The organism is Pseudomonas sp. IPO3749, assembly GCF_013386605.1.
GTDB lineage: Bacteria > Pseudomonadota > Gammaproteobacteria > Pseudomonadales > Pseudomonadaceae > Aquipseudomonas > Aquipseudomonas azotoformans_A.
Window position 1 is genome coordinate 57,672 of record NZ_JACARN010000040.1, and the last position, 57,671, is coordinate 115,342.

Below are 57,671 nucleotides of genomic sequence, written 5' to 3' on the forward strand. Positions count from 1 at the left end.
TTGAGCACCGCAAATCCGGCTTGTTCCACGCGCTTCTGATGCAGGCTGGTGATGCCTTCCAGGCTGCCCAGGATCGAGCTGCCCAGTTGCAGGCTGGACGCGATGGTGGCGTTCATCGACATATCCAGGATTACCCCGGCGAGCATCGGGTCCTTGTCTTTCAGATTGAGCAGGCTGGTGGCGCCGAGCAGATCGGCGCCGTTTTCCCGTTGCGCCATGAATCGCGCCGTGGCGGAAGTGGCGCCGCCTTCGGACAGGGCATACACCGAGGCGCCCGAAGCGGTGATGCGTGGCGCCGCGTCCGCATGCACCGAGATAAACATGTCGGCATTGTGCTTGTGGGCGATTTCCACGCGCTTGCGCAGCGGCACGAAGAAATCGTCGTTGCGCACCAACTTCACGTCGAAGCCTTTCTCGCGTTTCAAGCGTTTAGCCAGCAGTTGGGCAATGGACAGCACCACATCTTTTTCGCGCTGGCCTTTGGAACCGACAGCGCCTGGATCCTTGCCGCCATGGCCGGGGTCGACCACCACAATGATGTCGCGCTTGGGGTGAGCCTTGTCCACCAGTGGCTTTGGCTCGGCCGCAATCTGGCGAGGCGCCTGGGTGGCGCTGGTCAGGTCCAGTACCAGTCGATGGCCTTGGCCATCCTGGGGCGGCAATAGAAAGCTGTTGAGCTGCATCGGTGCGGCCAGGTCCAGCACGATGCGCGTGTCGCCTTTGCCGAAATGCCCGGAACGAATCGAGGTGATCCCGCTGTTCTTCAGCGCCAACTGAGAGAAATCACCACTGAGCCCGGCGCCGCTCAAGTCGATGATCAAGCGCTCCGGCGCGCTCAAGGTGAAGGTCTTGTATTGCACCGGACCGCTGAGGTCGAACACCAGGCGCAGCTTGTCGTCCGAGCGCCACAGGCGGGCGTTGCTGATCTGCGTGGCGTGGGCGGCAAACGGCAAGGTGAACAGCGGGCTGGCCAGAAGCAGGTTTAGGAGCTGACGTCTGTGCATGAAAAATACCGCAAATAAAGGAGCGTCCCTACTCGACATGACTGAAAAAAGGCTGGAGCAGAAAAATCATCGTCGACTCAATAGTTATAATATAACATGTCTTTTTATTTCCAACGATGGACCTGCTCATGAATGCGCTGACTCTGCCGGATATCGCCGCGCAGGCTTCACGCCAAGCCTTGCCACTCGACTGGGTGGGCATGTGCGGCATCGCCCTACCCATCCTCATCGACGGCCGGCGCCTGACCGCCACCGCCGATGCCGGCGTGAGCCTGGACGATGGCGCCGCCCGTGGCATTCATATGTCACGCCTGTACCTGGCCCTGGAGATGCTCGACCAGCAACCGCTTACGCCCGCACTTCTGCGTAATGTACTGCAGCGTTTTCTCGACAGTCATGAAGGTTTATCTAATAACGCCTACCTGCGTATCCACACCGATTTGCTGCTCAAACGCCCGGCGCTGGTCAGCCCGCTGGCCGGTTGGAAAGGCTACCCGGTGAGCATCGAAGCGCGTCTGGAAAACCAGATGTTCCACGTGGAACTAAAAATTGACGTTACTTACTCCTCGACCTGTCCCTGCTCCGCTGCCCTCGCCAGGCAGTTGATTCAGCAACAATTTCTCGACGACTTCGCCAACACCCCGCTGCAGCATGAAGACGTATTGACCTGGCTCGGCAGCGCCAACGGCATCGTCGCCACGCCTCACAGCCAGCGCAGCAGTGCGCAATTGCATGTCGAGCTGCAAGGCGAGCAACTGCCACTGACAGACTTAATCGACACCGTCGAAGCCGCCCTCGGCACCGCCGTACAAACCGCCGTAAAACGGGCGGACGAACAAGCCTTCGCCCTGGCCAACGGGCAGAACCTGATGTTCTGCGAAGACGCCGCCCGCCGCCTGAACCTCGCCTTGAAACGCTCGGATGCCGTCAAAGCCTTCCACCTGAAAGTGGTCCATGCCGAAAGCCTGCACGCGCACGATGCCGTGGCTGAAAGCCGCTGGACGAGACACCCTGCATGATCACCTGCACCGCTTTACGCTGGGGCGCACCCGGCCAGCCGCTGACGCCCGCCATCGACCTCACCCTGGAAAAAGGCAGCCTCACCGGCATCATCGGCGCCAACGGCACCGGTAAAAGCAGCCTGCTTAAAGTCATCGCCGGCCTGCAGAAACCCCTGGCGGGTAAAGTCACGGTGGATGTTCCACGCCGTGGCGGGCTGTCGTTTCTGCCCCAGCAGCAACACCTGGACCGCCAGTTTCCCATCAGCCTGCAAGAGCTGGTCGCCGCCGGTTTCTGGGGTACGCAACTGTCCCCGCAAGCGCGCAGTCAGCGGCTTGAAGCAGTACTGGAAGACTGGTGCCTCAGCGGCCTTGAGCATCGCCCGTTGATGGCACTGTCCGGTGGCGAGCTGCAACGCGCCCTGCTCGCCCGCATGAGCCTGGCCGAAGCGCCGGTGCTGCTGCTTGACGAGCCCCACGCCGCCCTCGATGAAGAAGGCCAGGCGCTGTGCTGGAAACACATCCACGCCTGGCATGAGCAAGGCCGCACGCTGATCGTGGTCTGCCATGACCTCGCCTCCGTGCGCCACCACACCCAACAGGTGGTGCAGATCAAAAGCACCGGCTGCGTGTTCGGCCCGAGCAAAGAGCTGATCCGCCCGCAGCCACAGATGCAGGTGGCCTGATGCATTTCGCCGCCCACCTGTGGATGCCCTTCGTCGACTTCGTCTTTATGCGCCGCGCCCTCATCGGCGGATTGGTGCTCGCCTGCAGCACCGCGCCGCTGGGCGTGTTCCTGATCCTGCGGCGCATGAGCCTGATCGGTGACGCTGTCGCCCACGGCATCCTGCCCGGCGCAGCCCTTGGCTTCTGGTTCGCCGGCCTCAGCCTGCCCGCCCTGACCATCGGCGGCCTCGGCGCGGGCCTGAGCATGGCTGGCCTGTCCGCCTGGATCACCCGCCGCACCGGCCTGCGCGAAGACGCCAGCCTCGCCGCCATCTACCCCATCTCCCTGGCCGCGGGAGTGCTGATCCTCGGCATCGCCGGCAAACGCCTCGACCTGCTGCACCTGCTGTTTGGCTCCGCCCTGGCGGTGGACGAAACCACCCTCACCGGCATGCTGTGGGTGTCCAGCTTCAGCCTGATTGCCATGGCCGTGATCTACAAACCGCTGCTGCTGGACACCCTCGACCCGTTGTTCCTGCAAACCGTCAGCCGTCTCGGCCCGCTGGCCCACGGCTTGTTTCTGACCTTGGTGGTGCTGAACCTGGTCATTGGCTTCCAGGCCATCGGCGCCTTGATGGTGGTGGGCCTGATGATGTTGCCGGCCATCGCTTCACGTTTCTGGAGCCGGCGCCTGCCGGTGTTGATCGCGGTATCGGCAGTGCTGGGATGCCTGTCGGTGTGGCTGGGTTTGTTGCTGTCGTTCTACTACTCGTTGCCCAGCGGCCCGGCCATCGTGCTGGTGGCGGGCGCCGGGTATCTGCTGTCCGTGGTCTTTGGTCCGGTGCACGGCTTGCTGCGCCGCCCGCCTTTGCTGTCATCCCAATGAGGTGTTTCCCGATGCGCGCTCTACTCGTGCTGTTCAGTCTCGTCCTGTCGTTGTCGACGGCCCAGGCCGCCGACAAGCTTCAGGTGGTTACCAGCTTCAGCATCCTCGATGACATTACTCACCAGATTGGTGGTGATCACATCCAGATCAGCAACATGGTCGGCCCCGACGCCGACGCCCACACCTACGAGCCTACCCCGGACGATGCCAAGGCCCTGCTCAAGGCCAAGGTGATCATCAAGAACGGCCTGGGCTTCGAACCCTGGCTGGACCGCCTGGTGACCAGCACCGAAACCAAAGCCACGGTGGTGACCGCCAGCAAAGGCGTGATCTCCCACACCATGGAAGAGGACGGCGAAACCATCCCCGACCCGCACGCCTGGCACAACCTGGCCAACGCCGAAATCTACGTGAACAACATCACCAAGGCGCTGATCGCTGCCGACCCGGCCAACAAAGCCGACTACCAGCACAACAGCCAAACCTACCTGAAAGAAATCTATCGCCTGCTGGCCGAAGCCAAGACCAAGTTCGGCGCACTGCCCGCTGGTAACCGCCGCATCGTTACCTCCCACGACGCCTTCGGCTACCTGGGCCAGGCTTATGGCATCGAGTTCCTCGCGCCACAAGGCTTGTCTACCGAACGCGAGCCGTCCGCCGCCGAAGTGGCTGCGCTGATCACTCAGATCCGCAAAGACAAAGTCAAAGCCGTGTTCATGGAAAACATCAAGGATTCGCGCCTGCTCAAGCAGATCGCTGACGAAAGCGGTGCGCAGATCGGCGGCACGCTGTACTCCGACGCCCTTGCCGCAGAAGGCCCGGCCAGCACCTTTACCGGGCTGTTCGAATACAACCTCAACACGCTGTGCGCGGCTCTGGGCAAGCCATGACCCTGAGCATGCTCGATCTGGAAGGGGCTGCCGTCGGCAGCCGCTTTCCACTCGGACCCGTGCTCGATGCCCTGCCATGGAACAGCGATGGCCTGATCGCCGCCATCGCCCAGCAACACGGCAGCGGCGAGGTGTTGATGCTGGCCTGGATGAACCGCCAGGCCCTCAAGGAAACCCTGGGCACCGGGCAGGTCTGCTACTGGTCGCGCTCACGCCAGCAGTTGTGGCGCAAAGGCGAAAGCTCTGGTCACTGGCAACAGCTGGTAGAAGCACGCCTGGATTGCGACGGCGACGCGGTCCTGCTGATCGTCGACCAGCAAGGCCCGGCCTGCCACACCGGACGGCCGACCTGCTTCTACAACGCCATCGACGGCGACTACGTCCACATCATTACGGAGCCCTTAGCATGATCCGCAAAAACCCGTCCGGCGATCTGCCCGTGATTGCCGAATCGGCCTACGTCGACAAGACCGCCATCATCTGCGGCAAAGTCATCATTGGCGAAAACGTGTTCGTCGGCCCCTACGCCGTCATCCGCGCCGACGAAGTCGACGCCAGCGGCGGCATGGACCCGATCATCATCGGCGCCAACTCCAACATCCAGGACGGCGTGGTCATCCACTCCAAATCCGGCGCGGCGGTGACCATCGGAGAATTCACCTCGATTGCGCACCGCTCCATCGTCCATGGCCCCTGCACCGTCGGCGACCGCGTGTTCATCGGCTTCAACAGCGTGCTGTTCAACTGCGCCGTGGGCGACGGCTGCGTGGTGCGCCACAACTCGGTGGTCGACGGCCGCGACTTGCCCGCCGCGTTCTACGTGCCCTCCACCACCCGCATCGGACCGAACACCGACCTCTCGCAATTCCCGCCGGTGAGCGTGAGCGCCTCGGAGTTTTCCGAAGACGTGGCCCGCACCAACGTTGACCTGGTGCGCGGCTACAAAGCCCTGCAAAACGAGTTCTGAACCATGAGCCGCCTGCTGATCCGCAACGCCCGCCTGGTGAACGAAGGCCAGGAATTCGACGCCGATGTGTTGGTTGCTAACGGTCGTATCGAAAAGATCGCCAGCAGCATCCAGGACAGCAACGCGCCTGTCGCCATCGACGCCCAAGGTCACTGGCTGCTGCCCGGCATGATCGATGACCAAGTGCACTTTCGCGAACCTGGCGCGCCGGACAAAGGCAGCTTCTACAGCGAATCCCGCGCGGCGGTAGCCGGTGGTATCACCAGTTTCATGGACATGCCCAACACCCACCCGGCCACCCTCGACCTGGACGCCCTGGCCGACAAAAAGCGCCGCGCTGCCCTGCACTCGGTGGCCAACTATGGCTTCCACTTCGGCGTGAGCAACGACAACCTCGACACCGTCGCCGCCCTCGACCCACGTGAGGTGGCCGGGGTCAAAGTGTTCATGGGCGCTTCGACCGGCAATATGCTAGTGGACGACCCTCGGATCCTGGAGCGCCTGTTCGCCGAAGTGCCCACGATTTTGCTGGCCCACTGTGAACACACGCCAAGCATCCAGGCCAACGAACAGCGCCTGCGCGGACGCTTCGGCGAGCACATCCCCGCCGTCGCACACCCGCTGATCCGCGATGCCGAGGCGTGCTATCGCTCGTCATCCTTCGCGGTGGAATTGGCCAAGGGTCACGGCACCCGATTGCATGTGCTGCACCTGACCAGCGCCCGCGAACTGGCGCTGTTCGAAGACAAACCCTTGAGCGAAAAACGCATCACCGCCGAGGTCTGCCTGCACCACTTGTTGTTCGATGACCGCGACTATCACCGACTCGGCCACCAGATCAAATGCAACCCGGCGATCAAGACCCGCGCCGACCGCGACGCCTTGCGCCAAGCCTTGCTGAGTGATCGTCTGGACGTGATTGGCAGTGACCATGCGCCGCATACCTGGGCGCAAAAACAGTTGGGTTATCGCGAGGCGCCGTCGGGGTTGCCCCTGGTGCAGCACGCGCTGCCGGCGTTGTTGGAGTTGGTGGCCGATGGGCTGCTGCCGCTGACCACGCTGGTCGCAAAAACCAGTCACCGCGTGGCCGACCTGTTCGCCATCCCGGATCGAGGTTATCTACGTGAGGGTTATTGGGCCGACCTGGTGCTGATCAAACCGGAGCCCGAAGGCAAGCCCGTCAGCAGCCAGCCGATCCTGGCCCGCTGCGGCTGGACGCCCTTCGCCGAGCGCAGCTTTCGCCACAGCGTCAGCACCACCCTGGTATCCGGCCACTTGGCCTGGCACAACGGCCAAGTGGTGGACAGCTGCCAGGGTTTGCCCCTGCATTTTTTGCGTTAAGCGCGAGGTTTGACCGTACCGCAATCGTTGCCCAGCCACTGGGCATGGCTGTCCAGGCTGCCCTTCTGCTGAATGCCAGTGGCATTGAAGGTGCCGTTGACGGTGGTGGTGAATTCTTTCTGGCTCTGGAAGGTTGCCACTCCCGTGCCTTGGGCTTTCGGGCAACTGAAACGGAATTTCCACTGGTTGCCGGTCTTGTCCGTCACTTCCTGCTTGCAGCCCGATTGCGGGTCGGTCAGCGGGATCGAATCGGAGGCGACCTGCGCCGGAGTCAGGCACACCTGCACACCTTTACCGGCCATGGTGATGCCTTGCTTTTCGAGCATGGCGCGTTGTTCCGGGGTCATCTGTTGCTTGAGCTGACCGAGGATCAGCGACAGGTCCGGCAAGTCCTGGTTATCGACTTTCATATTGCTGGTGGTCAATTCCCACAAGCCCGGCGCCAGCATCTGCGCCTGCGCCGCCACCGGCAGCGACACACCAATCATCATGGCCAAAGACAGCAGACGAGCATTCATCGGGTAACTCCTGGGTAATGTTGGGCGTTAGACGCCGCAAAGGTGCCAGGGTTGCACGGCAAATAAAATAGCGACATTCCTGACCAGACATGGTCTGTTAGGCACTGGATTGCCTGGAGTAACGTCGTTCATGGATTTCTTTGGCCCGCACCTGCTCGCCTACTTCATTGCCACGCTGCATTTTCTCGGGACCCTCGCCGCGATCCACGCGGTGCTGACCGTCAGGACCGCCCAAGGCTCGATCGCCTGGGCCTTGTCGCTGATGTTCATGCCCTACCTCACGCTGATCCCGTACCTGATCTTCGGCCGCAGCACGTTCGACGCGTACATCCAGGCCCGTCGCCAGGCCAACCAGGAAATGCACACCGCCATCACCGAGCTGAACTGGCGCCCGTGGGTCGAAGAAGCCCTGGCCGCGCGCAACTCCAGCGCCTACGCCTCGCTGCGCGCCATGCCCAAGCTGGGCCGCATGCCGTGCCTGGCCAACAACGAAGTGCATTTGCTGATCAATGGCGACGCTACCTTCAGTGCGATCTTCGCGGCAATCCGCAGTGCCAGGACGGCGGTGCTGTTCCAGTTCTTCATCATTCATGACGACGAACTCGGCCGCCAACTGCACGCCCTGTTGAAGGAAAAGGCCGCAGAAGGCGTCGCCATTTATGTGCTGTATGACCGCATCGGCAGCCACGCCCTGCCCCATCGTTATGTGCAGTCACTGCGCGACGCCGGGGTGAAGGTCAAAGCCTTCGCCACCCGCAGCGGCTGGCTCAATCGCTTTCAGGTCAACTTCCGCAACCATCGCAAGATCGTGGTGGTGGACGGCATCACCGGGTTTGTCGGCGGGCATAACGTCGGCGATGAATACCTGGGCAAGAAACCGCCGCTGGCGCCGTGGCGCGATACCCATGTGCAGGTGACCGGCCCGGTGGTGGCATGCTTGCAAGAGTCGTTTGCCGAAGACTGGTTTTGGGCCGCGCGCGAACTGCCGCCACTGATCTTGCCGGACGCCTACCCCGAAGACGGCGTGCTCTGCCAGTTGCTCGCCAGCGGTCCGGCCGATCCCTATGAGACTTGCTCGCTGTTCTTTGTCGAGGCAATCCATGCAGCCACCGAGCGCGTGTGGATCACCAGCCCCTACTTCGTCCCCGACGAAGCGGTGTTCTCCGCCCTGCGCCTGGCCGTTTTGCGCGGTGTCGATGTGCGGCTGCTGCTGCCTTCGCGGCCCGATCACCGCATCGTCTACGCCGCGTCCAGCCTGTACGCGATCGAGGCCGTGCGCGCCGGCGTGCGCGTGTTCCGCTACACGCCGGGCTTCCTGCATCAGAAGGTGGTGTTGGTGGACAACGAAATCAGCGCCATCGGCAGTGCGAACATGGACAACCGTTCGTTCCGGCTGAATTTTGAAGTGATGTTGCTGACGGTCGACGAGGCCTTCGCCAAGGAAGTCGAGCACATGCTGCTGGACGACTTCGCCCTGGCCCATGAAGTCAGCCAGGAAGAAAGCCGCGAAACCCGCCGCCTTCAGCAACTGGGCATGCGGGTTGCGCGGCTTATTTCACCGATCTTGTAACAGGCTCAGCGGTAGATATCTTCCCGCGTCCACGGCAGGTCATGGCTGCCATCGGCGTGGGGTTTCACCGCCAGAATCTGGTGCAGGTTGATCCAGCCCCGCGCAAACGCATAGGCACAACCGGCCAGGTACAGCCGCCAGATGCGCAACGCCTGCTCCGGCACCATCTTCGCCGCTGCTTCCAGGTTGTCTTCCAGGCGCTCGCTCCAATGGTCCAGGGTGCGCGCGTAGTGCAGGCGCAGGCTCTCGACGTCGACCACTTCCAGCCCGACTTCGCTGATCTCGGCCGTCATCATCGCCAAATGCGGCAGTTCGCCGTTGGGGAACACGTAGCGCTCGATGAACTCACCCGCGCCGCGCCCCACAGGGCGACCATCGGTGTGCTTGGCGGTAATACCGTGGTTCATCACCAGGCCGCCTTCGCGCACCGCGCCGAACAGGGTCTTGCAGTATTCCGCCAGGTTGGCGTGGCCGACGTGTTCGAACATGCCCACGCTGACCACTTTGTCGAAACGCCCGTCTTGCGGCAGGTCGCGGTAGTCAAGCAGTTGCAGGTCCACCTGGTCTTCCAGGCCTTCGGCTTTAACCCGTTCCCGCGCCAGCGCCAACTGCTCCTTGCTCAGGGTGATGCCAAACACCTTGACCCCGAACTCCCGCGCGGCAAACCGCGCCAGCCCACCCCAACCACAGCCGACATCCAGCAAATATTCGCCCGGCTGCAGCCGCAACTTGCGGCACAGGTGGCGGAATTTGTCTTGTTGGGCCTGGTCGATGGATTCGCTGCCGGTTTCGAAATACCCGCAGGAGTACGCCATGTCCTGGTCCAGCCACAGCTGGTAGAACTCGTTGGACAGGTCGTAATGGTAGGAAATGGCCGCTGCGTCAGTGGCCTTGTCGTGGATCGAGCGCACCGGACGACTCCCCTCGTCGTCTTCGATCAGGGCGTGACTCAATTCGTCACACACCCGGATGACCTCGGCGATGGAGCCTTCCAGCTCCAATTTGCCCTCGACGAAGGCTTCGCCCAGTGAATCGAGCGTTGGATGGGTCAGCTTGGTCACGACCGTGGGGTCCTTCACCACGATGGTCACACTGGGCTCGGGGCCCAAGTTGAATTCATGGCCGTCCCAGAGTCGAAGACGCAGCGGTAGCTGAAGATTCTGTAAGGCCGGTGGAAGTTGCGCGAGCATGAGTAGTCCCCCCTTGTTTCAGACGTCTGCTGAGAGGTTAGACCATCCGAAGACAAAGTAGGAGGCTATCGATTTGATAGCGCTCCTCTATGGGGCCCGGCGCTCGAGCAACCCGTCCTGGACCCACTGCTTCAGCCACGTAACGGCCTGCAATGGCGCACCCTCTGCATGAGTGACTGCCAACTCGGTGCACAGTTCGGCAAAGCTCCAACCGGTGGTCGTCATTCCCGTCAGGGCAGAGGCCTCGGCGGGTTCCAGGCTGCGGTAATGGCAGACATTCTGATGGCGCCACACCAGGCACGTCTGCGCCGGGTCCAGCGTGTGGCTGTCGGGGAAGTCGGATTCGTCCTTGCTGGCGCGCCAGATCGCTACACTGTTGAACTGGCACAGCAGCGCTTGCACCGTCGGCGCCAGGGAAACCTGCAACACCGGCCACGCCTCTGGCGGCAACGACGCCATGTCGTTCAGCGTCAGTGGTTCGCCCTGCGGCGCATCAAATGCCAGGGTGAATGCCCACTCCAACCGCGCCAGCTCCGCCAGTGGCGCACTCTGCTCCGCCACCAGATGCTCAAGGATAAACACCGGGAAACGTTCGCCCAGCCAGCGCAGGCTGTAATGGGCCGAGGGGTAGCGCCGCAGGTAGGCTTCGGTCAACGCGGCAAACTCGTCATCGCCCAGCCAATAAAGGAGGGCGCTGAAGTCATGCCGTAACACTTCCTGCAACCGAGAGAGATAGGCGTTGTGGTAAATCGCCAGGCCCGTGTCCACATCCAGCGTCGGCCCGCCCAGCAACGTGGCGGCGAAACCACTGTTGGCCACTGGCGTTTCGGATAACAGGTGCTGCTCGAAGGCCAGTTGCCAATCCGTCAGGCGCATAGCTGTCTCCTGGCCAGGGCCGTCGCACCCAGTTCACGGGCTTTGCTCAGTTCAGTGAGCAACTCTTCAAAGGGGGGGAAATGGTCGTCACGCTCCAGCAGCGTCGACACAGGCCCCAGATGCTCAAGCGTCTGTTGATAAAGCGCCCACACCGGATCACACACCGGATGGTCATGGGTGTCGACCACGTAGTCGCCGTAGTCCATATGCCCCGCCAGATGCAGCTGGCGGATGCTTTCCGGCGGCAAGTTACGAATAAACGTCCAGGCGTCAAAGCCATGATTGCGCGAGCTGACGTACACGTTGTTGACGTCGAGCAACAGCTGGCAGCCCGACAGGTGGGCCAGGGCATTGAGAAATTCCCACTCGGTGAATTCGTCCGCCTTCGAGCGCACATAACTGGAGACGTTTTCCAGCACCAACGGGCGTTGCAGCACGTCCTGCACTTGGCGCACACGGGCGGCCACGTGGTAGAGGCTTTCTTCGGTGTAAGGCAGCGGCAGCAGGTCATGCAACTGGTGGGCGCTGCCGCGGCTCCAGCATAGGTGATCGGAAACCCACGCCGGCTGGATGCGCTCGGCGAGCTGTTTGATCTGCTTCAGGTAATCGGTATCAAGGGCATGGGGCCCGCCGATGGACAAGGACACCCCGTGCATCACCAGGGGATAACGCTCGGCTATCGCATCCAGGTAATACAAGGCTTTACCGCCCTGGACCAGGTAATTCTCGGAGATCACTTCAAACCAATCCACCGCCGGTGATTGTTCAAGGATCTGTTGGTAGTACTCACTGCGTAAACCCAGGCCGTAACCAAGGCTCGGAAGAGAGGTAGGCATAAGACACTCCTGGGAAAGTGTCCGCAGCGGTGGGGGCGACCGCTGCGGGTGCACTTGGCGGTCGGTTATTCGCCGACTTTGCCGCCAGCCTTGGTGCAGGCATCGGCACTGGCCACTGCCTTGAAGCCCTGGCCTTTGCAAGAACCCTGGCCTTTGCAGGCGTGGTCCTTGGTTTTGCAGTCGTTCTGGCCTTTGCACGCATTGATGCCATAGCAGTGAACAGCGGTGTCAGCGGCTTGAGCCTGAGTGACAACACCGGCAAACATAGTGGCAGCGGCCATTGCGAGAGCGGCACCAGCAGCAGCGGATTTGATGTTCATTGTTGTATTCCTCATGATCGTAGGGGTGTCGGTCTGAACGGATTGTTCAGTCTCGACACACCACTAGAGTGAGGCCCCTCAGCCGCGTTACAGCCGTGTGCAAATATTTCTGAAAATTATTCTTCGAGCTTCAAAAGGGGCTCCTGGAAGCGTAGCAAACGCCCGGCATTCCCCAGTACCAGCAAGGTACTGAGGTTATGCAACACCGCTGCAATCATGGCGCCCGCTGCACCCAACCAGCCAAACGCGGCAAACACGACGATGGCCAAGGTCCAACCCAGGCCGATGATCACGTTGACCTGCAAGGTCTGCCGGCACTGGCGGCTCAAGCGCACACAGGTGCCCAGGCGCCGCAGGTCGCTGCCGATCAGCACCACGTCCGCCGACGCCAGGGCAATATCCGCCCCGCCCGCGCCCATGGCCACACCGACTACGCCGGCCTTGAGTGCCAGGGAATCGTTGATGCCATCCCCCACCACCATCGGGCGAAAGCCGCTGCCGATTTCACCCAACACGCGGTTGAGCTTGTCTTCCGGCAAGGCCTGGGCTTCGACATCGCTGATGCCCACCTCCAGCGCCAGGCTGTTGGCCACGCTTTGACGATCGCCGGTAAGCAGCAGTTGGCGACCCAGGCCCAGATCACGCAGTTCTTGCAGCGCCTGGCGAGCCTCCGGCTTGAGGCTGTCGGCCAGTAGCAACCAGGCAAGAAACTGCCCATTCAGCGCCAGCCCGGCGATGGGGCCATCGTGGTTCGGCACGGCGGTGGTGACGATGCCCAGTTGCTCGAACAATTCCGGCCGGCCCAAGGCCGCTTCGCCCTGCTCGGTCTGCGCCACGACGCCCAGCCCCTGACGCTCACGGATATCCGTCAACGCCAGCAGTTGTTCCTGCGTTGCCAACCCTGCCAACGCTCGGCTGACCGGATGGCTGCTCGCGGAGCCCAGGCTGGCCGCCAGATTCAGCAGCACCTGCCTATCCGGCGCGGTGGTTTCGATGGATTGCAAGCGCAGGGTGCCGAAGGTCAGCGTCCCGGTCTTGTCGACCACCAACGAGGTCAGGTCCGCCAACTCTTCCAGAAACGCCGAGCTGCGAATCAGAATCCCATGCCGCGCCGCGACCGCTATCCCGGCAATCGCCGTGGCCGGTGCCGACAGCACCAACGCACACGGGCACGCCGCCACCAGCACCGCGAGCATCGCCTGGGCGTCGTTGGTCACAAACCAGGTCACCGCAGCCAGCAACAACACCAGCACCATATAGCTGCCGGCATAGCGTTCCAGCAGCCGCGTGATCGGCGGCTTGGAGCGCTCGGCGTTCTGCATCAGCGCGATCACTTTGCCTAAGGTGGATTCATTGCCCGTGCGCGTCACTTGCAGGCGCAGCAAGCCATCCAGGTTGATCGCCCCGCCAAACACCTGCACCCCCACACTGGCTTCCAACGGCACCGACTCACCGGTAATCGGCGCGGTGTCCAGGCTCGCCTGGCCCGACAGCACCACGCCATCGGCCGGCACCCGGTCACCCGCGCGCACCTCGACCACATCGCCGGCGTTCAGCGTGCCGTTATCCACTTCGACAATGCTGCCGTCGGCCTGCACCAAGCGCGCGTGGCTGCGCGTCAGCTTGCCCAACGCGTGGATCGCTTCCTGGGAGCCGATCACGCTGCGCTCTTCCAACACATGGCCGAAGATCATGATGATCGGCAACAACGCCGCCGTCAGCAGATCCCCTGTGGCCCAGGCACCGAGCATGGCCAGGGCGATCAGTTGATCGGTGATGCCATGCAAACTCGGAAACCGCAGGCTGTACCAGGCCGAACGCATCACCGGCACGGCCACCAGCAAGGACGCGACGCCCAGCAGCAACTGGCTCACGCCGGTCTGGTCGGGCGCGAGCCAGCGCCATACCATGCCCAGCACCAGCAACCCCAAGGCCAGCATGGCCAGGGTCAATTGCCGGGCAGCGCTGCGCTGTTCGGCGGAGGTCAGCATGGGTGCGCTCATTGTTCGGCTCCCTGGATGATCAAGCGGGAGTCGTCTTTCGGATCGACCGTCGTCACAGAACCGGCCTGGCCGAGAATTTTCGGCAAGCGCTCGCGGTACAGACGCAGCAGCAAACCCGGGTCTTTAACTTGGGCCAGGCTGGCAACGGTTGCGGTTTGCGCCTGGGCGTTGGCCAGGCGTTCGCTGGCCTGGGCGTGGGCGACTTGCACCAGGCGGTCGGCCTGCTGGGTCGCGGTCTGGGTGAGTTCTTCCGCGTCGGTACGCGCGTTGGCCACGGCCTTGTCGGCTTGTTGGCTGGCCGTCAGCACGGCGTTGAAGGCATTCACCGCCGGGGCCGGCAGGCTGGATTGCACATCGACACGGGTCACTTGGATACCCAATCCCAAGCCTGTGGAAGCCAATTCCACCAGGCGCTTGTTGATGCCTTGCACCAAGTCGCCACGCAACCGCTCACGGCGCTCGGCGGCGCCATTGTCGGTGCCGATCAGTTCAGGTCGCGCCACCAGAATCGTGTCCAAGTCCCGCGCCGCGGTGAGGGCTACCGCGCTGCGCGTCACCAGTCGATCCAGGGCCGGCAGCACATGGTCGCCCTGCAACACAAAGGTATAGGGTTCAGTGACTTTGTAGAACACCCGCACATCCAGTTGCACCACGCCGGCATCGCCGGTCAGCAGGTAACCGGAACCGGCCAGCGCATCACTCAAGGGCGTGGCGAAGCTGGCTACACGGTCGGCCTGGAGCGCCGCGTCGGAGCGCAGCAGGTTCTCCACCCGGCGTTCGATCACGCGATCAGCTGCCGGTAGCAGCACCACCTGCTCGAACGGCTGCGGCCATGCCAGCAAGAGTCCGGCATTCTGGATACGGTCTAGTGCGCCAAAATGCAGGACCACCGCACGGTTCTGCGGGTCGATCTGGCGCACATTGGAAAACGCCCAGGCCAACGCCGCCAATACCGTCACCGCGTACAACGCCAGGAAGGTCAGGCGCCCGGCCTGGATCCAGGGGCTGTCCGGGCTGTCACGCTCGGTCATGGCTGGACGTCCTTCGGCCCGTCCACCAAGGCGCGGAACGGCGCCGCGTCAGTGCGCAGGATGATCTTGGTACCTGGCGTGACCACAGTGCCCAAGGTATCCAGAGAGCGCAGCAGGTTGTACAGCTGTGGATTACCCGCATAGGCACGGCCATAGATCTGCGCCGCTTCGACCCGCGACTGGGCCTCGATATCGGCAGCCTTCACCGTGGCATCGGCCTGCACGATGCGCGCATCACGCTCGGCGGCTGAACGGATCTGCGCGGCTTCACGCTTGCCCACGGCGGTGCGTTCGGTGGCGATGGTTTCACGCTCGGCGCGCATACGGTCGACGGTGGCGGTGAGGGTGACCGACGGCAAGGTCAGCCGTTCGATGCCGACCTGGGCCACACGCACGCCGTAGGTGGTGAGCAATTGTTGATCAATCTGCTGGCGCAGCTGTGCTTCGAAATCAGCGATGCGCACCTGGCTGGCGTCGGTGTTGATCAGGCTGGACAGGTCGAAGCTCGCCGCCGTGGTTTCCAGCGCCGAGCCCACAAAGGTACGAATCTGCCGCGCCGCTTCATCCGGTTGGTTCTGCACGGCGCGCATGAAGCGCTGCACGTTGTCTGCGTCGCCCTGTACCTGCCACGCCACGTACGCCTGCACGATGATGCGCAGGCCGTCGCGGGTACCCACATCCTGCAACCCGCTGGAGGTGGTGCGCAGGCGCAAATCCACCGGGATCGCCGCTTCGAACGGCGCCGGCCAGCGCCAGCCCAGGCCCGGTTCCAACAGCACCCGCGACGGGTTACCGAAACGGGTAATCACCGTGGCCTCGCCGGAACGCACCTGCACCAGGCTGGCAGCGGCAACCGCAAACAGCACCAGCAACAGCGCCCAGGCCATACGCCGCCAAGGGAACGGGCCGGCCGCTTGTTCGTCACCGTGATGATGATGGTGGTGATGGCCGTGATGATGACCGTGATCGTGAGAATGAGCGCTCAACAGACAGACTCCTTATTGAACGGCTTTACGCGGCACCGAAGGATCGGCCGGCAAGGTAAAAGAACGCAGATCGATCGTCGGCGCGCCGTCGGCACCCAGGCGATGATCCAGAATCAGCAGCTTGGCGTGGGCCAGGCCCTGGCTGAGTTGGCCGAGGTACTGTTCCAAAACGAACGCCTGGCCGGCCGTGGCATAGGCCTTTTGTTCGGCGGCAAAACGCAGGTTGGCCGCCTGGGCGCCCGCGTTCACTTCACGGGCAGTGGCTGTGGCCTGATCGCGGGCGGTGCTGGCTTGCAGCAACGCCTGGTTGGTTTGCTCACTGGCCGCACCGCGTTCGCGAGAAATCAGAGCCTGGGCACCGATCTGCGCAGCCTGCACACCGTGATAAGCGTTGGCGGCGCCGGCCGGTGGATGGATCGCCTCCACCACCGTGGCGAGAATTTCTACGCCGCTGTCGAGTGTTTGCAGGTCGGCCTGCACGGCGCGGCCGATTTCGTCGGCCAGGCTCGTGCGTTGTTCACCGAGCAATTCGTCGAGGGTACGCGAGGCAAAATCATGCACAAGGATGCGGCTGGCGGTGCTGCGGATCAGGGTCGGCACGTCCGCGCTGTTATAGGTGGCGGCGAGCGCGGCCTGGTCGGTGAGGCCGATGCGGTAGACGAACCGCACATCCATATTGACGATCTGGAAGCTCTGTTTGTCGCCGCTGCTGCTGGCGATCACCTGGGACTTGTCATTCACATGGCTGGCGTCCCACAAACGGTTGGCAATCAGCGGCGCCGGGCCTTCGGCAGGCGCCAGCTCCGGCGTGGCGGCTTCGCTGACGCTGGTGGCCAGCTCATGCACTACGCCGTTTTCCACACTGATCACGCGGCCCAGTGGCCACGGCAATCCCGCATGCAAGCCAGGGCCGAAGACCTGCACCGGCTTACCGAAACGTTCATAGATCCCACGGCCTTGCAGGGGCACTTCGTGCACGCCAGTAAGCGCCCAGCCTACCGCCAGCACCACCAGCAACACCGGCAGGAACGCCCGACGCATGTAGGTAAATGCCCAGATCTGGCGCAGGTCGATGCCAAAGCGGTTGTGCAATTCATGTTGCAGCGCGAGCAAGGGCTGCGGCGGCCAGCGTAACAATCCGGCGATAAAGCTTTGCGCCATCAAGCGCGGTTCCACGTGGGGCTGACGTGGGCTGAACAGCGACAACACAGCTCTTAATAGAAACTCCAGCGAGACGAGCGCCGGCAGCACGCCGATCAATACGGCCAGCCTCAGCGGCCAGACCGAGTTACCCCCGGCAAACAGCAGGCACACCGCACTGACCACCAGGCAAATAATCGCAACCCGGCTCAACTGCCCCAGTTGCGAGGCTTCCGGCCATTGCGCTGTGGTCTCCTGGGCCAGACGGCGTTCAAACACCAGCACACCAAACGCCAACCCCAACGCCAGCGCGGCGCCGATGCTTGCCGATTGACCGACCGCTGCGGCGGGCAGCGCCAGGTTCCAGAACTCGACAATGCTGACCAGTGCCAGCAACGACCAGCCGCCGAGCCACAACACTGGCGCACCGATCTGCTTGCCAAAGCGCTCCAGGAGGCGCGCGTAGCGGCTTGCGTCTTCAACCGGCACATCAACCGACGGTTCTTCCAACGCCTGCGCACGCCAATCCGCCACCCACCACGCCGATTGCAAGCCGGCCACCAACAACAACAACGCCGACGCACAGTTGATCAACACCACCGGCCAGATCGACAGCGGCGCAAACAACGCGACAAACAGCGCCAGCACCCAGCCGGCAACGGCCAACACCGTCAGGCTGGTACCGGCCTGGCGCAATCGGCGGGCATGGAACAGCCCCTGTTGAAAACGCGGAAGGCCTTCCACCGAAGCGCCGTCAGCTTCCAGATCCACTTGCATCCACTTACGTCCGCTCGAACACAATTAGTTACGATATAACACAAGGCGTGAAATTTTTGTTCGCTTAGAAGCAGACCGTGACTAAACCCCCAGAAACACACGCCATCACTGGTGCAGGCCACAAGGAATCGGGCACACTCCAGAACAGTTTTTCGCGGGTCCACGGACAAGGAAGCGTCACTCCCCATGATTTCGATCTATCAGCTCAAGCCGCGTTTTCAAAACTTGCTGCGCCCGCTTGTGCAGCGCCTCTATGACAATGGCACCACCGCCAACCAGATCACCGTGCTGGCCGGCGTGATTTCCTTGCTGGTCGGCCTGTTGATTGCCAGCTTCGCCCAACACCTGTGGCTGTTTGCGCTGATCCCGCTGTGGATGATCCTGCGCATGGCGCTCAACGCTATCGACGGCATGCTTGCCCGTGAATTCGGCCAACAGTCGCGCCTGGGCGCCTACCTGAATGAACTGTGTGATGTGATCGCCGACAGCGCGTTGATCCTGCCGTTTGCGCTGATCCCCGGCGTGAACCTGGCGCCGGTGCTACTGGTGGCGTTGCTGGCGGTGTTCAGCGAATACGCCGGCGTACTGGGGCCGATGGTGGGCGCATCGCGGCGCTATGACGGGCCGATGGGCAAAAGCGATCGCGCGTTCGTACTCGGGGTACTGGCCACCGGCGTGGCGCTGGGCTGGCTGGGCGCGGGTTGGGTCGACGCGGTGATGTGGCTGGTGGCCGCCCTGCTCGCCTACACCTTGGTCAACCGCGTGCGTCAGGGCCTCAAAGAACAACAAGAAACCTCACCGATTGCATAAGGATTTTTGCGATGCGCGAACAGCAACAGCACACCTTCAGTACCCACGACGGCGTCGAGCTTTTCTACCGGCACTGGCCGGCCACGCAAACTACCGTGCCGCGCAAGGCAATCGTGTTGTTCCATCGCGGCCATGAGCATTCGGGGCGTATCGCCCACCTGTTGGATGAGCTGAACCTGCCGCAGTTTGATTTCTTCGCCTGGGACGCCCGTGGCCACGGCCAATCCCCCGGCGAGCGCGGTGACAGCCCCAGCTTCGCCACCAGCGCCCGTGATGTGCAGACCTTCTGCGACCACATCGGCGCCACCTATGGCATCGAGGAAGACAACTTCGCCGTCATTGCGCAAAGCGTCGGCGCGGTGATTGCCGCGACGTGGGTGCATGACTATGCGCCAAAAATCCGCGCGCTGGTGCTCGCCTCCCCGGCCTTCAAGGTCAAGCTCTACGTGCCATTCGCGCGACCGGGCCTGGCGTTGATGCGCAAGTTGCGTGGCAACTTTTTCGTCAACAGTTACGTCAAGGCCAAGTTCCTCAGCCATGACCCGGAGCGCGTCGCCTCCTACGACAGCGATCCGCTGATCACCAAGGCCATTTCGGTGAATGTGCTGCTCGGCCTGTACGAAGCGGCCGAACGGGTTGTCGCCGATGCCCAGGCGATCCAGGTGCCGACCCAATTGCTGGTCTCGGGTTCGGACTTCGTGGTGCACCGCAAACCCCAGCAGCAATTTTTCGACCGCCTCGGCAGCCTGAAAAAAGAGCTGCACATTCTCCCCGGTTTCTTCCACGACACCCTGGGCGAACGCGACCGCGCAACTGCGGTGAGCAGCGCCCGGCGTTTCATCCTGCAGAACTTCGAACACCCGCTGGACCGCGCCTCGCTGCTGGATGCCGACAAGCTGGGCGCTACTTGCGCCGAGTCCGAAGCCCTCGCTGCGCCGCTACCGCGCAACTCTTTGCGCGACCTGTACTGGCGCATGACCCGCGCCAGCATGGGCCTGGGCAAGAACCTGTCGGACGGCGTGAAGCTGGGCTTCGACACCGGTTTCGACTCCGGTAGCACCCTCGATTACGTGTACCGCAACACGCCCACCGGCAAGGGCGGGCTGGGACGGATGATCGACACCAACTACCTCAACTCCATCGGCTGGCGCGGCATTCGCCAGCGCAAGTTGAATGTCGAAGAACTGTTGCGCCTGGCGATGGCCAAGTTGCGCGGGGAAGATCGCGAAGTGCGCATCGTGGATATCGCCGCCGGTCATGGCCGCTACATCCTGGAAGCCTTGCAGGGCGTGTCGCCGCTGCCGGAATCGATCCTGCTGCGCGACTATAGCGACATCAACGTGCGCGACGGGGGTGCGCTGATTCGCGAGAAAGGCCTGGGGGACATTGCGCAGTTCGTCAAAGGTGATGCATTCGACCGTCTGGATCTCGCCGCGCTGGAACCCAAGCCGACGCTGGCGGTGGTGTCCGGGCTGTATGAGCTGTTTGCCGATAACGGCATGGTCGGCGGTTCGCTGGCGGGCCTCGCTGAGGCCGTAGAGCCCGGCGGCTATCTGGTCTACACCGGCCAGCCATGGCACCCGCAACTGGAGCTGATCGCACGCGCACTGACCAGCCACCGCCAGGGCCAGGCTTGGGTGATGCGCCGCCGCAGCCAAGCGGAAATGGATCAACTGGTGGAAGCCGCCGGCTTCCGCAAGATCACCCAGCGAGTGGATGAGTGGGGCATTTTCACGGTGTCCCTGGCACAGAAGATCTGAGCATGCGCGAACCCGGCTTATTGAAACCTGCGTTCCTGTGGCTACTGCTGTTGGCGCCGCTGTTTTTCAGCACCTATGGCTTTGCCACCTGGGTCACCAGCCAGCGCAGCGACGTCGGCACGCTGGTGTTCGGCTGGGAAACCCATATGCCGTTCTGGGCCTGGACCATCGTGCCCTACTGGTCCATCGACCTGCTCTACGGGTTTTCCCTGCTGCTGCCCAACACCCGGCATGAACTGAAGCAACATGCGCTGCGTTTGCTGAGTGCCCAGGTGATCGCCGTGAGCTGCTTCCTGATCTGGCCGCTGCGCTTCACCTTCGAACGGCCGGAGTTGGACGGCGTATTTGGCTGGCTGTTTGCGGTGCTGGCGGGGTTCGACAAGCCGTTCAACCAGGCGCCGTCCCTGCATATCGCGTTGCTGGTGATCCTGTGGGTCATGTACCAACGCCATACCCAGGGATTCTGGCGCTGGCTGGTGCATGGCTGGTTCGCGCTGATCGGCATTTCGGTACTGACCACTTATCAACATCACTTTATTGACTTACCCACAGGCGCCCTCGCCGGGTGGCTGTGTGTGTGGTTGTGGCCGGTGGAACATCCGAGCCCGTTGTTGAATGCACGGCTGACGCGGGATCCCAAGCGCTGGCGGTTGGGTGTGCGGTATGGCCTTGGCGCGTTGCTGTTGGCGATTCTTGCGTTTGTACTGGGCGGTGGCGGGTTGTGGATACTTTGGCCAGCGGTTTCCCTCGCGTTGATCAAGGCCAATTACTTCGTGCTCGGCGCTGCGGGCTTCCAGAAACGCGCGGACGGCCAACTGACACCCGCCGCGCGTTGGCTGTATGCCCCTTATCTTGCCGCCGCATGGATCAACTCGCGCCTGTGGACACGCAAGCATCCACAACCTGACCTGATTGTGGATAACGTGTGGCTCGGGCGTATTCCTAGAACAAGTGAGCAAGAACCCTTCAAGGCCATCGTCGATCTCTGTGCCGAATTGCCGATTAATCCACAGGGCCGCGCTTACCAATCGATTCCCGTGCTGGACCTGATTGCCCCAAGCCCCGCCGAATGCCTGCAAGCCGCGCAAGCCATCGAGCGCTTGCGCACTAAGGGCCCCTTGCTGGTGTGCTGCGCCCTTGGCTATTCGCGCAGCGCCACCGCCGTCGCGGCCTGGCTACTGCACACCGGGCGCGCCGCGACGATAGAGGATGCGCTGACTATCATTCGTACAGCGCGGGCCGATGTGGTCCTGCACCCCGCACACCGTGAAGCTTTGGAGGGTTTACCCCATGCCCGCTGATATGGAACTGCAGGTTGTCGCCAGCTTGTTGCGTCGTGGTCGCTCGCTGGATCAGTTATCCACAGGCCTGACCCTGGTTGGCGTACTGTTCGGCCTGGCTCAACTGCTGATGGCGAGTATTGCGCCGATCTGCCTGCTGCTAAGCCTGTGGATGATTATCCTCGGGCTGCTGCAAAAGTACTGGGCGCTGCGCGTGGCCTTCGACGCCGACCTGTTCGCGCTGCTGGCCCGGGACATCGACCGCACCCCGGACCTCGACCAGGCTTTGCAAACCCTTGGCCTGCAATCGGCCAAGCGCATTGGCCGGCCCTGGACCGAGCGCCGTCGTGGCGCGCTCAAACTGTTGCGCAAACAAGCCTGGCTGCTGGGCGCGCAAGCGCTGCTGACCCTGGTCGTGATCCTCGCCAGCCCTTGGCTGCCTTTCGCCGGATAAGGAATCCCCATGTTCGAACCCGTGGTCGCCACGTTGATTACCTCCATGGCCCGCACCGTCACCGGCGCCCGCAGCCTGTGGCTGGGGTGCGCGCCGGTGCCGGTGCAACGCATCTACTTCGCCAACCACAGCAGCCACGGCGATTTCGTATTGCTGTGGGCCTCGCTGCCGCAGAACCTGCGCAAATTTACGCGCCCGGTCGCCGGCAGCGATTACTGGAATAAAAGTGCCCTGCGTCGCTACATCATCAACCGAGTGTTCAACGGCGTGCTGATCGACCGCGAACGCAAGGACCCTGTGGATAACCCTTTGCAACCCATGCTCAACGCCCTGGAAGGCGGCGATTCGCTGATCATCTTCCCCGAAGGCACGCGCAACCTTGAAGACGGCCTGTTGCCGTTCAAAAGTGGCTTGTATCACCTGGCGAAAAGTTACCCACAGGCCGAATTGGTGCCAGTGTGGATCGCCAATCTCAACCGGGTCATGCCCAAGGGCCGCGTCCTGCCGCTGCCCCTGCTGTGCACCACCAGCTTCGGCGCGCCGCTGCAACTGGAAGACGGCGAAGACAAAACCGCCTTCCTCGCCCGCGCCCGCGACGCCCTGCTCGCCCTTGCCCCGGAGCCTGTCTGACATGGATAGCCAAACCCTGATGTTGTTCGGCGGCATCGGCGCCATCCTGGTGCTCGCCTCGCTGATCGGCCTGATCCTCAAGCTGCGCACCCGTGGCAGCCCCAATGCCGTCATCGACAACCTCAATGCGCGCATCAACGCCTGGTGGGTCATGGTGGTGGTGATCGGCATCGCCTTCTGGCTCGGCACCGGTGCGGTGATCCTGCTGTTCTACGCGGTGTCGTTCTACGCCCTGCGCGAATTCCTCACCCTCACACCCACCCGCCGCAGCGACTACCCGGCGCTGGTGGCCGCGTTCTACCTGGCGCTGCCGCTGCAATACCTGCTGATTTACTCGGACTGGTACGGGCTGTTCTCGATCTTCATCCCGGTGTACGTATTCCTGCTGCTGCCGATCCTTGCCTCCCTGGGTGGCGACAGCACGCACTTCCTGGAACGCGCGTCGAAAGTGCAGTGGGGCCTGATGATCGCAGTGTTCTGCGTATCCTTCGTGCCCGCCCTGCTCACCCTCGACATCCCCGGCTACGAAGGCCGCAACCTGCTGCTGATTGCCTACCTGGTGATCGTGGTGCAACTGTCGGACGTCTTGCAGTACGTGTGTGGGAAATTGTTCGGCAAGCACAAGATCGCGCCGAACCTGTCACCGTCGAAAACCGTGGAAGGCTTTGTCGGCGGCATCCTGCTCTCATCCCTGATCGGCGCGGCGCTGTGGTGGACCACGCCGTTCAACCCGTGGCAGTCGTTCTTGATTGCACTGCTGATCAACCTGCTCGGGTTTGCCGGCGGCATCGTCATGTCGGCGATCAAACGCGATCGCGGCGTAAAGGATTGGGGCCATATGATCGAAGGGCACGGCGGGATGCTGGATCGGTTGGATTCGGTGTGCTTTGCGGCGCCGATTTTCTTTCATCTTGTGCGGTATTGGTGGACCTGAACAAGCCGGCTCCTACAGTCATTAACCCGGCAAATGCCCCAGCGGCAACGCCCCTGGGGTTTTCACAGTCTGGATCGCGAAGTTGCTGCGGATATCCCTCACCCCCGGCAGCTTCAGCAAACTACCCGTGACGAACCGCTCATAGCCGCGCAAATCCGGCACCACCACCTGCAACAGAAAGTCCGACTCCCCCGACACCAGGAACGCCGAGATCACCTCTGGCAGCGCCGTCACTGCCTCGCGAAAGGCGTTGGCCTCGGTGTCGTTATGCCGCTCCACCTTCACGCCCACGAATACCATCATCCCCAGGCCCACTTCATCGCGATCCAGTGTGGCCTGGTAGCCGCGAATCACGCCGGCTTCTTCCAGCAGGCGCACGCGCCGCAGGCAGGGTGAGGCAGACAGCCCGATCTCGTCGGCCAGTTGCACATTGCTCAGGCGGCCGTCGCGTTGCAGGGCTTCGAGAATCTTGCGGTCAAAAGCATCGAGTTTTAGATTTGGCATAAGTGGATAGCTTTCATGGCAATAAGTGGCAGATAGTGCCAAGACTAGACGCTTTTCTGGCTGATTACGCAAGCACCTGCCCCGCCCTTCGGCCCTAGAATTGGCCGACACACAAGGGGGGTGGAACATGGCGGAACTCTGGTTGTTTCTGGTGGCTCTTTCGGTGGCGTACCTGCTGCCAGGGCCGGACATGATCCTGCTGCTGCAGACCGGCGCGCGTCAGGGCAAGGCCCTGGCGCTGACCACGGCGATTGGCCTGGGACTGGCCCGCGCCTGCCATGTAGCGCTGGCGGGCATGGGTTTGGCGACCTTGTTCAAGGTGGCGCCCTGGACCTTTGATGCAGTGCGCCTGGGCGGCGCGGCCTATCTGTTGTGGCTGGGGGTGCAGTGCCTGCGGGCAAATATGCTGCCGACGCTCGATACGGCCAACGCCACCCTGACAACGCGTGCCTGGCGTGCCGCTCTGCAACGTGGCTTGCTGACCAACCTGCTCAATCCCAAGGCACTGCTGTTCTGTTCGGTACTGCTGCCGCAATTCATCAACCCGCAAGCCGGCCCCGTGGCGGCGCAATTCGCCTTGCTGGGGGTGATTCTGGTCGCAGTCGGTTTCGTCTTCGACTGTTGCTATGCCCTGGCCGGCGCGCGCATTGGCCAGTGGCTGGCACGCAATCGCTCGGCGCAGCGTGTGCAGCAATGGCTATTCGGCAGTCTTTTGATCGGTTTTGCGGTGCGTCTCACTTTTGTGCAACACGCCTAGCGGTGCAGCCTATCGGCGTCATCTTTTGTATCAAAGACGCGTGTAAGATACGCCGCACTTAGCCAGGGATGCTCACCATGTTCGATTCGTTCAAAGCGATCAGCCGCCGTATTGTCGGTGCGTTATTGACTGTGGTGGGGGCCGTCTTTGGCCAATGGCATCCGCCGCTCTGGTTGCGTGCAGTCGGGCGTGGGCTGGCGAACCTGGGCAGCAAGGCGCGCGCTTATCCGCGTCAAACCGGTGCTGGCTTAGTGGGCCTGGTATTGCTGGCCGCCGCCGGTTTCTACGGCTGGCATTGGTACTCCAACCTGCCACAGCCGCATACCGCGAGCTACTCGCTGCACAAACCCAACCTTACCGACTACACCCAGCAAACGCCGGTTGTGGATAACTTGCAGGTGCGCTTCGGCGAATCCGTGGCTCCGTTGTCGGCCATCGGCAAACCGGTCACCGAGGGTATTACCCTTAAACCTGCGGTGGCGGGCACCTGGCGCTGGGCGGATGACCGCAGCCTGTTGTTCGTGCCGGAAAAAGACTGGCCCATCGACGCCCATTACACCCTGGACATGGCGAAGAAAAACCTGCTCGCCGACGGCGTGTTGCTCGACCAGTACAGCACGCAGTTTTCCACCCAACCGTTCCGCGCCACCCTGGCGCAAAACGAGCTGTATCAGGACCCGTCCAACCCGACGCTGAAACAGCTGGTGGCGACCTTCCATTTTTCCCACCCGGTGGATGAAGACAACCTACGCAAGCGCGTCACGGTAACCCTAGGTAAAGGCCTGGCCTACCGCGACGCCCAGTTGCCCAACCGCCCGGAAATCACCTTCGACGAGAAAAAACTCAACGCGTACGTGCGCTCCGCCGCCCTGGCCACACCACTGGAAAGCACGCCCGTCAGCGCCAAGCTCGACGAAGGCATCAAGGCCCGCGACGGTGGCAATGCCAGCACCGCGCCGCTGGTGTCGGAAGTCACCGTGCCCGGCCGCTATCGCCTGACCTTCACCGGCGCCGAAGTGAGTTTTGTCGACAACGCACGGGGTGAACCAGAGCCGGTGTTAATGTTCAGCAGTTCCAGCGCTGTCGCCGACGAGACCATCGCCGGTAAGGTCCAGGCCTGGTTGTTGCCGGAAAAAGCCCAGGACGACACGCGCCCCTACAGCAGCAACGACATCGACGACGCCCTGCTCGCCCGCAGCACCAAGCTCAACCTGACCCATGTGCCCAGCGTCGAACCGCTGAATACCCTGCACGCCTTCAAATTCAAGGCCCCGGCCGGGCGCGCGGTGTATGTGCGAGTACCCGCCAACCTGGAAGCCATCGGCGGCTACCTGGCGAAGAATCCTACGGCTTCACTGATCAGCATGCCGGCTTACCCACGCACCTTGCAGTTCCTGTCTGACGGCGCCTTGCTCAGCCTCAATGGCGAAAAACGCCTGGGCTTCATGGCTCGCGGTGTGCCTGGCGCCCATGTGGAAATCGCCCGCCTGCTGCCCAACCAGTTGCAACACCTGGTGGACCAAAGCAGCGGCAGCTTTGCCCGACCGAACTTCGGCAACGAATATTTCGATCGCATGGTCGAGCGTCAGTCGCTGGATATCCCGCTGTCATCCAATGACCCGGCGAAAACCGTCTACGACAACGTGGACCTCAGCCACTACCTCACCGCCAATGGCGGCCGTCGCGGCATTTTCGTGCTCAAGCTGAGCCCGCAGGATGACCCGGCCCAACGCACTTTCGAGTACGACCGCAGCAGCACCAGCGACCTGCGTTTTATCGTGGTGACAGACCTGGGCATCATCGCCAAGCGCTCCAGCGATGGCAGCCATGACGTGTATGTGCAGTCCATCGGCAACGGTTCGCCGGTGTCCGACGCGCAAGTCGACATCATTGGGCGTAACGGTCTGCCGGTGAGCAGTGGCCGCACCGACGCCGAAGGCCACGCACACTTCGCCAAGCTGGATGAACTGCGCCGTGAGAAAACGCCGCTGATGTATGTGGTCACTCGCGGCAACGACCAGTCGTTTTTGCCGATCGCCCGTCAGTCCCAGCAACTGGATCTGTCACGCTTCGATGTAGGCGGTTTGGAAGAAGACGGTGCGATTGATCGCCTCAGCGCCTACCTGTTTACCGACCGCGGCCTGTACCGTCCGGGCGAAACCGCGCACCTGGGCATGATCGTGCGCAGCGGCAACTGGAAAGGCGCCTTGCTGGGCCTGCCGGTGGAACTGCAAATCACCGACCCCCGTGGCCTGGAAGTGATTCGCCAGCCGTTGAAGCTGTCCGCCAGCGGTTTTGAAAGCTTTGATTTCCCCAGCAGCGAAGTCGCCCCCGCCGGGGAATACACCGCGACCTTGCAGTTGATCGGCCAGAAGCAGACCCGCACCGACCTGGGCAGCGTCAGCTTCAAGGTCCGCGACTTTGAGCCGGACCGCATGAAGGTCAGCCTGAGCCTGCACGACACGCCTGTGCAGGGCTGGATTCCACCGGACCAAGTGGTGGCCAAGGTCACCGCGATGCATCTGTTTGGCGCCCCGGCGTCCGGCCGTCGTGTGACCGCCAAAATGTCCCTGAGCCCAACACTCGCTGCGTTTGATCGTTACCCGGATTACCGTTTCCGTCTCAACGACTCCCTGGAAGACGCCACCACGGAAGACCTGGCCGAAACCACCGTCGACGATAACGGCCAGGCCGTGCTCGACCTCAACCTGCAACGCTTCGCCAACAGCACCTATCGCCTGCAGGTGATGAGCCAGGTGTTCGAAGCCGAAGGCGGTCGCAATGTAGCGGCGCAAAGCGCCTTGCTGGTGTCGTCCGCGCCCTACCTTGTGGGTGTGAAAAGTCAGGACTCGCTGTCGTACGTCGCCAAGGATGCGCCGCGCCAAGTGCAATGGCTGGCCGTCGCGCCGGACCTTTCGCCGCTGGCGGTGGACGGCCTGACCACTGAGGTGGTCGAGCACCGTTATGTGTCGGTGCTGGTGAAACAATCCAACGGCACCTACAAGTACGAGTCGCGTATCAAGAACATCAGCCAGCCGGCCTCACCGCTGGTGATGACCCAGGAAGGCGCCAAGCAGGCCCTGAACACCGGCACACCGGGTGACTTCACCCTGCAATTGAAAGACGCCAACGGCAACCTGCTCAACCAGATCGACTACAGCGTGGCAGGGCGTGGCAACACGTCGCGCTCGCTGGAACGCAATGCCGAGCTGCAACTGCGCCTGGATAAACGCAGCTACGCCACCGGTGATGAAATCGCCATCAGCATTCGCGCGCCGTATACCGGTGCCGGCTTGATCACCATCGAGCGGGACAAGGTCTACACCCAGCAATGGTTCAAGGCCGACAGCACCAACAGCGTGCAACATATCCGCGTGCCGGCGGGGCTTGAGGGCAATGCCTACGTCAACGTGCAGTTTGTGCGCGACATGGGCTCGGCCGAGGTGTACATGAGCCCGCTGTCCTATGGCGTGGTGCCCTTCAGCATCAACCTGGATGCGCGGCGCATGGCGTTGAAGGTTGAAGGCCCGGCGAAGATCGAGCCGGGGCAGATGCTCGACATCAAGGTCAACGCCGACCGCCCAGGCCGCGCGGTGGTTTATGCGGTGGACGAAGGCATCCTGCAAGTGGCGCGCTACCAGACGCCGGATCCGCTGGGCTTCTTCTTCCAGAAGCGTGCGCTGGAGGTCGGCACCAGTCAGATCCTTGACCTGATCCTGCCGGAATTCAGCCGCCTGCTCAGTGGGGCAGCGCCTGGTGGCGATACGGAAGGCGCCCTGGCCAATCACCTCAACCCGTTCAAGCGAAAACACCAGCCGCCGGTGGCGTGGTGGTCTGGACTGGTCGACCTGCCCGCTGGCGAAACCGTGCTGCATTACCAGGTGCCGGACAGCTTCAACGGCAAGCTGCACCTGTTTGCAGTCGCGGTGGACAATGACAGTGTGGGCGTCAGCGAGGCCAATACCGAAGTCCGCGGCCCGATCGTGATCACGCCCAACGTGCCGGCCTTTGTGGCGCCGGGAGATGTGTTCAACGTCAGCGCCGGGGTGTTCAGCAACCTCGACGCGGCGGCAGAGGTGAAGTTTGAACTGCAGACCAGCGATGGCCTGAAGGTACAGGGCGACAAGGGCAGCACCTTGTCCCTGCAACCGCGCAAGGAAGGCACCGCCGAGTTCAAGATCAAGGTTGGCGAGACCCTGGGTTCGGCGGACCTGCGATTTGTCGCAGTGCTGCCGGATGGCAAACGCATCCAGGTCGCCGAAACCACTTCGATCCGCCCACTGAGCGAACATCGCGTCGCCCTGAGCCTGGGCCGCTTTGAGAGCGCCAGCAAAGAGCTCAAGCCGACCCGCGAATTGTTCAGCCAACTGCGCGACGTACAGTTGGGCGTGGCGGCCTCGCCACTGGTGTGGGCCAACGGCCTCAAGCATTACCTGGACGACTACGGCTACGCCTGCACCGAGCAACTGGTGTCCAAGGCCATGCCGGCGTTGATCTGGGGCGGCAACGCACCTGAGGCCGAACAGGCCTTCGGCAGTGCGGTGCGCATGCTGCGCCAGCGCCAGAACCAGGCCGGCGGCTTTGGTTTGTGGGCGGCCAACCCGGACGTGGCGCCGTACGCCAGCCTGTACGCCACCGACTTCCTGATCGAAGCCAAGGAGCGTGGCCTACCGGTGCCGGAAGACCTGTTGGTGCGCTCGAATGCGTACCTGACCGACCTGGCCAATGGCCCTAGCGAGGGCCTGTCGGAATTGCGTAATCGCGCCTACGCCAGTTACCTGCTAAGCCGTCAGGGGATTCTGGTAAGCGGCGCCTTGAGCGATATCCGCGAGCGCTACGAGGGCTACTTCAAGGACAGCTGGCAGAACGACTTGGGCGCCGCCTACCTGGCGGCCAGCTACAAGCTGCTCAAGCAGGATCGCCAGGCTGACACGCTGTTCCGCAAAATCCCCTGGCGCTCGCTTGTGGATAAGTGGGACAGCGACGGTTTGTACTACGACCCGCTGGTGCACGACGCCGAACACCTGCACCTGTTGGCGCGACATTTCCCAGAGCTGATGGAAGATGTGCCTACAGCGCTGCTGGATAAACTCGGTAAGCGCCTCAACGAGCAGCGTTACAACTCGCTGTCGGCAGCCCTGCTGCTGCGCGCCCTGGACAACTACGGCCAGCGTGCGCAAAGCGACATGACCCTCAAGGCCACGGCCTGGCTGGGGGACAAGCAGCAGCAATTGCTGGAGATGGCCGGTCAGCCACCCCGCGCCGCCGTGCCGGGTGCGACGCAGAAGCTGGTGATGGAAAAATCCGACGGCCCGGCGGCGTTCTTCATGCTCAGCGAAGCCGGTTTCGACAAGGGCACCAAGCTCAAGCCGATCACCAATGGCCTGGAGATCATCCACGAATACCTCGACCTCAAGGGCGAGCCGGTGAGCAAGATCGTGGTAGGTGATGAGTTCCTGGTGCGTCTGCGTCTGCGCGCGACCGACCGTGACCAGGTGCAGCAAGTGGCCGTGGTCGACCTGCTGCCCGGTGGCGTCGAGCCTGTGTATAACTTGCCGCCGGAGCCGGAAGCCGCCAGCAGCGAGGAAGGTGAAGGCGAAGAGTCCGAGTACGTGGAAGAGGACAGCCAGGAAGAAGAAAGCTGGCAAGCCCCCATCGGCGAAACCGAACTGAGTAACTGGCAGCCGGAGTACGTGGACGTACGTGATGATCGAGTGGTGTTGTACGGCACCGCGCTGCGTGACGTAGGCACTTTCGTGTACCGCGTGCGCGCTACCAATGCCGGCACGTTCAATACGCCACCGGCCTACGCCGAAGGCATGTACGAAACCACCCTGCAAGGGCGCGGCAAAGTAGGCCAGCTTGAAATTACCAAGCCTTAAGCGCCTGACACTGCCGCTGTTCGCAGCGGCGGTGATCCTGGTGGGGCTGCGAGTGTGGCCCCATGCGCCGCTGGAGCAGACCGTCACGTCATCACGTGTGGTGTTGGCCGATGACGGCTCGTTGCTGCGCATGACCTTGGCGGATGACGGGCAATACCGTCTTTGGCTACCGCTGGAGCGGATTTCTCCTTCATTGGTCGAAGCCTTGCTGCTCAAGGAAGACCGCAATTTCTACTGGCACCCGGGGATCAATCCCCCGGCGTTACTGCGCGCGGCCATGGCCACCTACAGCGGTGGCCAGCGCCAGGGTGGCTCGACCTTGAGCATGCAATTGGCACGGCGCCTATGGGACTTGAACACCCGCCAAGTGCCGGGCAAGTTGCAGCAGATGGCCTTGGCGCTGTGGCTGGAGGCGCGCTACAGCAAGCACGACATCCTTGAGGCCTACCTGAACCTGGCGCCGATGGGCGGCAATATCGAAGGTGCCGAGGCGGCCAGCCGTATCTACTTCGGCAAGTCGGCGACGCAGTTGTCGCTTTCCGAGGCGTTGGCGCTGGCGGTGATCCCACAACAACCGGGGCGACGCGCGCGCTTCGGCCCGTCGCTGCAACAGGCGCGACAGCGCTTGATGGATGACTGGCGCGAGACTTATCCACAAGACCCGCGCAACGCCAGCTTGTTGGACTTGCCTCTGGAAGCACGCAGCCGCCAGCAGATTCCGTTCCTGGCGCCGCATTTGAGTGAACAACTGCTGGCGTCCCAGCCCGGCAATGAGCTGAACAGCACCCTCAACCTGCCGCTGCAACAATTGCTCGAACGCCTGATCACCGGCTTCATCGCCGAACGGCGCAGCACGGGTGTGGAAAACGCCACGGCGATCCTGATCGACAGCCGCGACCAGAGCGTCAAGGCATTGGTCGGGTCGGCGGACTACTTATCCACAAGCCTTCACGGCCAGGTCAATGGCGTGGTGTCGCGGCGCTCACCAGGGTCGACACTCAAGCCGTTCCTGTACGGACTGGCGCTGGACCAAGGGGTGATTCACCCCATGAGCATCCTCAAGGACCTGCCGAGTAACTTCGGCTACTTCCAGCCGGAAAATTTCGACGGTAGTTTTGTCGGGCCACTGACGGCGTGGGACGCACTGATCCGTAGTCGCAACATCCCGGCGGTGTGGCTCGCCAGCCAGGTCAAGTCGCCCTCCCTGTATGGACTATTACAACGCGCCGGGATCAAAGGCCTGCGTGACGAAAGCCATTACGGCCTGGCCCTGGCCCTCGGTGGCGGTGAAATGACCCCGGAAGAATTGGCGCGTCTGTACGTGATGTTGGCCGGGGACGGGCATCTGCGGCCTTTGCGCTACTTGCAGGAACAGCCCCAGACCACCGGCGTCCCACTGCTGACGCCCCAGGCCGCGTTCATGGTGCGCGATATGCTGCGCCGAAACCCTCGCCCGGATGGTCTGCCCGGACGCCACTGGCGTACCGCCTGGAAAACCGGCACTTCCTGGGGTTTTCACGATGCGTGGAGTGCAGGACTGGTGGGCCCCTACGTGCTGGTGGTGTGGGTGGGTAATTTTGATGGCCGGCCGAACCCTGCCTTCATCGGCGCCAAAACCGCCGCGCCGTTGTTCTTCCGCATCGCCGACGCCCTGCCTCTGGCCTTGCCCAACGTGGTCATCAAGGCCGACAAACCGCCCGCCGGGCTGGTGCGCATCGATGTCTGCGCCGCGTCCGGCGAGTTGCCTAACCGCTGGTGCCCGCAAACCCGCAAGACCTGGTACATCCCCGGCGTGTCACCGATTCGCGTGTCCAACCTGCACCGCCCGGTGCTGATCGACACCCGCACCGGCAAGGCCGCCTGCCCGCCGCTCGATGCGCAATACACCCGCGAGGAAGTCTTCGAATTCTGGCCCAGCGATGTGCAACGCCTGTACCGCGCCGCCGGTCTGCCGCGCCGTACGCCGCCCAGCGTGATGAAAAACTGCCAGCCCAACCGCCTCAGTGACCAGAGCGAAGCCCCGCAGATCCGCTCGCCGCTGACTCAGGTGAGCTATCAGTTGCGCCTGTCCCAGCCTCAGGAAAGCATCCCGCTGAATGCCAACGCCGCCAGCGATGCAGCGACGCTGTACTGGTTTGCCGATCAAACCCTGATCGGCCAAGGGCCACCGCAAACCACGCTGAATTGGCGGCCGGGCAAGTCGGGGGAGTATCGGTTGCGGGTCAGTGATGATCAGGGCCGCAGTGTGAGTCGGGGGTTGAAGGTGGAGTTTGTGCCCTGATCAGGCATCTTCATCGCTGAAACTGCCCTTGCTCACACGTTTGGCAAACGCCTGTACGCCCCCCCCATTTTGCGCTGCTCAAACAGTGAGAACACTGGCGTACCCCCAGCATCGCTACCAGCGCGCCGTAGCAACTGCCGACACGCCACCACGCAGGCTTTTGCCTCTTAATAAAAGCGCCGGTGAAGGTCCGGAAAGATCATCTGCGCAAACCACACGGGAAGCCCAGGATAGATCGAACGTGACTTGGCCGACGGCGCCTCGACGACGCCCATTTCAATCAATTTTTTGAGCTGATCACTCGCCACTCGATCATGAAGCCCAGAAAAGGTCTTGAAATCTGCTCGGGCAACCTCGCCTTGAGTCAGCAAGATATGAATAGCCTTGGCCATATCCTGCTTTACCCCGGACTCTAGAAAGCGACTCTCGAGTCCAATCACTCTTTCAAGTCGCTGGCGCAAGCTGACAAGCCCCATGGATTGCTCTACGTAATCCATTTGGTCGATACATACTTGCAGCATGAACTCTACAAACTCGAACAACCCGCGTTGGGTCAACTGACCTCGACCATCGAGATCACCTCGACGAGGCTGATCAGCAGCTCGCAGGCGCCCATAGTATTCATCCTGTTTTCGTGCCAGCCCTCGAGAAAGCGACCAAAGAGGCGACGCAAGCCCAAGTCGCATCAACTGCAAATGCGTGACCATGCGGACCACCCGGCCATTGCCATCCTCAAATGGATGAACAAATGCGAGACGATGGTGGTAAGCCAGTGCGCTGAGAACTCGGGAGGTCAGGTCGGGTTGCCCGCCGTATACCTGCTGCAGGCGTTTGAGCATTGGCGTGACGGACTCCCAAGCAGGCGCCGCATGATCACCTACCAGCACGTTGCGTTGTGCGACATGCCGCAATTGACCGGGTACAAGTAGTCGGCCATCACTGAGCCGCAAATCCTCATCACCGGCACTGGCAAAAAGGCGGCGATGGATGACAGATATGAGCTCAGGGGCAAAGAAAACACCCCAAGGCGCTTCGATTGATTTTGGCCGACGTACCGCTCGTTCCAACAACTCCTGAACACCGATATGACTTTCGGCCAGCTCACGCAGGTGTTTAGAGTCACGCCGGGGGACTCGCGCAGACAACGTTGAAGGCTCAGTGAATTGGCCTTCAATGAGATTGCTGTAATAGCTGTTGGTGATTCGCATCAGGCCGCCGATCCGGATGGCGGTATTTTCGGGAAGTAGACCCGTGAGTTTCCCTGCACGAAACGAAAGCGTTTCAGCCGTACGTAAAATTGACGCAGGGAAACCAGGAGATGGCCAGACAGGTTCCAACTAGTGGTTTCCGGAGATGAATTGCTGCGTCATTTTCCGCACCTTTTTCCGATTTATTTTCGGATCTATTTTTCCTTTGAGCCCAATATTAACGGGATATACAGACAGTTTTATACAACTATTTCAGGGAAGACTTTCCGATTTATTTTCTGATTTTTTCAACTGCCTCAATGAGCTCCACATAGCTGGACTCCCCTCCACCCGTCGCCCCCGACAACCAACCCCAAACAAAGCTGAGCGTGGTTACCCCGGCAGCATCCAAACCGACCGTGCCACGCGACCAACCGGACAACAGCTCACCGTCCAAGGTCAGGCACTGAAACAGCAATTCGATAGTGTCTGGGCCTGTCACTCGGCCCACTTGCGTGCCCAGGCGAATGCGTCCGCCCTGGTAAGTGCTGGAAATGGCATCACCCTCGACAAGGTAATGAAACACCGTGTCCGAGCCGGAAAGCCCCTGGGCGTTGTTGGCGACGGTGAAGCGGCGGTTGTTCAAGCGCTGGTGGAGCTGGGAGGGGGTTTGCATCGAGGGCGCGTCCTTTCGCGAGAGCCTGGAGACCCGGGCGGGCCTCCAGGATGTGGCGGGTTACTCCACGGTTACCGACTTCGCCAGGTTGCGCGGCTGGTCGACGTCAGTGCCCTTGAGCACGGCCACGTAATACGACAGCAACTGCAGCGGGATGGTGTAGAGGATCGGCGACAGGGTGTCGTTGATGTGCGGCATGTTGATGACGTGAGTGCCCTCACCATTGGTCATGCCAGCTTTTTCGTCGGCAAACACCACCAGCTGGCCGCCACGGGCGCGGACTTCCTGCAGGTTGGACTTGAGCTTTTCCAGCAGTTCGTTGTTCGGCGCCACGGTGACCACCGGCATGTCGTCATCCACCAGGGCCAATGGGCCATGCTTGAGTTCGCCGGCCGGGTAGGCTTCGGCATGGATGTACGAGATTTCCTTGAGCTTGAGCGAACCTTCCATCGCCACCGGGTATTGCGCGCCACGGCCGAGGAACAGGGTGTGGTTCTTGTCGGCGAACAGTTCGGCGACTTTTTCCACGGTGCTGTCCATGGCCAGCGCTTCGCCGAGGCGGGTTGGCAGGCGGCGCAGTTCTTCAACCAGCGTGGCCTCGACGCCTTCGGCCAGGGTGCCGCGCACTTGACCCAGGGACAGGGTCAGCAGCAGCAGGCCCACCAACTGGGTGGTGAAGGCTTTGGTGGATGCCACGCCGATTTCGCGACCGGCTTGGGTCAACAGGGTCAGGTCGGATTCACGCACCAGGGAGCTGATGCTGACGTTGCAGATCGCCAGGCTGGCCAGGAAGCCCAGTTCCTTGGCGTTGCGCAAGGCGGCCAGGGTGTCGGCGGTTTCGCCGGACTGGGAGATGGTCACGAACAGGGTGTCGGGCTGTACCACCACCTTGCGGTAGCGGAATTCGCTGGCGACTTCGACCTGGCACGGGATGCCGGCCAGTTCTTCCAACCAGTAACGCGCAACCATGCCGGCGTGGTAGCTGGTGCCGCAGGCGACGATCTGCACGTTGCGCACTTTGGCGAACAGCTCGGCAGCCTGTGGGCCGAAGGCGTTGACCAGCACTTGGTTCTGGCTCAGGCGACCTTCCAGGGTGCGTTGCACCACAGCCGGTTGCTCGTGGATTTCCTTGAGCATGAAGTGGCGGTATTCGCCTTTGTCGGCGGCTTCAGCGCCGTCGCGGTACTGCACGGCTTCACGCTCGACGGACTGACCGTTAATGTCCCAGATTTGCACGCTTTCACGGCGGATGTCAGCGATATCGCCTTCTTCCAGGTACATGAAGCGGTCGGTGACCTGGCGCAGGGCCAGTTGGTCGGAGGCAAGGAAGTTTTCGCCCAGGCCCAGGCCGATCACCAACGGGCTGCCACTGCGAGCGGCAACCACGCGGTCCGGTTGGCTCGCACTGACCACGGCCAGGCCATAGGCGCCGTGCAGTTCCTTGACCGTGGCCTTGAGGGCGGTGGTCAAGTCGCTGTGGTCCTTGAGCTTGTGATTGAGCAAGTGGGCGATGACTTCGGTGTCGGTGTCCGAGGTGAACACGTAGCCCAGGCCTTTCAGTTGTTCGCGCAACACTTCGTGGTTTTCGATGATGCCGTTGTGCACCACGGCCAGGTCGCCGGAAAAGTGCGGGTGGGCGTTGCGTTCGCACGGCGCACCGTGGGTCGCCCAACGGGTGTGGGCAATGCCCAGACGGCCAACCAGCGGCTCGCCGGCCAGGGCCTGCTCCAACTCGCTGACCTTGCCCGGACGGCGCATGCGCTCCAGCTTGCCGGCGTTGGTGAAGACGGCCACACCGGCGCTGTCATAGCCACGGTATTCCAGGCGCTTGAGGCCTTCGATCAGGATCGGGGTGATGTTGCGTTCAGCGACTGCGCCTACGATGCCACACATGGTGTTTCTCCTAGATGATTGCCGCGCATATCAGCGTAATGCCGCGGGCTTGGATCTGGTCGCGGGCCTCAAGCGGCAGGCGATCATCGGTGATAAGGGTATGGACGCTGCTCCAGGGCAGTTCCAGGTTGGGAATCTTGCGGCCGATCTTGTCGGATTCGACCATGACCACCACTTCCCGGGCGACCTCGGCCATGACGCGGCTCAGGCCCAGCAATTCGTTGAAGGTGGTGGTGCCGCGCAGTAAATCGATGCCATCGGCGCCGATAAACAGTTGGTCAAAGTCATAGGAACGCAGCACTTGCTCGGCGACCTGGCCCTGGAACGAGTCCGAATGCGGGTCCCAGGTGCCGCCGGTCATCAGCAGCACCGGTTCGTGTTCCAGTTCGCTCAACGCACGGGCGACGTGCAGGGAGTTGGTCATCACCACCAGGCCGGGCTGGTGGCCCAACTCGGGGATCATGGCGGCCGTAGTACTGCCGCTGTCGATGATGATGCGCGCATGTTCACGCAGACGCATCACGGCGGCACGGGCGATGGCGCGCTTGTACACCGAGATGGGTTGGGTCGCGTCGCCCACCAGTTCCTGGGGCATGGTGATGGCGCCACCGTAACGGCGCAGCAGCAGGCCATTGCTTTCGAGGGCGGCCAGGTCCTTGCGGATCGTAACTTCCGAGGTTTCGAAACGCTTGGCCAACTCGTCCACGCTGACTTCGCCCTGTTCATTGAGCAAGGTCAGGATATTGTGGCGTCGTTGGGGGGTATTTCGTTTCGACATTTTGGCTTTAAGTTTCGTTTCGAAAGATAACGAAGGCAATCAAAACCTATTCGGAGAAAATCGTCAATATGCGGGTATAAAAAAACCTGTGGGTGGTTAGCCAACAGGTTTCAGTGAGTGTGGATAACTCAGGTCTTTTTGATTTTGACCGGGCGCTTCCAGCCGTCAATGTTGCGTTGGCGGGCGCGGGCTACCGCCAGTTGAGACTTATCCACATCCTGGTTGATGGTCGAGCCCGCCGCCGTGTTCGAGCCATCTCCGATGGAGACGGGGGCGATCAGCGAGTTGTTGGAGCCGATAAATACGTCTTCACCAATGGTGGTCTGGTATTTGTTCGCGCCGTCGTAGTTACAGGTAATGGCACCCGCGCCAATATTGCTGCGAGCCCCAATCACCGCATCACCGAGGTAGGCCAAGTGGCCAGCCTTCGCATCGTCACCCATTTTGGCGTTTTTCAGCTCGACGAAATTGCCCACGTGCGCCCTGGCGCCCATCACGGTTCCGGGGCGCAAACGCGCAAATGGACCCGCATCGCTGCCCTCACCCATCACCGCGCCGTCCAGATGGCTGTTAGCCTTGACCACCACACCTTTGCGCAGGGTGCTGTCCTTGATCACACAGTTCGGGCCAATCACCACGTCGTCTTCGATAATCACGCGACCTTCGAGGATCACGTTGATGTCGATCAGCACATCGCGGCCGACAGTCACTTCACCCCGTACGTCGAAGCGTGCCGGGTCACGCAACGTCACGCCTTGGGCCATCAGGCGACGGCCTTCGCGCAATTGGTAGTGACGTTCCAGTTCGGCGAGTTGCTTGCGGTCGTTGGCGCCCTGCACTTCCATCGGGTCGTGGGGCTGCTCGGTGGCGACCAACAGGCCATCGCTTACCGCCATCTCGATGACGTCGGTGAGGTAGTACTCGCCCTGGGCGTTGTTGTTGGACAGACGGCTCATCCAATCGCCGAGCTTATCGGCAGGGACCGCCAGGATCCCGGTGTTGCCCTCGGTAATGGCGCGCTGGGCTTCGCTGGCATCTTTGTGCTCAACGATAGCGGCAACCTTGCCATCGGCGTTGCGCACGATGCGCCCGTAACCGGTGGGATCATCCAGTTCAACCGTCAGCAGGCCCATCTGGCCAGGCACGACGTGCTTGAGCAGGCGCTGCAGGGTTTCGACTTCGATCAGCGGCACGTCACCGTAGAGAATCAGCACAGTGTCGGCGCTGATGAAGGGCACGGCTTGAGCGGTGGCGTGGCCGGTGCCCAGTTGTTTGTCTTGCAATACGAAATTCAGATCGTCCGCGGCGAGGCGTTCACGCACCGCATCGGCACCATGGCCAATCACCACGTGAATGCGCTGCGGATCGAGTTGCCGGGCGCTGTGGATAACATGGCCCAGCATGGAATTGCCGGCAACCGGGTGCAGCACCTTGGGCAGGGCCGAACGCATACGGGTGCCCTGGCCTGCGGCGAGAATGACGATTTCAAGAGACATGAGTGGCTACCAATCCTGGGCGGTCCGGCTTCAGACCAGAGAAGTGTTTTGCAAAAAAAGAAAAAGGGTAGCCGAGGCTACCCTTTTTAATCAATCGCGCTTGAAGCATGACGGCATGGCCGCTTACTTCTTGCGGATCTGCTGGAGCGTGCGCAGCTGAGCTGCAGCCTCGGCCAGACGTACAGCAGCAGCGCTGTAGTCGAAGTCCGCACCCTTTTCGTTCAGGGCCTTCTCAGCAGCCTTGACGGCTTCCTGAGCGGAGGCTTCATCCAGGTCGCCAGCACGTTGCACGGTGTCGGCAAGTACCTTGACCATGTTCGGCTGAACCTCGAGGAAACCACCAGAGATGTAAAACACCTCTTTTTCCCCGCCTTGCTTGGTCAGAGTGATCGGACCTGGCTTCAAGCTGGTGATCAACGGCGCGTGACCCATGGCAATACCAAGGTCACCGAGTTCGCCGTGTGCAATCACCATCTCTACCAGACCGGAGAAGATTTCCCCTTCCGCGCTGACGATATCGCAATGGACTGTCATAGCCATCTGATTGCCTCAACCTGATGAGCGCCCGTTTCCGGGCGCCTGGATTACAGTTTCTTGGCTTTCTCGATCGCTTCTTCGATGCCGCCGACCATGTAGAACGCTTGTTCTGGCAGGTGGTCGTAGTCACCGTTGAGGATGCCTTTGAAGCCAGCAATGGTGTCTTTCAGGGAAACGTATTTACCCGATGCACCGGTGAAGACTTCAGCCACGAAGAACGGCTGCGACAAGAAACGCTGGATCTTACGAGCACGGTTTACCAACTGCTTGTCGGCTTCCGACAGCTCGTCCATACCCAGGATCGCAATGATGTCCTTCAGTTCTTTGTAACGCTGCAGCACGTACTGAACGCCGCGAGCGGTGTCGTAATGCTCCTGGCCGATCACGTTCGGGTCCAGCTGGCGCGAAGTCGAGTCGAGTGGATCGACCGCTGGGTAGATACCCAGGGAAGCGATGTCACGGGACAGTACGACGGTGGCGTCCAAGTGGGCGAAGGTGGTCGCTGGCGACGGGTCAGTCAAGTCATCCGCAGGTACGTATACCGCTTGGATCGAAGTGATCGAACCTTCCTTGGTCGAAGTGATACGTTCTTGCAGAACGCCCATCTCTTCAGCCAGGGTCGGCTGGTAACCTACTGCCGAAGGCATACGGCCCAGCAGTGCGGATACTTCAGTACCGGCCAGGGTGTAACGGTAGATGTTGTCGACGAACAGCAGAACGTCGTTACCTTCGTCACGGAACTTCTCGGCCATGGTCAGGCCAGTCAGTGCTACGCGCAGACGGTTACCCGGCGGCTCGTTCATCTGACCGTAAACCAGTGCCACTTTGTCCAGAACGTTGGAGTCCTTCATCTCGTGGTAGAAGTCGTTACCCTCACGGGTACGCTCACCCACACCGGCGAACACGGAATAACCGCTGTGCTCGATGGCGATGTTACGGATCAGTTCCATCATGTTTACGGTCTTGCCTACACCGGCACCACCGAACAGACCGACTTTACCGCCTTTGGCGAACGGGCAGACCAGGTCGATAACCTTGATGCCGGTTTCCAGCAGGTCGTTGCCGCCAGCTTGTTCCGCGAACGAAGGTGCTGGACGGTGAATGCCCCAACGCTCTTCGGTGTCGATCGGACCAGCTTCGTCAATCGGGTTGCCCAGTACGTCCATGATCCGGCCCAGGGTCGCTTTACCGACCGGTACGGAGATGGCTGCGCCAGAGTCGACAACGTCCAGACCGCGCTTCAAGCCTTCGGTGGAACCCATCGCAATGGTACGAACTACGCCGTCGCCCAGCTGCTGCTGAACTTCCAGAGTAGTGTCCGCGCCTTGTACTTTCAGCGCGTTGTAGATGCTCGGTACGCTGTCGCGTGGAAATTCCACGTCGATAACGGCGCCGATGATTTGAACGATACGTCCGCTACTCATAGCTGGATCCTCTGAATATTTGAACCGTTAAACCGCGGCAGCGCCGCCGACGATTTCCGAGATCTCTTGGGTGATCGCAGCCTGACGCGCCTTGTTGTAGATCAGCTGCAAATCGCTGATCAGATCACCGGCGTTATCGGTAGCGTTTTTCATCGCGATCATCCGCGCCGCTTGTTCAGCTGCGTTGTTCTCGACCACCGCCTGGTACACCTGCGACTCCACGTAGCGCACCATCAAGCCGTCAAGCAGCTCTTTGGCGTCCGGTTCGTAGAGGTAGTCCCAGTGGTGCTTGAGTTCCTGATCCGGAGTCGCCACCAGTGGAATCAATTGCTCCACGGTTGGCTGCTGGGTCATGGTGTTGATGAACTTGTTGGATACCACGGAGAGGCGGTCAATCCGGCCTTCCAGGTATGCATCCAGCATCACCTTCACACTGCCGATCAAATCATTGATCGACGGCTCTTCACCCAGGTGGCTGATAGCTGCTACGACGTTGCCGCCGAAGTTGCGGAAAAAGGCCGCACCCTTGCTACCAACAACACACAGATCGATCTCGACGCCCTTTTCGCGGTTTACCGCCATGTCCTTGACCAGGGCCTTGAACAGGTTGGTATTCAAACCACCGCACAAACCACGGTCACTGCTCACAACCACATAACCCACACGCTTTACTTCGCGCTCGATCATGAATGGGTGGCGGTATTCCGGGTTGGCGTTGGCCAGATGCCCAATTACCTGGCGGATACGCTCCGCATAAGGACGGCTAGCAGCCATGCGCATTTGTGCCTTGCGCATTTTGCTGACCGCCACTTTTTCCATGGCGCTGGTAATTTTTTGCGTGCTTTTGATGCTCGCAATCTTACTGCGAATCTCTTTTGCGCCTGCCATGTAACACCTATCAGGTTAGCAAGCGGGAGCCTTGCGGCTCCCGCTGCGGCTTACCAGGTTTGGGTGGCCTTGAACTTCTCGATACCGGCTTTGAGGCCAGCGTCGATTTCGTCATTGAAGTCACCCTTCACGTTGATCTTGGCCAACAAGTCGGCGTGATCGCGGTTGAAGTAAGCAATCAGCGCTTGTTCAAAGCTGCCGACCTTGGCGATTTCGACGTCAGTCAGGAACCCACGCTCAGCGGCATACAGCGACAACGCCATGTCAGCGATCGACATTGGGGCGTATTGCTTCTGCTTCATCAGCTCGGTAACGCGCTGACCATGCTCAAGTTGCTTACGGGTCGCTTCGTCCAGGTCAGAAGCGAACTGGGCGAATGCCGCCAGTTCACGGTACTGAGCCAGAGCGGTACGGATACCACCGGAGAGCTTCTTGATGATCTTGGTCTGAGCGGCACCACCCACACGGGATACCGAAACACCGGCGTTCACTGCAGGGCGAATCCCTGAGTTGAACATGGCCGATTCCAGGAAGATCTGACCGTCGGTGATGGAAATCACGTTGGTCGGAACGAACGCGGAAACGTCGCCAGCCTGGGTTTCGATGATCGGCAGTGCGGTCAGGGAACCGGTTTTGCCGGTCACTGCGCCGTTGGTGAACTTCTCTACGTACTCTTCCGAAACGCGGGATGCGCGCTCCAGCAGACGGGAGTGGAGATAGAACACGTCGCCTGGGTAAGCTTCACGGCCTGGTGGACGGCGCAGCAGCAGGGAAATCTGGCGGTAAGCCACTGCTTGCTTGGACAGATCGTCATAAACGATCAGCGCGTCTTCACCGCGGTCGCGGAAGAATTCACCCATGGTGCAACCGGCATACGGTGCCAGGTATTGCAGTGCAGGCGATTCCGAAGCACTGGCAGCCACGATGATCGTGTTTTTCAGTGCGCCGTTCTCTTCCAGCTTGCGAACCACGTTGGCGATGGTCGATTGCTTCTGACCAATGGCTACGTAGACGCAGAAAATGCCGCTGTCTTTCTGGTTGATGATCGCGTCGATCGCCAGAGCGGTTTTACCGATCTGACGGTCACCGATGATCAGCTCACGCTGGCCACGGCCGACAGGGATCATGGCATCGACAGCCTTGTAGCCAGTCTGTACAGGCTGGTCTACCGACTTACGCCAGATCACGCCTGGAGCAACTTTCTCGACCGCGTCGGTCTCGGTGTTGCCCAGTGGACCTTTGCCGTCAACAGGGTTACCCAGTGCGTCGACTACGCGACCCAGCAGTTCCTTACCAACCGGAACCTCCAGGATGCGGCCGGTGCACTTGGCGCTCATGCCTTCAGCCAGAGACTGGTAAGCGCCCAGGATTACGGCACCTACGGAGTCCTGCTCCAGGTTGAGGGCCATACCGAAGACGCCGCCCGGAAACTCGATCATCTCGCCGGACATTACGTCGGCCAGACCGTGAATCCGCACGATACCGTCAGATACGCTGACGACAGTGCCTTCGTTACGGGCTTGGGAGGTCACATCGAGCTTGTCGATGCGGCCCTTGATAATTTCACTTATTTCGGAAGGATTGAGTTGCTGCATTGCTCTGCTGCCCCTTCAAACTCAAGATTTCAATGCTTCGGCAAGATTCGCGAGTTTGCCGCGAATCGAGCCATCGATAACCAGGTCGCCGGCGCGAATGACAATGCCCCCAATGAGGGACTTGTCTTCCGCAACTTGCAGGCGCACTTCCCGGTCGAGTCGTGCACTGAGAACCTTGGCGAGTTTGTCTTGCTGTTCTTGGTTCAATGCAAAAGCACTGGTCACTTCAACGTCTACCGACTTCTCTTGCTCGGCCTTGTACAGGTCGAACAGAGCGGCAATCTCCGGCAGAAGCAGGAGACGGTCGTTTTCGGCAACGACGTGGATGAAGTTCTGTACCTTCACATCGAACTTGTCGCCGCACACTTCAATAAAAGTGGCGGCCTTGTCTGCGCTCGTCAGTCGCGGGGCCTTGAGCACGCGCTGCATGGTGTCGTCTTGCGACACTGCTGCAGCCAGGCCGAGCATGGCTGACCAAGAGGCCAGCTGCTGGTGGGCCTGGGCGTGCTCGAAGGCTGCCTTAGCGTAAGGTCGGGCCAACGTGGTCAATTCTGCCATGATCGCCCTCGCTTAAATTTCAGCAGCCAGTTTGTTTACCAGCTCCGCGTGCGCGTTTTGATCGATTGTGGCACCCAGGATCTTCTCAGCACCGCCGACGGCCAGAGCACCCAGTTGGGCACGCAGCGCATCTTTGACACCGTTCAGTTCCTGCTCGATCTCGGCCTGAGCCTGAACCTTCACACGGTCAGCGTCGATACGGGCTTTTTCAACAGCCTCTTCAACGATCTGGTTACCGCGTTTCTTGGCTTGCTCAATGATTTCGGCTGCTTGAGCTTTCGCTTCGCGCAGTTGCTGACCCGCTTTATCTTGGGCCAACTCCAGGTCGCGAGCTGCTCGTGCTGCAGCGTCCAGCCCATCCGCGATCTTCTTCTGACGTTCGTGCAGAGCTGCGATGACCGGAGGCCATACGAACTTCATGCAGAAAACGACAAAAATCAAGAACGCTAAGGACTGACCAATAATGGTTGCATTAATGTTCACGCCAATACCTCGCTCATTCGTTGCACAACACACCAATCACTCGAAAAGACGAGTGATTAACCGGCGAGTTGACCAACGAAAGGGTTCGCGAAGGTGAAGAACAGAGCGATACCAACACCGATCATGGTCACGGCGTCGAGCAGGCCGGCGACGATGAACATTTTAACTTGCAGCATTGGAACCATTTCTGGCTGACGCGCTGCGCCTTCCAGGAACTTGCCGCCCAGCAGGCCGAAACCAATGGCAGTACCCAGGGCGCCCAGGCCGATCAACAGTGCAACAGCGATAGCGGTTAGACCAACTACAGTTTCCATCTTTCCTCCCGACTTTTACGTCGTATGGTTTAGGTTTTTTAGATTTTAAAGCGGTAAAACAAATCGTTTCATAGCCCGGTAGGGCCTACCTTCCCGTTTGACCGGGAAGGACATCAGACTAGTCGAGACTGGTCTTAATGGTTCTCTTCGTGCGCCATCGACAGGTAGACGATGGTCAGCATCATGAAGATGAAGGCCTGCAGGGTGATGATCAGGATGTGGAACACAGCCCACGCCCACTGCAGAACAATGCCCAGGCCGCTAAGCCAGAGCAGGCCGCTGCCGAACATCACAGCGATCAGAATGAACACCAGCTCGCCGGCATACATGTTGCCGAACAGTCGCAGAGCCAGGGAAATCGGCTTGGCGATCAGGGTCACGAATTCCAGCAGGAAGTTCACCGGGATCAGCAGGGCTTGAACGAAGATGTTCTTGCTGCCGAACGGGTGCAGGGTCAGTTCGCCGATGAAGCCGCCGATGCCCTTGATCTTGATGCTGTAGAAAATGATCAACGCGAAGACCGACAGGGCCATGCCCAGGGTTGCGTTCGGGTCAGTGGTCGATACGGCACGGAATGGGATGTGCGGGTCGCCGCTGATCGCCATGGCCAGCTGAGGAATCCAGTCAACCGGGATCAGGTCGACGGCGTTCATCAGGAACACCCAGACGAAGATGGTCAGTGCCAGCGGTGCGATCACCGGGCTACGGCCATGGAAGCTGTCTTTCACGCTGCCATCGACGAATTCGACCAGTACTTCAACGAAGTTCTGCAAAGCACCTGGTTGACCGGAAGTCGCCTTTTTTGCCGCCATGCGGAAAATGAAGACGAAGATCAGACCCAATGCGACCGACCAGCCCAGAGTGTCCAGGTGGAAAGCCCAGAAGCCCATTTCTTTGGCCTCTGCTGCGGAGTGGGCAAAGCCCCAGCCGCCATTAGGAAGCTGACCGAAGGTCAGGTTCTGCAAGTGGTGCTGGATATAGCCCGAAGCGGTTGTTTCTGCCATGGTTGCCTCAAACGCCCTAAGGTTTCGAAAGTCTTGTTTTCATTAGCAGGGGAGCGAACCAGCTGACCAGTTGGGTCAACACGAAGACGCCGAATACAGCCAGCGGCGCCAATGGCTTCACACCTGCAAAGGTCAGTGCAAACAGCACTGCCGTCAAAATCAGTTTCCCTGCCTCGCCGGCATAAAATGACCGGACGATAGCCTGGGCTGCTCGGGCGCCGGAAAACCGAAAGGCCCTGTGAGCAAAATACATATTGGGCAGCAAGGCTATCAGGCCTCCGCAGAGTCCTGAATATCCGGCAACGACTCCATGCCAATACCAAAGCGCCAATGCGGCGATCAGCAAAATGACAAATTGAGCCAATAAAACCGGAAAAACGGCCAAGCGATGGAACGGCAACGTGTTTGGCGTGCGGGTTTCCATCACTCTTGCTCCTCAATGGTCGGCTGCCGGAAATCAATAACTTGGCATAATTTGTGCCGACAAAATGCGCGCAGAGTATAGGGGCGGTTCTGCCCCTATTCAACTGTCGGGTAGTGATTTCCGATCACACGCTACATAAGCAAATGTTTCAGCGGATGTGGGCAAGGACGCCCTGGAGCTCATCAAGCGAGTTATAACCGATGACCAATTGCCCTTTACCTTTCTTGCCGTGGCGAATTTGCACCGCAGAGCCCAGGCGCTCGGCCAGGCGCTGCTCGAGACGGGCAATATCCGGATCAGGTTTGGTCGTTTCGACCGGTGCAGGTTTGCCGCTGAGCCACTGGCGAACCAAGGCCTCGGTCTGGCGAACGGTGAGCCCCCGTGCGACAACGTGTCGCGCCCCTTCAACCTGTTGATTTTCCGGCAAACCGAGCAAAGCACGGGCGTGCCCCATCTCCAGGTCGCCATGGGACAACATGGTCTTGATGACTTCCGGCAGCGCAATCAGGCGCAGCAAGTTGGACACGGTCACGCGGGATTTACCCACCGCCTCGGCCACTTGTTGCTGGGTCAGCTGGAATTCCTGTTGCAAACGCTGCAACGCGATCGCTTCTTCGATCGGGTTTAGGTCTTCGCGCTGGATGTTCTCGATCAACGCCATGGCGATGGCGGTTTCATCCGGTACATCGCGCACCATCGCCGGGATGGTTTCCTTGCCGGCCTGCTGACTGGCGCGCCAGCGCCGCTCACCGGCGATGATTTCAAAGCGTCCGCCGCCAATCGGGCGCACCACGATCGGCTGCATCACGCCCTGGGCCTTGATCGAATTGGCCAGTTCTTCCAGTGCCTGGGGGTCCATGTCCCGGCGTGGCTGGTATTTGCCGCGCTGGATCAGGTCCAGCGGCAGGTGTTGCAACTCGCGCTCGTCGGCCTGCACCGCTTGTTCCTCAAGCGATGTGACGGTCGGACCACTCAACAGTGCATCCAGTCCACGTCCGAGACCTCGTTTCTTGACGGCCATGGGGATTCCTTAAGTTGGCAGGGCTGCAGCGGTGCGTGAGTTGCGGCGTTGGCGGCGAACCATCTCGCCGGCCAGGGCCAGGTAGGCAATGGCGCCACGCGAGGACTTGTCGTACGCCAGCGCGGGCATGCCGTAGCTTGGCGCTTCGGCCAGACGGATATTGCGCGGGATCACCGTGTCGTAAAGCTGATCACCGAAATGTTCCTTGAGCTGCGCCGACACATCGTTCATCAGGCTCAGGCGCGGATCGAACATGGTCCGCAGCAAGCCTTCGATCTTCAGGTTCGGGTTGAGCAACTCAGCGATACGCTTGATGTTATCCACAAGGTCGCTCAAGCCTTCCAGTGCGTAGTACTCGCACTGCATGGGGATAATCACCCCATCAGCTGCCACCAACGCGTTCAGCGTGAGCATCGACAGTGACGGCGGGCAGTCGATCAAAATGTAGTCGTAATTCTCGCGGATCGGCGCCAAGGCGCTACGCAGACGGCTTTCCTTCATCTGCATTTCCAGCAGCACCACTTCCGCCGCTGTCAAATCGCGGTTGGCCGGCAGCAGTTGATAACCACCGTGTTCGGAGTAGTGCATGGCCTGGGCCAGGTCACACTCGCCAATCAGCAAGTCGTAGACCGAGTTTTCCAGGCCGTGTTTATCCACACCGCTACCCATGGTGGCGTTGCCCTGTGGATCGAGATCGATCAACAGCACCCGGCGCTTGGTGGCGACCAGGGATGCTGCGAGGTTGATGCAGGTGGTGGTTTTGCCCACGCCACCTTTCTGGTTCGCTATCGCGAATACCTTAGCCATTCTTGCTTGTGTTCCCAATCATGCCGTGCGGCGCAGTATCAGCAGATGGCGTTGGCCTTGGCAACCGGGTACGGCCAAGGCGTGTTCGCTATCGAGGTGGAAGTCTGCCGGCAATGCTAACAGCTCATCGCTTGGATGGACGCCCTTCATTGCCAGCCAGCGCGTATCGCGGTCGCCGAGGTGGCGGGTCCAGTTGCTGAAGTTCTCCATGCTGCTGAAGGCCCTGGAAACAATTCCGTTGAAAGGCTGTTCAGGCGTGAAGGCTTCGACGCGACTGTGGATAACGTGCAGGTTATCCAACTTGAGTTCGAGTTTGACCTGGGTCAGGAAGCGGGTTTTCTTGCCATTGCTGTCCAGGCAGGTCACTTGGGATTCGGGAAACAGGATGGCCAACGGAATGCCAGGCATACCGCCGCCACTGCCCACGTCCAACCAGCGGCCGTTTTCGATGAAGGGCATCACGCTCAAGCTGTCGAGCAAGTGACGGGACACCATTTCGTCGGGATCACGCACCGCGGTCAGGTTGTAAGCCTTGTTCCATTTGATCAACAACGCCAAATACCCCAACAGCAACTCATGCTGGGTTTCGGTCAGGTCGACGCCCAACTGACGTGCACCTGTGGATAACTCTTCTGCGTGTTGCGAGGTGACCAACGAACTCAAGCGCTTTGCTCCAACTGACGGCCCGCGCCGCGTTTTTTCAAATGAATCATCAACAGCGAAATGGCTGCCGGAGTGACGCCGGGGATACGTGAAGCCTGGCCCAATGTCTCGGGACGAGTTATCCACAGCTTGCTTTGGATTTCTTTCGACAGCCCGGAAATCCCGGTGTAGTCGATATCCGCAGGCAGCTTGGTGTCTTCACTGGCGCGCAGGCGAGCGATCTCGTCCTGTTGACGGTCAATGTATCCGGCGTATTTGGTCTTGATTTCAACCTGCTCGGCGACCTGTGGATCTTCTGCGCCCTGGCCGGTCACTTCGACCAGACCAGCGTAGTCGATTTCCGGACGCGACAGCAGGTTGAGCAAGTTGTATTCGTGGGTCAGCGGCGTGCCGAATTTTTCAGCGATCGCGTCGCCTTGTTCGGTGCCAGGACGAACCCAGGTGCTTTTCAGACGCTGTTCTTCCAACGCAATGCTTTCGCGTTTTTTGCAGAAGGCTTCCCAACGCACATCATCGACCAGGCCGAGTTCGCGACCCTTTTCGGTCAGGCGCAGGTCGGCGTTGTCTTCGCGCAGGATCAAACGGTATTCCGCCCGGGAAGTGAACATCCGGTACGGTTCCTGGGTGCCCAGGGTAATCAGGTCATCGACCAGTACGCCGATATACGCTTCGTCGCGACGCGGGCACCAGCTGTCTTTGCCTTGTGCACGCAGTGCGGCGTTGGTTCCGGCCAGCAAACCTTGGGCACCGGCTTCTTCGTAACCGGTGGTGCCGTTGATTTGGCCGGCGAAGAACAGACCGCCAATCACTTTGGTTTCCAGGCTGTACTTCAGGTCGCGCGGGTCGAAGTAGTCGTATTCGATGGCGTAGCCCGGACGCACGATGTGTGCGTTTTCCATGCCACGGATCGATTGCACGATCTGGATTTGCACGTCGAACGGCAGGGAAGTGGAAATCCCGTTCGGGTACAGCTCATGGGTGGTCAAGCCTTCGGGCTCGATGAAGACCTGGTGGCTTTCCTTGTCGGCAAAGCGGTGGATCTTGTCTTCGATCGATGGGCAATAACGCGGGCCGATCCCTTCGATCACCCCGGAGTACATCGGCGAACGGTCGAGGTTCGCGGCAATGATTTCGTGGGTGCGGGCATTGGTGTGGGTGATCCAGCAGCTCACCTGTTTCGGGTGCTGTTCTTTGGAGCCCATGAACGACATGACCGGAATCGGCGTGTCGCCGGCCTGTTCGGTCATCACCGAGAAATCCACAGAACGCCCGTCGATACGCGGCGGGGTCCCGGTTTTCAGGCGGCCAACACGCAGCGGCAATTCACGCAGGCGTTTTGCCAGGGCAATCGACGGCGGATCGCCGGCGCGACCACCGGAATAGTTCTGCATACCGATGTGGATAAGTCCGCCAAGGAAAGTCCCGGTGGTCAACACCACGGATTCTGCGAAGAAACGCAGGCCCATTTGCGTGACAACACCGCGTACCTGGTCTTGTTCGACGATCAGGTCATCTGCGGCTTGTTGAAATATCCACAGGTTCGGTTGGTTTTCCAGGGTTTCGCGCACGGCCGCCTTGTACAGGATACGGTCGGCTTGAGCCCGGGTAGCCCGTACGGCTGGGCCTTTGCGGCTGTTGAGCACGCGAAATTGAATACCACCCTTATCGGTAGCCATGGCCATCACGCCGCCAAGGGCATCGATTTCCTTGACCAGATGGCTTTTGCCGATCCCACCAATAGCGGGGTTGCAACTCATTGCACCGAGGGTCTCCACGTTGTGCGTGAGCAACAGGGTTTTTACGCCCATGCGTGCTGACGCCAGTGCTGCCTCGGTACCGGCATGACCGCCGCCGATGACGATCACTTCAAAACGGGAAGGGAAATCCACCACGCACCTCGTGCCTGCTTATGTAGGTAATCAGGAATTGTCTGTTGAAAGGGTTTTGGAGCAATGGCTGCAAGTATAGGGACTTAGCCCTTCCTAAAGAACCCTTTGCACAAAATTTAACCAGCTGTGGATGAATCACAGACAATAGAAATTAAAAGAGAGAAATTTATTAAATCTTTGTTTTTATGTTTATTTCTATGCAGCTACCTTTCTGTGGATAGATCTCTACAGGCCTTTAATTACGTTGTGTACAGAGATTCAAAAGTCTGTGGTCATGTACCAATGAGGGGCTTGGATAAGTGCTTTAAGCCTGTGGATTAAACAGGTGCTTATCCACAGGTGGGTTTTTACTCAGGTTTCAGGCCCTGTTATCAACTGGGCACAGAGGCGGTTATTCACAGGGCTTAATCCACAGAAATCGGTCACTTGGTGTGTATTTCGCCTACGGCCAAGCCCGCAGAATCGTCCGACTCGGCGATGAGCACTGCAAAAAGAGAGCTATTGTGAGAAAACGGCAGCGCAGTTAATAATAGCGATTATCATTAACCCGCCTTGTCATGCCCTATGTCCCCTCCTTCGCACACGTCCGCAGTCCAGCACATTTATGAGCAACACCATTCCTGGTTGCATGGGTGGCTCAAAGGTAAGTTGCATAACGCCTGCGATGCGGCCGACGTAGCTCACGATACGTTTGTGCGCATCTTGGGCGGACGTCATGCGGCGCAGATCCTTGAACCACGGGACTATTTGGCGACTATCGCGCGGGGCCTGGTGATTGATCGCTACCGTCGGCACGCCATTGAGCAGGCTTACAAGCAAACCTTGGCCGAACGGCCTGAAGCCACAGCTATCAGTGAAGAAGATAAAGCCATCATCATCGAAACCCTGGTGGCAGTGGATAAAGCCTTGTGCGGACTCGGCGAGCGAGCGCGGCGGATCTTCTTGCTGTCGCAGATTGAGGGACTGACTTATCAACAGATCGCCGACCAATTGCAGGTGTCACTGACTACAGTGAAGAAGCACATGATCCGAGCGTTGACCGAGTGTTCGCTGATCATGGCCAGCCTGTAATGGCGACGCCTGATCGCAAGACCTTCGAAGCCGCCGCCAGTTGGTATGTGCAGTTTCAATCCCAGCCACCTACGGCTGCGGAACGCTTGGCCTGGCAACAGTGGCTCAACGGCGATCCCTCCCATCAGGTCGCGTGGAACCAGATGGAACAGTTGCAGCGCAGCCTTGGCGCCCTGCCCCAAGACCTCACCCTGCGCGCCTTGTCGGCTACTCAACAACGTCGCCAGGTATTGAAGTGGGTGCTCGTATTGGGCAGTACGGGTTATCTGGGTTGGAATGTTCAGCAATACAGCAATGTAGGCGCCGACTACCGCACATCTGTAGGCGAACGCCGGCGTATCGAGTTGGCCGACGGCACGCGGATCCACCTCAATACCCGCACGGCGATTGACGTGGTCTTCGACGGGCGCCGGCGTTTGATCCGACTTCGCGAAGGTGAAGTACTTATCCACACGGGTAAGTCGGACGGGCAGCCCCCCTTTTATGTCGACACCCGCCAAGGCCGGATCCAGGCACTGGGGACCCGGTTTACCGTACGCCAATTGCCAGACACCACGCGTGTCGGGGTGCTGGAGGACCGGGTAAGGGTGTCGCCCGGTGATCAGCCCGATCATCTGCGATTGCTCAGTGCAGGTGAATGCGTCGACTTTGATCGTCAGAACGTAGGACCGAACCACGACTATCGAAGGTCCCAGGCTGCCTGGGTCGACGGCCAGTTGATCGTGTTGGATGCTCGACTGGGGGAGGTGATCGACGAACTTTCACGCTATAGACCGGGTGTCCTGCAATGTGATCAGGCCTGCGCTCGACTGCGTGTTTCCGGGACGTTCCGTCTGGACGCTACCGACGCGGTACTGGCCAACCTGCAAGCCACCTTGCCGATTCAGGTGAGGTATTTAACGCGATATTGGGTTTCGGTGAAGCGAAGCAGTTGACCGAAGAAATTATCCACAAGGGGGTTATCTTTTTTTTGCCTGGATCGGCCCTACAGGTAATCACGATGCAACCTTCAGGGCTAACCCACTTATGCGCCTCCCCATCCAGTTCCGCCAGCGACTTTCCCTCCATGGCATGACCTGCAACCTGCTGCTCAGCACGGCTGCCGTCGCCGGTGTCTTGCTATCCACAGGCGTCATGGCCGCCAGCGCGGTGCAACACTACGCCATTGGCGCCGGTCCTCTCGACAATGCCTTAAGCCAATTTGCGGCCAGGGCGAACGTGATCCTGTCTTTTTCGCCCCAGCAGACCGCGCGCTTGAATACGTCGGGGCTGGAGGGTAACTATTCGGTGGACCAAGGTTTTGCATTGTTGCTGCAAAACTCAGGGTTACAGGCGGTCGTTCAGGCCCCCGGCAGCTATGTCTTACAGGCTGTTCCGGCTGGCGAACTCACACTTGCGCCGACCACTGTCAGTACTTATCAACAGGCTGGTTTCAATCAAGAGATTGCTGGGGACGTGGGCTACAAGGCACAAAACAGCCGGATCGGCACCAAGACCAGCACACCTCTGTCGGAAACGCCCCGTTCGGTGTCGATCGTCACCGGCCAGCGCATCAAGGACCAGAAATCCCAGAGCCTGACTGAGGTCCTTGGCTACGTGCCAGGTATCTTCGCGCCGCCCTTCGCCGCCGGCGATGGTCTGGCGGGTGACCTGTTCTTCATTCGCGGTTTCAACGCAACGGATTACGGCTACGGCCTGCTGCGTGATGGCCTACGCGTTCAAGGTAATAGGTACGACACGACCAGCGAGCCTTATGGCCTGGAGCGGGTTGAAATCTTCCGGGGTCCTTCCTCCCTGCTCTACGGCGAAAATGCTCCTGGGGGCTTGGTGAACCTGGTCAGTAAACACCCCACGGCCACGCCACAGGGCGAGGTGCAGTTGGGCTATGGCTCGAACAACCGACGCCAAGTGGGTGTGGATATCTCGGGTCCGCTCAACGACAGCGACACTATTCTTGGTCGGGTAGTGATGCTCGGTCGCAAGTCCGACACACAGACCGATCATGTCCCGGACGATCGCCTCTACATCGCGCCATCCCTGACCCTGAACTTCGACGATTACAACAGCCTTACCTTGTTGGCCAATTACCAGAAGGATCACACCAACCTGGAACTCGGCCTGCCAGCCGCTGGCACCTTGCTTACAAACCCCAATGGCAAGTTGTCCAAACACACCATGCTCGGAGATCCGGACTGGAATACGTTCGAGCGCGAAGCCTGGAGCACCGGCTATGAATTTAGCCACAGTTTTAACGACGATTGGCAATTCCGGCAGAACTCACGCTACATGCAGTCGCGCATCAACCGTCATGAAACCTGGCCCGGTGCGCTGAACAACCGCGGCTTCGGCACTCAACTGAACATGACCGCCTACGATCGCTACAACAAGTCGATGGTTTATTCCCTGGATAACCAGCTGGAAGGAAAATTCCAGGTCGGTGGGCTGGAAAGCACCGTGCTGTTCGGCGCCAGCTATGACCGCACCTCATTCAATCAGGATTGGGACGCCGGGTTTGCCGGCACCATCAATGTGTATAACCCGGTGTACCTGCGGGATCCGTTGACCCCGGTGGCGGTGCAGAACACATTGCTCGAACAGCAGATGAAAGGCGTTTATGCACAGGTCCAGAGCAAATATGACCACTGGTTGTTTTTGCTCGGCGGTCGTCAGGATTGGGTCGACAGTGATTTCCGTGACAAGGTGAACAAAGCCAGCAATACGGGATCGCAAGACCGTAAGTTCACCTACCAGGGCGGGGTGATGTACCAGTTCGACAACGGCCTGACACCGTATGTGAGCTATTCCACTGCGTTTGTCCCTGTGCAGCAGATCTCCAACGCCGGATCACCGCTGAAGCCAATCACCAGCAGCCAGTACGAACTGGGCGTGAAGTACGAGCCGATCGGCTGGGATACGGCGATGACCGTGTCGGTGTATGACTTGCGCAAGCAAGACGATACCTACCTCGACGCCACCACCAATAGTTACCGCCAGGTGGGCGAAAGCCGGGCCAAAGGTGCGGAAGTCGAGGTGAACAGCAATCTCACGCCCAACCTGAATGTGACGGCAGCCTATACCTACACTGATGCGCGGATTACCAAGGATTCAGCAACATCGCTGGTCGAGGGGCGTCAGATGACGGGGGTTCCGCGCAACCAGGCGTCGGTGTGGGGCAAGTACCGTTTCCTCGATGGCCAACTCAAAGGTTTGTCCCTGGGCGGCGGTGTGCGTTACTTCGACAGTACCTTTTCCTACACCGCACCCACGCTCTACGGGAAGTTGGACGCCGGCAGCGTCACCTTGGTGGATGCAGCCATTGGCTATCAGATCGACAAACACTGGTCCGTGGACGTGAACGCCAAGAACCTGTTCGACAAGGAATATGTTTCTGGATGCAACGATGCGGGCCGCTGCTATTGGGGTGACAGCCGTACCTTGCTCGGTACGGTGTCTTACAACTGGTAAGGCGCTGTGGATAACTCGGTTATTTACCGATACAGAAGCTGGAAAAAATCCGTCCCAGCAAATCATCGGAGCTGAATGCACCGGTGATCTCACCCAACAGTTGCTGTGCCTGACGTAAATCCTCAGCCAGCAGCTCCCCTGCGCCTGCCAAGGTCAACTGCGCCCGGCCGTGTTCTAACGCTGCGCTCGCATGGCGCAACGCCTCCAGATGCCTGCGGCGTGCGCTGAAGCTGCTTTCCGAGGTCTGCTCGTAGCCCATGCAGGCCTTGAGGTGCTCGCGTAGCAGCTCCAGGCCATCCCCTGCCGCTTTCGCGCTCAGGCTGATGGTGACATGGCCATCCGCGCTGGTTTCCATGGCAATGGCTTCACCGGTCAGGTCGGCCTTGTTACGGATCAAGGTGACTTTGGCCGGGTCTGGCCGTTGCTCAAGGAATTCCGGCCACAGTGCAAAAGGATCCACAGCCTCAGGCGCGGTGGCATCCACCACCAACAGCACCCGATCCGCTTCACTGATGGCTTTGAGCGCTCGCTCTACGCCAATCTTTTCCACCTGGTCATCGGTATCGCGCAAGCCAGCGGTGTCGACCACGTGCAGGGGCATGCCGTCGATGTGGATATGTTCACGCAAGATATCCCGCGTCGTGCCAGCAATCTCGGTGACGATCGCCGCTTCACGCCCAGCCAGCGCGTTGAGCAGGCTGGATTTGCCGGCATTGGGCCGACCGGCAATCACCACGGTCATGCCATCGCGCAACAAAGCGCCCTGCCCGGCTTCACGCAGTACTGTGGATAACTCATCGCGGACTTTATCCAGCATCGTCAAGACAAGGCCATCGGCGAGAAAGTCGATTTCTTCCTCCGGGAAATCAATCGCCGCCTCTACGTAGATACGCAGGCTGATCAACTGCTCGGTCAAGTTATGCACACGCGTGGAAAACGCGCCCTGCAGGGAGCGCAGTGCATTGCGTGCCGCCTGTGCAGAACTGGCTTCGATCAAGTCAGCGATGGCTTCGGCCTGGGCCAGGTCGAGTTTGTCGTTCAGGAAGGCGCGTTCACTGAACTCTCCTGGGCGAGCCAAGCGGCAGCCCAATTGCAGGCAGCGCTGCAACAACATATCCAGCACAACCGGGCCGCCATGCCCCTGCAATTCCAGGACATCTTCGCCGGTGAATGAGTTTGGTCCCGGGAAGTAAATCGCCAGCCCCTCATCCAACACACTTTTGTCGGCATCGAGGAATGCCCCGTAATGGGCATATCGCGGCTTCAACTCGCGGCCGCTGATAGCCTCGGCCGCCTTACCGGCGAGCGGTCCGGAGATACGAACGATACCGACACCGCCGCGACCTTGAGCGGTAGCGACAGCAGCGATGGTTTCACGAGGAGCGCTCATCAGCAGGTTCCAGAACTAAAGTGACGGAAAGCAAAACGCCCCACTAGGGGGCGTCTTGAGTGGTTATCCACAGAGTAAATTACGCAGAGGCTTTTGCGGTAGCCGCTTCGATTTTACGTGTGATGTACCACTGTTGAGAGATCGACAACACGTTGTTGACCACCCAGTACAGCACCAGGCCCGCTGGGAACCACAGGAAGAAGAAGGTGAAGATGATTGGCATCATTTTCATCACCTTGGCCTGCATCGGATCCGGCGGAGTCGGGTTCAAACGCTGCTGGATGAACATGGTCGCGCCCATGATGATCGGCAGGATGAAGAACGGGTCTTTGATCGACAGGTCAGTTATCCACAGCATGAACGGTGCCTGGCGCATTTCCACGCTTTCCAGGAGTACCCAGTACAGCGACAGGAATACCGGCATCTGTACCAGAATCGGCAAGCAACCACCCAGCGGGTTGATCTTCTCTTTCTTGTACAGCTCCATCATGGCCTGCGACATTTTCTGCCGGTCATCGCCATGTTGTTCTTTCAGCGCTGCCAGTTTCGGGGCCACGGCGCGCATGCGTGCCATCGACTTGTAGCTGGCTGCCGACAGTGGGAAGAAGATCCCCTTGATCAGCATGGTCAGGAAGATGATCGAGAAGCCCCAGTTACCCACAATGCTGTGGATATGTTGCAGCAACCAGAAAATCGGCTGGGCGATGAACCACAGGAAGCCGTAATCCACAGTCAGTTCCAGACCTGGGGACAACTCTTTCAGCACAGCCTGGCTTTTCGGACCAGCGTACAGGGTGGCGCTGGTTTCAGCCTTGGC

General features: G+C 60.5%; 51 protein-coding genes (2 of these 51 cut by a window edge). 20 read left to right on the forward strand and 31 right to left on the reverse strand.

The window, feature by feature from the left end; genetic code table 11:
- Nucleotides 1-1,004, reverse strand: partial view of an N-acetylmuramoyl-L-alanine amidase gene (locus HX812_RS16560; protein ID WP_033897240.1) — the 5' portion only. The gene continues 199 nt to the left of window position 1, outside the view; 1,004 of the gene's 1,203 nt are visible here — the first part of the coding sequence; it begins with the start codon at nt 1,002-1,004; its stop codon lies beyond the left edge, outside the window.
- Nucleotides 1,005-1,132: 128 nt separating this feature from the next.
- On the opposite strand from HX812_RS16560, the gene folE2 reads away from it, so the two are divergent.
- From folE2 to HX812_RS16595, 7 genes are read left to right on the forward strand one after another with little or no spacing between them, the layout of a single operon-like run.
- Entirely contained in the window at nt 1,133-2,023 is an 891-nt protein-coding gene (gene folE2, locus HX812_RS16565; RefSeq protein ID WP_038845451.1) for a GTP cyclohydrolase FolE2, read from the forward strand.
- The gene (locus tag HX812_RS16570; protein ID WP_038845448.1) at nt 2,020-2,688 is read left to right on the forward strand and encodes a metal ABC transporter ATP-binding protein; all 669 of its coding nucleotides are present in this window, start codon (nt 2,020-2,022) and stop codon (nt 2,686-2,688) included. Before folE2 ends, HX812_RS16570 begins: the two co-directional genes overlap by 4 nt.
- On the forward strand, nt 2,688-3,554 hold the full coding sequence (locus HX812_RS16575; RefSeq protein ID WP_038845446.1) for a metal ABC transporter permease: 867 nt from the start codon (nt 2,688-2,690) through the stop codon (nt 3,552-3,554). Before HX812_RS16570 ends, HX812_RS16575 begins: the two co-directional genes overlap by 1 nt.
- A gap of 11 nt (nt 3,555-3,565) precedes the next feature.
- Nucleotides 3,566-4,444, forward strand: a complete 879-nt coding sequence (locus HX812_RS16580) for a metal ABC transporter substrate-binding protein (RefSeq protein ID WP_038845443.1) — start codon at nt 3,566-3,568, stop codon at nt 4,442-4,444.
- Nucleotides 4,441-4,854: a phosphoribosyl-AMP cyclohydrolase gene (gene hisI / locus HX812_RS16585; RefSeq protein ID WP_038845442.1), complete on the forward strand. Its 414-nt coding sequence runs from the start codon at nt 4,441-4,443 to the stop codon at nt 4,852-4,854. Before HX812_RS16580 ends, hisI begins: the two co-directional genes overlap by 4 nt.
- Nucleotides 4,851-5,411: a DapH/DapD/GlmU-related protein gene (locus HX812_RS16590; protein ID WP_028618554.1), complete on the forward strand. Its 561-nt coding sequence runs from the start codon at nt 4,851-4,853 to the stop codon at nt 5,409-5,411. Before hisI ends, HX812_RS16590 begins: the two co-directional genes overlap by 4 nt.
- A 3-nt stretch (nt 5,412-5,414) precedes the next feature.
- A complete protein-coding gene (locus tag HX812_RS16595) occupies nt 5,415-6,752 on the forward strand; it encodes a dihydroorotase (RefSeq protein ID WP_038845441.1) in 1,338 nt (445 codons plus the stop codon).
- On the opposite strand, the gene HX812_RS16600 is transcribed toward HX812_RS16595, so the two are convergent.
- Nucleotides 6,749-7,270, reverse strand: a complete 522-nt coding sequence (locus tag HX812_RS16600; RefSeq protein ID WP_016978689.1) for a DUF3617 domain-containing protein — start codon at nt 7,268-7,270, stop codon at nt 6,749-6,751. The two genes, HX812_RS16595 and HX812_RS16600, sit on opposite strands and share 4 nt — an antisense overlap.
- A gap of 130 nt (nt 7,271-7,400) precedes the next feature.
- Between HX812_RS16600 and cls the strand changes: the two genes are divergently transcribed.
- Nucleotides 7,401-8,840, forward strand: a complete 1,440-nt coding sequence (cls, locus tag HX812_RS16605; RefSeq protein WP_038845440.1) for a cardiolipin synthase — start codon at nt 7,401-7,403, stop codon at nt 8,838-8,840.
- Nucleotides 8,841-8,845: 5 nt separating this feature from the next.
- On the opposite strand, the gene cfaB is transcribed toward cls, so the two are convergent.
- The 8 genes from cfaB to hflK (HX812_RS16645) all read right to left on the reverse strand — a co-directional run bounded on the left by cfaB (nt 8,846) and on the right by hflK (HX812_RS16645) (nt 17,999).
- On the reverse strand, nt 8,846-10,030 hold the full coding sequence (gene cfaB, locus HX812_RS16610) for a C17 cyclopropane fatty acid synthase CfaB (RefSeq protein WP_038845439.1): 1,185 nt from the start codon (nt 10,028-10,030) through the stop codon (nt 8,846-8,848).
- A gap of 87 nt (nt 10,031-10,117) precedes the next feature.
- Nucleotides 10,118-10,906: a DNA-binding domain-containing protein gene (locus HX812_RS16615; RefSeq protein ID WP_038845438.1), complete on the reverse strand. Its 789-nt coding sequence runs from the start codon at nt 10,904-10,906 to the stop codon at nt 10,118-10,120.
- Nucleotides 10,897-11,742, reverse strand: coding sequence for a DUF692 domain-containing protein (locus HX812_RS16620; RefSeq protein ID WP_038845437.1), 846 nt, complete (start codon nt 11,740-11,742; stop codon nt 10,897-10,899). Before HX812_RS16620 ends, HX812_RS16615 begins: the two co-directional genes overlap by 10 nt.
- 65 nt (nt 11,743-11,807) lie before the next feature.
- Nucleotides 11,808-12,062, reverse strand: coding sequence for a membrane protein (locus tag HX812_RS16625; protein ID WP_038845436.1), 255 nt, complete (start codon nt 12,060-12,062; stop codon nt 11,808-11,810).
- Nucleotides 12,063-12,178: 116 nt separating this feature from the next.
- On the reverse strand, nt 12,179-14,065 hold the full coding sequence (locus HX812_RS16630) for a cation-translocating P-type ATPase (protein WP_038845431.1): 1,887 nt from the start codon (nt 14,063-14,065) through the stop codon (nt 12,179-12,181).
- Nucleotides 14,062-15,096 (reverse strand): protease modulator HflK, encoded by a 1,035-nt coding sequence (gene hflK, locus HX812_RS16635; protein WP_038845428.1) that lies wholly within the window; start codon nt 15,094-15,096, stop codon nt 14,062-14,064. Before hflK (HX812_RS16635) ends, HX812_RS16630 begins: the two co-directional genes overlap by 4 nt.
- Nucleotides 15,093-16,082, reverse strand: coding sequence for a protease modulator HflC (gene hflC / locus HX812_RS16640; protein ID WP_033897227.1), 990 nt, complete (start codon nt 16,080-16,082; stop codon nt 15,093-15,095). Before hflC ends, hflK (HX812_RS16635) begins: the two co-directional genes overlap by 4 nt.
- Nucleotides 16,083-16,094: 12 nt before the next feature.
- Nucleotides 16,095-17,999: a protease modulator HflK gene (gene hflK / locus HX812_RS16645; RefSeq protein WP_038845425.1), complete on the reverse strand. Its 1,905-nt coding sequence runs from the start codon at nt 17,997-17,999 to the stop codon at nt 16,095-16,097.
- A 186-nt stretch (nt 18,000-18,185) separates the two neighbouring features.
- Between hflK (HX812_RS16645) and HX812_RS16650 the strand changes: the two genes are divergently transcribed.
- The 6 genes from HX812_RS16650 to HX812_RS16675 are packed head-to-tail and all read left to right on the forward strand — an operon-like array spanning nt 18,186 to nt 23,867.
- A complete protein-coding gene (locus HX812_RS16650; protein ID WP_038845422.1) occupies nt 18,186-18,809 on the forward strand; it encodes a CDP-alcohol phosphatidyltransferase family protein in 624 nt (207 codons plus the stop codon).
- A gap of 11 nt (nt 18,810-18,820) precedes the next feature.
- Nucleotides 18,821-20,569 (forward strand): bifunctional alpha/beta hydrolase/class I SAM-dependent methyltransferase, encoded by a 1,749-nt coding sequence (locus HX812_RS16655; RefSeq protein ID WP_038845420.1) that lies wholly within the window; start codon nt 18,821-18,823, stop codon nt 20,567-20,569.
- Nucleotides 20,570-20,571: 2 nt separating this feature from the next.
- Nucleotides 20,572-21,870, forward strand: coding sequence for a phosphatase PAP2/dual specificity phosphatase family protein (locus HX812_RS16660; protein ID WP_038845417.1), 1,299 nt, complete (start codon nt 20,572-20,574; stop codon nt 21,868-21,870).
- Complete coding sequence (locus HX812_RS16665; RefSeq protein ID WP_038845416.1) at nt 21,860-22,303, forward strand: hypothetical protein; 444 nt, start codon at nt 21,860-21,862, stop codon at nt 22,301-22,303. The genes HX812_RS16660 and HX812_RS16665 overlap by 11 nt, the downstream gene beginning before the upstream one ends.
- Nucleotides 22,304-22,312: 9 nt before the next feature.
- Entirely contained in the window at nt 22,313-22,933 is a 621-nt protein-coding gene (locus HX812_RS16670) for a 1-acyl-sn-glycerol-3-phosphate acyltransferase (protein ID WP_038845414.1), read from the forward strand.
- A 1-nt stretch (nt 22,934) separates the two neighbouring features.
- Complete coding sequence (locus HX812_RS16675) at nt 22,935-23,867, forward strand: phosphatidate cytidylyltransferase (protein WP_010207670.1); 933 nt, start codon at nt 22,935-22,937, stop codon at nt 23,865-23,867.
- Nucleotides 23,868-23,888: 21 nt separating this feature from the next.
- On the opposite strand, the gene HX812_RS16680 is transcribed toward HX812_RS16675, so the two are convergent.
- A complete protein-coding gene (locus HX812_RS16680; protein WP_016978705.1) occupies nt 23,889-24,371 on the reverse strand; it encodes an Lrp/AsnC family transcriptional regulator in 483 nt (160 codons plus the stop codon).
- Between the two features lie 127 nt (nt 24,372-24,498).
- On the opposite strand from HX812_RS16680, the gene HX812_RS16685 reads away from it, so the two are divergent.
- The 3 genes from HX812_RS16685 (at nt 24,499) to pbpC (ending at nt 33,291) form a co-directional block, all read left to right on the forward strand.
- Complete coding sequence (locus HX812_RS16685; protein WP_038845412.1) at nt 24,499-25,128, forward strand: LysE family translocator; 630 nt, start codon at nt 24,499-24,501, stop codon at nt 25,126-25,128.
- Nucleotides 25,129-25,205: 77 nt separating this feature from the next.
- A complete protein-coding gene (locus HX812_RS16690; protein ID WP_038845410.1) occupies nt 25,206-31,010 on the forward strand; it encodes an MG2 domain-containing protein in 5,805 nt (1,934 codons plus the stop codon).
- Nucleotides 30,991-33,291 (forward strand): penicillin-binding protein 1C, encoded by a 2,301-nt coding sequence (gene pbpC, locus HX812_RS16695; RefSeq protein WP_038845408.1) that lies wholly within the window; start codon nt 30,991-30,993, stop codon nt 33,289-33,291. Before HX812_RS16690 ends, pbpC begins: the two co-directional genes overlap by 20 nt.
- 167 nt (nt 33,292-33,458) lie before the next feature.
- Here pbpC and HX812_RS16700 read toward each other — a convergent pair whose 3' ends face one another.
- From HX812_RS16700 to mnmG, 18 genes are all read right to left on the reverse strand, one after another.
- Nucleotides 33,459-34,628, reverse strand: a complete 1,170-nt coding sequence (locus HX812_RS16700; RefSeq protein ID WP_235165425.1) for a Fic family protein — start codon at nt 34,626-34,628, stop codon at nt 33,459-33,461.
- 142 nt (nt 34,629-34,770) lie between these two features.
- A complete protein-coding gene (locus HX812_RS16705) occupies nt 34,771-35,154 on the reverse strand; it encodes a hypothetical protein (protein WP_038845407.1) in 384 nt (127 codons plus the stop codon).
- Nucleotides 35,155-35,214: 60 nt separating this feature from the next.
- Nucleotides 35,215-37,047, reverse strand: a complete 1,833-nt coding sequence (gene glmS, locus HX812_RS16710) for a glutamine--fructose-6-phosphate transaminase (isomerizing) (protein WP_038845405.1) — start codon at nt 37,045-37,047, stop codon at nt 35,215-35,217.
- 10 nt (nt 37,048-37,057) lie between these two features.
- Entirely contained in the window at nt 37,058-37,825 is a 768-nt protein-coding gene (locus tag HX812_RS16715) for a DeoR/GlpR family DNA-binding transcription regulator (RefSeq protein ID WP_038845403.1), read from the reverse strand.
- 128 nt (nt 37,826-37,953) lie between these two features.
- Complete coding sequence (gene glmU, locus HX812_RS16720) at nt 37,954-39,321, reverse strand: bifunctional UDP-N-acetylglucosamine diphosphorylase/glucosamine-1-phosphate N-acetyltransferase GlmU (RefSeq protein ID WP_038845401.1); 1,368 nt, start codon at nt 39,319-39,321, stop codon at nt 37,954-37,956.
- A 123-nt stretch (nt 39,322-39,444) separates the two neighbouring features.
- Complete coding sequence (locus tag HX812_RS16725) at nt 39,445-39,861, reverse strand: F0F1 ATP synthase subunit epsilon (RefSeq protein ID WP_003177061.1); 417 nt, start codon at nt 39,859-39,861, stop codon at nt 39,445-39,447.
- Between the two features lie 44 nt (nt 39,862-39,905).
- Nucleotides 39,906-41,282, reverse strand: coding sequence for a F0F1 ATP synthase subunit beta (atpD, locus tag HX812_RS16730; protein WP_010207684.1), 1,377 nt, complete (start codon nt 41,280-41,282; stop codon nt 39,906-39,908).
- Between the two features lie 27 nt (nt 41,283-41,309).
- The gene (atpG, locus tag HX812_RS16735; protein ID WP_034139931.1) at nt 41,310-42,170 is read right to left on the reverse strand and encodes a F0F1 ATP synthase subunit gamma; all 861 of its coding nucleotides are present in this window, start codon (nt 42,168-42,170) and stop codon (nt 41,310-41,312) included.
- A gap of 50 nt (nt 42,171-42,220) precedes the next feature.
- Nucleotides 42,221-43,765: a F0F1 ATP synthase subunit alpha gene (atpA, locus tag HX812_RS16740; protein WP_010207686.1), complete on the reverse strand. Its 1,545-nt coding sequence runs from the start codon at nt 43,763-43,765 to the stop codon at nt 42,221-42,223.
- A 21-nt stretch (nt 43,766-43,786) separates the two neighbouring features.
- Entirely contained in the window at nt 43,787-44,323 is a 537-nt protein-coding gene (locus HX812_RS16745; RefSeq protein WP_010207689.1) for a F0F1 ATP synthase subunit delta, read from the reverse strand.
- Nucleotides 44,324-44,335: 12 nt separating this feature from the next.
- The gene (locus HX812_RS16750; RefSeq protein WP_008439543.1) at nt 44,336-44,806 is read right to left on the reverse strand and encodes a F0F1 ATP synthase subunit B; all 471 of its coding nucleotides are present in this window, start codon (nt 44,804-44,806) and stop codon (nt 44,336-44,338) included.
- A 56-nt stretch (nt 44,807-44,862) separates the two neighbouring features.
- Entirely contained in the window at nt 44,863-45,120 is a 258-nt protein-coding gene (gene atpE, locus HX812_RS16755) for a F0F1 ATP synthase subunit C (protein ID WP_002555987.1), read from the reverse strand.
- 134 nt (nt 45,121-45,254) lie between these two features.
- Nucleotides 45,255-46,124, reverse strand: coding sequence for a F0F1 ATP synthase subunit A (gene atpB, locus HX812_RS16760; RefSeq protein ID WP_016978714.1), 870 nt, complete (start codon nt 46,122-46,124; stop codon nt 45,255-45,257).
- A gap of 16 nt (nt 46,125-46,140) precedes the next feature.
- A complete protein-coding gene (locus HX812_RS16765; protein ID WP_010565865.1) occupies nt 46,141-46,548 on the reverse strand; it encodes a F0F1 ATP synthase subunit I in 408 nt (135 codons plus the stop codon).
- A 148-nt stretch (nt 46,549-46,696) separates the two neighbouring features.
- On the reverse strand, nt 46,697-47,569 hold the full coding sequence (locus tag HX812_RS16770) for a ParB/RepB/Spo0J family partition protein (protein WP_038845392.1): 873 nt from the start codon (nt 47,567-47,569) through the stop codon (nt 46,697-46,699).
- A gap of 9 nt (nt 47,570-47,578) precedes the next feature.
- On the reverse strand, nt 47,579-48,376 hold the full coding sequence (locus HX812_RS16775) for a ParA family protein (protein ID WP_038845389.1): 798 nt from the start codon (nt 48,374-48,376) through the stop codon (nt 47,579-47,581).
- Nucleotides 48,377-48,394: 18 nt separating this feature from the next.
- Nucleotides 48,395-49,039, reverse strand: a complete 645-nt coding sequence (gene rsmG, locus HX812_RS16780; protein ID WP_033900490.1) for a 16S rRNA (guanine(527)-N(7))-methyltransferase RsmG — start codon at nt 49,037-49,039, stop codon at nt 48,395-48,397.
- Nucleotides 49,036-50,928 (reverse strand): tRNA uridine-5-carboxymethylaminomethyl(34) synthesis enzyme MnmG, encoded by a 1,893-nt coding sequence (gene mnmG, locus HX812_RS16785; protein WP_038845540.1) that lies wholly within the window; start codon nt 50,926-50,928, stop codon nt 49,036-49,038. Before mnmG ends, rsmG begins: the two co-directional genes overlap by 4 nt.
- Before the next feature lie 564 nt (nt 50,929-51,492).
- Here mnmG and HX812_RS16790 point away from each other — a divergent pair.
- The 3 genes from HX812_RS16790 to HX812_RS16800 all read left to right on the forward strand — a co-directional run bounded on the left by HX812_RS16790 (nt 51,493) and on the right by HX812_RS16800 (nt 55,464).
- Nucleotides 51,493-51,999, forward strand: coding sequence for a sigma-70 family RNA polymerase sigma factor (locus HX812_RS16790; protein ID WP_038845386.1), 507 nt, complete (start codon nt 51,493-51,495; stop codon nt 51,997-51,999).
- A complete protein-coding gene (locus HX812_RS16795) occupies nt 51,999-52,934 on the forward strand; it encodes a FecR domain-containing protein (protein ID WP_038845384.1) in 936 nt (311 codons plus the stop codon). The genes HX812_RS16790 and HX812_RS16795 overlap by 1 nt, the downstream gene beginning before the upstream one ends.
- A 136-nt stretch (nt 52,935-53,070) precedes the next feature.
- Complete coding sequence (locus tag HX812_RS16800) at nt 53,071-55,464, forward strand: TonB-dependent siderophore receptor (protein WP_371318399.1); 2,394 nt, start codon at nt 53,071-53,073, stop codon at nt 55,462-55,464.
- A gap of 19 nt (nt 55,465-55,483) precedes the next feature.
- Here HX812_RS16800 and mnmE read toward each other — a convergent pair whose 3' ends face one another.
- Both mnmE and yidC read right to left on the reverse strand, forming a co-directional pair.
- Nucleotides 55,484-56,854: a tRNA uridine-5-carboxymethylaminomethyl(34) synthesis GTPase MnmE gene (mnmE, locus tag HX812_RS16805; protein WP_038845381.1), complete on the reverse strand. Its 1,371-nt coding sequence runs from the start codon at nt 56,852-56,854 to the stop codon at nt 55,484-55,486.
- Between the two features lie 79 nt (nt 56,855-56,933).
- On the reverse strand, nt 56,934-57,671 hold the final stretch of the coding sequence (gene yidC, locus HX812_RS16810) for a membrane protein insertase YidC (protein ID WP_038845378.1). It continues 945 nt past the right edge of the window; the window shows 738 of its 1,683 coding nt (coding positions 946-1,683); the start codon falls outside the window, past its right edge — the gene reads right to left on this strand; its stop codon occupies nt 56,934-56,936.

Coding starts and splice junctions, on each gene's coding strand:
- folE2 (WP_038845451.1), top strand. CDS start 1,133: ATGAATGCGCTGACTCTGCCGGATATCGCCGCGCAGGCTTCACGCCAA.
- HX812_RS16570 (WP_038845448.1), top strand. CDS start 2,020: ATGATCACCTGCACCGCTTTACGCTGGGGCGCACCCGGCCAGCCGCTG.
- HX812_RS16575 (WP_038845446.1), top strand. CDS start 2,688: ATGCATTTCGCCGCCCACCTGTGGATGCCCTTCGTCGACTTCGTCTTT.
- HX812_RS16580 (WP_038845443.1), top strand. CDS start 3,566: ATGCGCGCTCTACTCGTGCTGTTCAGTCTCGTCCTGTCGTTGTCGACG.
- hisI (WP_038845442.1), top strand. CDS start 4,441: ATGACCCTGAGCATGCTCGATCTGGAAGGGGCTGCCGTCGGCAGCCGC.
- HX812_RS16590 (WP_028618554.1), top strand. CDS start 4,851: ATGATCCGCAAAAACCCGTCCGGCGATCTGCCCGTGATTGCCGAATCG.
- HX812_RS16595 (WP_038845441.1), top strand. CDS start 5,415: ATGAGCCGCCTGCTGATCCGCAACGCCCGCCTGGTGAACGAAGGCCAG.
- HX812_RS16600 (WP_016978689.1), bottom strand. CDS start 7,270: ATGAATGCTCGTCTGCTGTCTTTGGCCATGATGATTGGTGTGTCGCTG.
- cls (WP_038845440.1), top strand. CDS start 7,401: ATGGATTTCTTTGGCCCGCACCTGCTCGCCTACTTCATTGCCACGCTG.
- cfaB (WP_038845439.1), bottom strand. CDS start 10,030: ATGCTCGCGCAACTTCCACCGGCCTTACAGAATCTTCAGCTACCGCTG.
- HX812_RS16615 (WP_038845438.1), bottom strand. CDS start 10,906: ATGCGCCTGACGGATTGGCAACTGGCCTTCGAGCAGCACCTGTTATCC.
- HX812_RS16620 (WP_038845437.1), bottom strand. CDS start 11,742: ATGCCTACCTCTCTTCCGAGCCTTGGTTACGGCCTGGGTTTACGCAGT.
- HX812_RS16625 (WP_038845436.1), bottom strand. CDS start 12,062: ATGAACATCAAATCCGCTGCTGCTGGTGCCGCTCTCGCAATGGCCGCT.
- HX812_RS16630 (WP_038845431.1), bottom strand. CDS start 14,065: ATGAGCGCACCCATGCTGACCTCCGCCGAACAGCGCAGCGCTGCCCGG.
- hflK (WP_038845428.1), bottom strand. CDS start 15,096: ATGACCGAGCGTGACAGCCCGGACAGCCCCTGGATCCAGGCCGGGCGC.
- hflK (WP_038845425.1), bottom strand. CDS start 17,999: ATGCAAGTGGATCTGGAAGCTGACGGCGCTTCGGTGGAAGGCCTTCCG.
- HX812_RS16650 (WP_038845422.1), top strand. CDS start 18,186: ATGATTTCGATCTATCAGCTCAAGCCGCGTTTTCAAAACTTGCTGCGC.
- HX812_RS16655 (WP_038845420.1), top strand. CDS start 18,821: ATGCGCGAACAGCAACAGCACACCTTCAGTACCCACGACGGCGTCGAG.
- HX812_RS16660 (WP_038845417.1), top strand. CDS start 20,572: ATGCGCGAACCCGGCTTATTGAAACCTGCGTTCCTGTGGCTACTGCTG.
- HX812_RS16665 (WP_038845416.1), top strand. CDS start 21,860: ATGCCCGCTGATATGGAACTGCAGGTTGTCGCCAGCTTGTTGCGTCGT.
- HX812_RS16670 (WP_038845414.1), top strand. CDS start 22,313: ATGTTCGAACCCGTGGTCGCCACGTTGATTACCTCCATGGCCCGCACC.
- HX812_RS16675 (WP_010207670.1), top strand. CDS start 22,935: ATGGATAGCCAAACCCTGATGTTGTTCGGCGGCATCGGCGCCATCCTG.
- HX812_RS16680 (WP_016978705.1), bottom strand. CDS start 24,371: ATGCCAAATCTAAAACTCGATGCTTTTGACCGCAAGATTCTCGAAGCC.
- HX812_RS16685 (WP_038845412.1), top strand. CDS start 24,499: ATGGCGGAACTCTGGTTGTTTCTGGTGGCTCTTTCGGTGGCGTACCTG.
- HX812_RS16690 (WP_038845410.1), top strand. CDS start 25,206: ATGTTCGATTCGTTCAAAGCGATCAGCCGCCGTATTGTCGGTGCGTTA.
- HX812_RS16705 (WP_038845407.1), bottom strand. CDS start 35,154: ATGCAAACCCCCTCCCAGCTCCACCAGCGCTTGAACAACCGCCGCTTC.
- glmS (WP_038845405.1), bottom strand. CDS start 37,047: ATGTGTGGCATCGTAGGCGCAGTCGCTGAACGCAACATCACCCCGATC.
- HX812_RS16715 (WP_038845403.1), bottom strand. CDS start 37,825: ATGTCGAAACGAAATACCCCCCAACGACGCCACAATATCCTGACCTTG.
- glmU (WP_038845401.1), bottom strand. CDS start 39,321: ATGTCTCTTGAAATCGTCATTCTCGCCGCAGGCCAGGGCACCCGTATG.
- HX812_RS16725 (WP_003177061.1), bottom strand. CDS start 39,861: ATGGCTATGACAGTCCATTGCGATATCGTCAGCGCGGAAGGGGAAATC.
- atpD (WP_010207684.1), bottom strand. CDS start 41,282: ATGAGTAGCGGACGTATCGTTCAAATCATCGGCGCCGTTATCGACGTG.
- atpG (WP_034139931.1), bottom strand. CDS start 42,170: ATGGCAGGCGCAAAAGAGATTCGCAGTAAGATTGCGAGCATCAAAAGC.
- atpA (WP_010207686.1), bottom strand. CDS start 43,765: ATGCAGCAACTCAATCCTTCCGAAATAAGTGAAATTATCAAGGGCCGC.
- HX812_RS16745 (WP_010207689.1), bottom strand. CDS start 44,323: ATGGCAGAATTGACCACGTTGGCCCGACCTTACGCTAAGGCAGCCTTC.
- atpE (WP_002555987.1), bottom strand. CDS start 45,120: ATGGAAACTGTAGTTGGTCTAACCGCTATCGCTGTTGCACTGTTGATC.
- atpB (WP_016978714.1), bottom strand. CDS start 46,124: ATGGCAGAAACAACCGCTTCGGGCTATATCCAGCACCACTTGCAGAAC.
- HX812_RS16765 (WP_010565865.1), bottom strand. CDS start 46,548: ATGGAAACCCGCACGCCAAACACGTTGCCGTTCCATCGCTTGGCCGTT.
- HX812_RS16770 (WP_038845392.1), bottom strand. CDS start 47,569: ATGGCCGTCAAGAAACGAGGTCTCGGACGTGGACTGGATGCACTGTTG.
- HX812_RS16775 (WP_038845389.1), bottom strand. CDS start 48,376: ATGGCTAAGGTATTCGCGATAGCGAACCAGAAAGGTGGCGTGGGCAAA.
- HX812_RS16790 (WP_038845386.1), top strand. CDS start 51,493: ATGTCCCCTCCTTCGCACACGTCCGCAGTCCAGCACATTTATGAGCAA.
- HX812_RS16795 (WP_038845384.1), top strand. CDS start 51,999: ATGGCGACGCCTGATCGCAAGACCTTCGAAGCCGCCGCCAGTTGGTAT.
- HX812_RS16800 (WP_371318399.1), top strand. CDS start 53,071: ATGACCTGCAACCTGCTGCTCAGCACGGCTGCCGTCGCCGGTGTCTTG.
- mnmE (WP_038845381.1), bottom strand. CDS start 56,854: ATGAGCGCTCCTCGTGAAACCATCGCTGCTGTCGCTACCGCTCAAGGT.